Annotated in this window: 39 protein-coding genes, 7 pseudogenes and 1 other annotated feature; of the genes and pseudogenes, 17 read left to right on the forward strand and 29 right to left on the reverse strand. The window is 62.1% G+C overall.

Translation table 11 applies throughout. The features are described from left to right. The 10 genes and pseudogenes from AC0KUR_RS35640 to AC0KUR_RS35685 all read right to left on the reverse strand — a co-directional run. Positions 1 to 182: pseudogene (locus AC0KUR_RS35640) on the reverse strand (fasciclin domain-containing protein); the annotation flags it as partial. A gap of 55 nt (positions 183 to 237) precedes the next feature. Further along, on the reverse strand, positions 238 to 750 hold the full coding sequence (locus tag AC0KUR_RS35645) for a TniQ family protein (protein WP_473377216.1): 513 nt from the start codon (positions 748 to 750) through the stop codon (positions 238 to 240). Next, positions 743 to 1,612 (reverse strand): TniB family NTP-binding protein, encoded by an 870-nt coding sequence (locus tag AC0KUR_RS35650; protein ID WP_473377217.1) that lies wholly within the window; start codon positions 1,610 to 1,612, stop codon positions 743 to 745. Before AC0KUR_RS35650 ends, AC0KUR_RS35645 begins: the two co-directional genes overlap by 8 nt. A gap of 11 nt (positions 1,613 to 1,623) precedes the next feature. Then, the gene (locus AC0KUR_RS35655) at positions 1,624 to 2,529 is read right to left on the reverse strand and encodes a Mu transposase C-terminal domain-containing protein (RefSeq protein WP_373452962.1); all 906 of its coding nucleotides are present in this window, start codon (positions 2,527 to 2,529) and stop codon (positions 1,624 to 1,626) included. Between the two features lie 248 nt (positions 2,530 to 2,777). Continuing rightward, entirely contained in the window at positions 2,778 to 5,759 is a 2,982-nt protein-coding gene (locus tag AC0KUR_RS35660) for a Tn3 family transposase (RefSeq protein ID WP_473377218.1), read from the reverse strand. Further along, positions 5,756 to 7,435: a phage integrase family protein gene (locus AC0KUR_RS35665; protein WP_473377219.1), complete on the reverse strand. Its 1,680-nt coding sequence runs from the start codon at positions 7,433 to 7,435 to the stop codon at positions 5,756 to 5,758. The genes AC0KUR_RS35660 and AC0KUR_RS35665 overlap by 4 nt, the downstream gene beginning before the upstream one ends. 478 nt (positions 7,436 to 7,913) lie before the next feature. After that, the gene (locus AC0KUR_RS35670) at positions 7,914 to 8,696 is read right to left on the reverse strand and encodes a hypothetical protein (protein ID WP_011545438.1); all 783 of its coding nucleotides are present in this window, start codon (positions 8,694 to 8,696) and stop codon (positions 7,914 to 7,916) included. A gap of 185 nt (positions 8,697 to 8,881) precedes the next feature. Then, entirely contained in the window at positions 8,882 to 10,153 is a 1,272-nt protein-coding gene (locus AC0KUR_RS35675; protein WP_011695028.1) for a metal-dependent hydrolase family protein, read from the reverse strand. Positions 10,154 to 10,176: 23 nt separating this feature from the next. Continuing rightward, positions 10,177 to 10,962: an alpha/beta fold hydrolase gene (locus tag AC0KUR_RS35680; RefSeq protein WP_011545440.1), complete on the reverse strand. Its 786-nt coding sequence runs from the start codon at positions 10,960 to 10,962 to the stop codon at positions 10,177 to 10,179. Further along, positions 10,959 to 11,840, reverse strand: coding sequence for a fumarylacetoacetate hydrolase family protein (locus AC0KUR_RS35685; RefSeq protein ID WP_011545441.1), 882 nt, complete (start codon positions 11,838 to 11,840; stop codon positions 10,959 to 10,961). Before AC0KUR_RS35685 ends, AC0KUR_RS35680 begins: the two co-directional genes overlap by 4 nt. A 120-nt stretch (positions 11,841 to 11,960) precedes the next feature. On the opposite strand from AC0KUR_RS35685, the gene AC0KUR_RS35690 reads away from it, so the two are divergent. Continuing rightward, a complete protein-coding gene (locus AC0KUR_RS35690; RefSeq protein WP_011545442.1) occupies positions 11,961 to 12,719 on the forward strand; it encodes a FadR/GntR family transcriptional regulator in 759 nt (252 codons plus the stop codon). A gap of 627 nt (positions 12,720 to 13,346) precedes the next feature. Further along, positions 13,347 to 13,589: pseudogene (locus AC0KUR_RS35695) on the forward strand (IS110 family transposase); the annotation flags it as partial. Between the two features lie 1,189 nt (positions 13,590 to 14,778). Here the strand turns inward: AC0KUR_RS35695 and AC0KUR_RS35700 are convergent. From AC0KUR_RS35700 to AC0KUR_RS35735, 8 genes are all read right to left on the reverse strand, one after another. Beyond that, a complete protein-coding gene (locus AC0KUR_RS35700; RefSeq protein WP_473377220.1) occupies positions 14,779 to 15,747 on the reverse strand; it encodes an ABC transporter permease in 969 nt (322 codons plus the stop codon). Between the two features lie 10 nt (positions 15,748 to 15,757). Continuing rightward, positions 15,758 to 16,675, reverse strand: a complete 918-nt coding sequence (locus AC0KUR_RS35705) for an ABC transporter permease (protein WP_473377221.1) — start codon at positions 16,673 to 16,675, stop codon at positions 15,758 to 15,760. Beyond that, positions 16,672 to 18,240, reverse strand: a complete 1,569-nt coding sequence (locus AC0KUR_RS35710; RefSeq protein ID WP_473377222.1) for a sugar ABC transporter ATP-binding protein — start codon at positions 18,238 to 18,240, stop codon at positions 16,672 to 16,674. The genes AC0KUR_RS35705 and AC0KUR_RS35710 overlap by 4 nt, the downstream gene beginning before the upstream one ends. 8 nt (positions 18,241 to 18,248) lie before the next feature. Further along, the gene (locus AC0KUR_RS35715; protein ID WP_051983598.1) at positions 18,249 to 19,238 is read right to left on the reverse strand and encodes a substrate-binding domain-containing protein; all 990 of its coding nucleotides are present in this window, start codon (positions 19,236 to 19,238) and stop codon (positions 18,249 to 18,251) included. A gap of 95 nt (positions 19,239 to 19,333) precedes the next feature. After that, a complete protein-coding gene (locus AC0KUR_RS35720; protein ID WP_235349218.1) occupies positions 19,334 to 20,398 on the reverse strand; it encodes a porin in 1,065 nt (354 codons plus the stop codon). A gap of 128 nt (positions 20,399 to 20,526) precedes the next feature. Beyond that, the gene (locus AC0KUR_RS35725; RefSeq protein ID WP_473377223.1) at positions 20,527 to 21,393 is read right to left on the reverse strand and encodes an alpha/beta fold hydrolase; all 867 of its coding nucleotides are present in this window, start codon (positions 21,391 to 21,393) and stop codon (positions 20,527 to 20,529) included. Between the two features lie 42 nt (positions 21,394 to 21,435). After that, entirely contained in the window at positions 21,436 to 22,257 is an 822-nt protein-coding gene (locus AC0KUR_RS35730; protein ID WP_473377224.1) for an SDR family oxidoreductase, read from the reverse strand. Beyond that, positions 22,257 to 23,915, reverse strand: a complete 1,659-nt coding sequence (locus AC0KUR_RS35735; RefSeq protein WP_473377234.1) for a long-chain-fatty-acid--CoA ligase — start codon at positions 23,913 to 23,915, stop codon at positions 22,257 to 22,259. Before AC0KUR_RS35735 ends, AC0KUR_RS35730 begins: the two co-directional genes overlap by 1 nt. Positions 23,916 to 24,269: 354 nt before the next feature. Here AC0KUR_RS35735 and AC0KUR_RS35740 point away from each other — a divergent pair, with 354 nt between their 5' ends. The 4 genes and pseudogenes from AC0KUR_RS35740 to AC0KUR_RS35755 form a co-directional block, all read left to right on the forward strand. Then, complete coding sequence (locus tag AC0KUR_RS35740) at positions 24,270 to 24,839, forward strand: TetR/AcrR family transcriptional regulator (protein WP_244111500.1); 570 nt, start codon at positions 24,270 to 24,272, stop codon at positions 24,837 to 24,839. Then, a pseudogene (locus AC0KUR_RS35745) lies at positions 24,835 to 25,589 on the forward strand (IS3 family transposase); the annotation flags it as partial. The gene AC0KUR_RS35740 and the pseudogene AC0KUR_RS35745, both read left to right, overlap by 5 nt. Next, positions 24,939 to 25,055: a sequence feature (AL1L pseudoknot), on the forward strand. Its footprint overlaps the pseudogene before it by 117 nt. A gap of 47 nt (positions 25,590 to 25,636) precedes the next feature. Beyond that, positions 25,637 to 27,007, forward strand: coding sequence for an IS30 family transposase (locus AC0KUR_RS35750; RefSeq protein WP_473377225.1), 1,371 nt, complete (start codon positions 25,637 to 25,639; stop codon positions 27,005 to 27,007). A 33-nt stretch (positions 27,008 to 27,040) separates the two neighbouring features. Continuing rightward, a pseudogene (locus AC0KUR_RS35755) lies at positions 27,041 to 27,346 on the forward strand (integrase core domain-containing protein); the annotation flags it as partial. 31 nt (positions 27,347 to 27,377) lie between these two features. Here the strand turns inward: AC0KUR_RS35755 and AC0KUR_RS35760 are convergent. The 7 genes from AC0KUR_RS35760 to AC0KUR_RS35790 form a co-directional block, all read right to left on the reverse strand. Next, positions 27,378 to 28,358, reverse strand: coding sequence for a VOC family protein (locus tag AC0KUR_RS35760; protein WP_473377226.1), 981 nt, complete (start codon positions 28,356 to 28,358; stop codon positions 27,378 to 27,380). A gap of 62 nt (positions 28,359 to 28,420) precedes the next feature. Further along, positions 28,421 to 29,263: a fumarylacetoacetate hydrolase family protein gene (locus AC0KUR_RS35765; RefSeq protein ID WP_119337082.1), complete on the reverse strand. Its 843-nt coding sequence runs from the start codon at positions 29,261 to 29,263 to the stop codon at positions 28,421 to 28,423. A 43-nt stretch (positions 29,264 to 29,306) separates the two neighbouring features. Next, positions 29,307 to 30,293 carry an alpha/beta hydrolase gene (locus AC0KUR_RS35770; protein ID WP_034178706.1) on the reverse strand — a complete coding sequence of 329 codons (987 nt, stop codon included), beginning with the start codon at positions 30,291 to 30,293 and terminating at the stop codon, positions 29,307 to 29,309. After that, positions 30,290 to 31,627, reverse strand: coding sequence for an amidohydrolase family protein (locus AC0KUR_RS35775; protein WP_124469834.1), 1,338 nt, complete (start codon positions 31,625 to 31,627; stop codon positions 30,290 to 30,292). Before AC0KUR_RS35775 ends, AC0KUR_RS35770 begins: the two co-directional genes overlap by 4 nt. Before the next feature lie 4 nt (positions 31,628 to 31,631). Beyond that, complete coding sequence (locus tag AC0KUR_RS35780) at positions 31,632 to 33,131, reverse strand: FAD-dependent oxidoreductase (RefSeq protein ID WP_124469835.1); 1,500 nt, start codon at positions 33,129 to 33,131, stop codon at positions 31,632 to 31,634. 114 nt (positions 33,132 to 33,245) lie between these two features. Then, entirely contained in the window at positions 33,246 to 34,316 is a 1,071-nt protein-coding gene (locus AC0KUR_RS35785; protein ID WP_240690359.1) for a porin, read from the reverse strand. A 134-nt stretch (positions 34,317 to 34,450) separates the two neighbouring features. Continuing rightward, complete coding sequence (locus AC0KUR_RS35790) at positions 34,451 to 35,797, reverse strand: MFS transporter (RefSeq protein WP_473377227.1); 1,347 nt, start codon at positions 35,795 to 35,797, stop codon at positions 34,451 to 34,453. A 131-nt stretch (positions 35,798 to 35,928) separates the two neighbouring features. On the opposite strand from AC0KUR_RS35790, the gene AC0KUR_RS35795 reads away from it, so the two are divergent. Beyond that, positions 35,929 to 36,906: a LysR family transcriptional regulator gene (locus AC0KUR_RS35795; RefSeq protein ID WP_059620526.1), complete on the forward strand. Its 978-nt coding sequence runs from the start codon at positions 35,929 to 35,931 to the stop codon at positions 36,904 to 36,906. Between the two features lie 302 nt (positions 36,907 to 37,208). On the opposite strand, the gene AC0KUR_RS35800 is transcribed toward AC0KUR_RS35795, so the two are convergent. Continuing rightward, positions 37,209 to 38,132, reverse strand: a complete 924-nt coding sequence (locus AC0KUR_RS35800) for a LysR family transcriptional regulator (protein ID WP_124469836.1) — start codon at positions 38,130 to 38,132, stop codon at positions 37,209 to 37,211. Between the two features lie 261 nt (positions 38,133 to 38,393). Here AC0KUR_RS35800 and AC0KUR_RS35805 point away from each other — a divergent pair, with 261 nt between their 5' ends. The 7 genes from AC0KUR_RS35805 (at position 38,394) to AC0KUR_RS35835 (ending at position 45,572) form a co-directional block, all read left to right on the forward strand. After that, positions 38,394 to 39,176 (forward strand): 5-oxoprolinase subunit PxpA, encoded by a 783-nt coding sequence (locus AC0KUR_RS35805; RefSeq protein ID WP_059700035.1) that lies wholly within the window; start codon positions 38,394 to 38,396, stop codon positions 39,174 to 39,176. Between the two features lie 16 nt (positions 39,177 to 39,192). Further along, positions 39,193 to 39,435: an acetyl-CoA carboxylase gene (locus AC0KUR_RS35810; protein WP_021157410.1), complete on the forward strand. Its 243-nt coding sequence runs from the start codon at positions 39,193 to 39,195 to the stop codon at positions 39,433 to 39,435. A 4-nt stretch (positions 39,436 to 39,439) separates the two neighbouring features. After that, entirely contained in the window at positions 39,440 to 40,903 is a 1,464-nt protein-coding gene (locus tag AC0KUR_RS35815) for an acetyl-CoA carboxylase biotin carboxylase subunit (protein ID WP_473377228.1), read from the forward strand. After that, positions 40,900 to 41,775, forward strand: coding sequence for a 5-oxoprolinase subunit B family protein (locus AC0KUR_RS35820; protein ID WP_473377229.1), 876 nt, complete (start codon positions 40,900 to 40,902; stop codon positions 41,773 to 41,775). The genes AC0KUR_RS35815 and AC0KUR_RS35820 overlap by 4 nt, the downstream gene beginning before the upstream one ends. Next, complete coding sequence (locus AC0KUR_RS35825) at positions 41,765 to 42,760, forward strand: 5-oxoprolinase subunit C family protein (protein WP_473377230.1); 996 nt, start codon at positions 41,765 to 41,767, stop codon at positions 42,758 to 42,760. The genes AC0KUR_RS35820 and AC0KUR_RS35825 overlap by 11 nt, the downstream gene beginning before the upstream one ends. A gap of 220 nt (positions 42,761 to 42,980) precedes the next feature. Continuing rightward, on the forward strand, positions 42,981 to 44,336 hold the full coding sequence (locus tag AC0KUR_RS35830) for a purine-cytosine permease family protein (protein ID WP_473377231.1): 1,356 nt from the start codon (positions 42,981 to 42,983) through the stop codon (positions 44,334 to 44,336). Between the two features lie 57 nt (positions 44,337 to 44,393). Then, positions 44,394 to 45,572 carry a porin gene (locus AC0KUR_RS35835; protein WP_081057112.1) on the forward strand — a complete coding sequence of 393 codons (1,179 nt, stop codon included), beginning with the start codon at positions 44,394 to 44,396 and terminating at the stop codon, positions 45,570 to 45,572. A gap of 216 nt (positions 45,573 to 45,788) precedes the next feature. Here AC0KUR_RS35835 and AC0KUR_RS35840 read toward each other — a convergent pair. Then, positions 45,789 to 46,031: pseudogene (locus AC0KUR_RS35840) on the reverse strand (DUF6429 family protein). A 20-nt stretch (positions 46,032 to 46,051) separates the two neighbouring features. Further along, positions 46,052 to 47,118 (reverse strand): annotated as a pseudogene (locus AC0KUR_RS35845) (IS630 family transposase). Between the two features lie 103 nt (positions 47,119 to 47,221). On the opposite strand from AC0KUR_RS35845, the gene AC0KUR_RS35850 reads away from it, so the two are divergent. The 3 genes and pseudogenes from AC0KUR_RS35850 to AC0KUR_RS35860 all read left to right on the forward strand — a co-directional run bounded on the left by AC0KUR_RS35850 (position 47,222) and on the right by AC0KUR_RS35860 (position 49,698). After that, positions 47,222 to 48,031 carry an IclR family transcriptional regulator gene (locus AC0KUR_RS35850; RefSeq protein WP_059619717.1) on the forward strand — a complete coding sequence of 270 codons (810 nt, stop codon included), beginning with the start codon at positions 47,222 to 47,224 and terminating at the stop codon, positions 48,029 to 48,031. Positions 48,032 to 48,158: 127 nt separating this feature from the next. Then, positions 48,159 to 49,110, forward strand: a pseudogene (locus tag AC0KUR_RS35855) (IS3 family transposase); the annotation flags it as partial. Positions 49,111 to 49,434: 324 nt separating this feature from the next. Next, complete coding sequence (locus AC0KUR_RS35860) at positions 49,435 to 49,698, forward strand: DUF4148 domain-containing protein (protein WP_473377232.1); 264 nt, start codon at positions 49,435 to 49,437, stop codon at positions 49,696 to 49,698. 58 nt (positions 49,699 to 49,756) lie between these two features. Here the strand turns inward: AC0KUR_RS35860 and AC0KUR_RS35865 are convergent. Beyond that, positions 49,757 to 50,212 (reverse strand): response regulator transcription factor (locus AC0KUR_RS35865; RefSeq protein ID WP_473377233.1); only part of this gene is annotated, 456 nt, incomplete at its 5' end.

Genomic DNA, 50,212 nt, shown 5'->3' on the forward strand with positions numbered 1-50,212 from the left:
CCTTCGACCGTCTTCAGCGTTGCCTTGCCGCCGCCTTGCTCGACCGCCCTGGCAAGGTCGAATGCCGTGAGTCGTCCGGATACAACGTGATACGTCAACACCTTGACGAGCACGGCCTTGTTCTCCGGCTTCAATAACGTCTGCACCGTGCCGGCCGGCAACGCGGCGAATGCTGTAGGAGTTCACAATCAATGCTAGCCGTGCCCAAAGGAGTGCTAGCAATGTTCACTAATACTGCTAGCTTAGTGTTTTGCTCAGCCTAAGCGGTGGGCATCGATAACGTGATATCGCCCGCAGCGCGGCGTCGAAATTCGGAGCTCTGGCAAAAATCGATTGCGGAACAGTGTCGAGCAGGCTGTGGTGCACCCGGCAGTAGTCGGCTGACGGATCGAGCCACTCCCTCTTCCACCGTGATGCAGTGACATCGGCGTCGTTCAGAACAAGACATCTGAAGCAATACACCAAGTACTTCTGGTCGAAGACCCACTCATGCGGCGTCTGGATCATGCTCAGAATGCCGTCGTTGAGCCGCGCTACGCGAGATAGACGGCTCAAGGTTGGGGATGGAACTGGGGGAAAGAGGATCCAGCCGGCCTTGGTCAGGCTAGGCATCGCTACGCCGGTGCCCGATTCCCAGATCAAGTCTACGCTCGTCTGATACCGCGCCGCGATTCGACCCAACCAGCTACCAAACGCCTCTTCCAGGAAGGGGCGAGGTGCGATAGGCCACGGCCTGTGGGTGTCAGACATGCGCGCGGGCAACTCGTTCAAGGTGAGCGATATCGATGCACTCGTCATCGTTCCTGATCGCCAACTCTGCTGCTTCGTTGAGGATCGTAGATATGGCGCCAGTCAGCCCTCCGCTTATCTCGAGAACGAGCTGGACAATCTCACGTCGCGACAGATTCGATGGTTTTCGTAGCGGCAAGACTTTCTCGAACGCAGCCATGAGCCTGCGAAGACTTTCACTTTCCCTCCACCTTGGGATCTCGAATGGTCTGTAGCGGCTGATCATCTGTGAATCGGTCTGCAGCCCTAGAACGGCATCGCGCGTACCGACAAGGACCCTGCTAATCTGCAGGTCGTTGGCCAAGTATTTTAGAAGGTTCAAAGAGGCGCGTTGCTCACGGTACGTTCCGGCGAGCAGGTGATGAACCTCGTCTACGATTAGCATCTGCGGCGACATCCGCCGCAAGATGTCGCGCGCAAGCCGCTCGAGTGTGGCAAGCCCCGCGGCGGGATTATGTGGCGCACCGAGCTCAAAGAGCAAGGCGGCGTAAAAGCGGTGCTGATCGGGGGTGGGAGGCATCTGTACGCTCACGACCGGACACCGCTCTACCCCGGTTCTCTCGTCGAACTCACTGGGGTGCGCTCGCCTGAACTTGGCCGTTATCTTGGTTTTCCCGATGTTCGAGTCGCCGTGCAGCAGAAGACACGGCATGCGCTCTCGTCTCGGCGTGTCATAGAGCCGCTGCAGTAGCTGCAAGGCTTCAGTCGCTCGGGGATAGTCGATCCACCGGTCACGTAGCAGACTCTTTATGCGATCCTCTTTTCCGAGTAGGACCTGATCTCTTGCTGCGGGTAGCAGATGCGCGAAATCATCTTGCTTCATGCTGGCCCCCCCTACCACTGTTCAACGTCATACGCGGTAACTGGTGCGTCGTAGTTCACCTGCTCGACCTGCCGCTGTTCAGTGAGTGAAAGATCTTCGATGCTGCTCTTCGGAACCAAACCGCCAGCTTGACGTGCCATGCGGCGCCGCGCTCGAGTAGCCCGCTGGGAAGTGACGACCAGTTGTCGCTGCTGCTCAACAGTCTCGAATATCTCCCTCTCCGATACTGCCCGTTGTCCCCTAGCCCGGATAGCTCGCAAAGCTGCCCGCTGTTCGAATAGCGAGATGGGAGGCCGACGCAAGTCCGCGTATCGCACTTCAACGAAACTGCCTCTGCCAGCGCTTACGAAGATGCGCGAGAGATCTTCTGGGTGATAGCGGATCGTCACGGACCGGCGTGTTTCCCGCCATGCCGCGAACAAGGGATGCCAATAGCGGATCAGGAAGAGCTTGAGGCCGTCCCGTTGAATGGTCCGGGATGCGACTGGCAGGAACCGGATCAGAAACTTCAGTTCGGCATCCGGTTGAGTTGGCAAGCATCGTGAATCCGCTGCTCGCCATGTTTCCTGCCACTTTTGCGCGGGCTGAAGTCCCAACAAACCGCGGTGGGGGCTGCAGTGATAACGCCTGCCGATCTCGACAGCCAGCCACTGCTCGAACTGCTTCAACGTAAGTGAAGCTGTCTTTTCGGCCTGGCGCGCCTTGCGCCCTTTGACTGACGATCCAGTCGAACCAGGGAGGCCACGCACGCGCTCCATCAAGGTCCTGTTCAGCCGCTCGATGTGGCCACCAAAGTGCGGCTTGCCCACCGGTCGGTACATCAGTTCAATGCCGTACTCGCGGCATCCACTGCGAAGGGCACGGCTTTTGAATTCGGCCGCGTTATCAAGATGCAGCGTTCGAGGGATACCGCGCATCGGCCAGTCAGCCTCAACGCCTAGTCTTTCGAGCCACGGCTCTTTCCGCAGAACTACGCGCGAGAGGAGCAAGCTTACCGTCGCAGCCCCCGGCCTCTCCATTGCGACATAAAAGCCAAGCACACATCTCGTAGCAACGTCGAGAGCCACAGACAGCCACGGTCGACCGATAATCTGTCCGTCCAGTTCGCTAACAAGCAGGATGTGAGGGTTGGCCGGGAAAAGCAAATAATCCGCCACATCTCGAATTAAGCTGCTGATTTGAAAGCGAAATCGATGCTCGGATCGAGTGGTGGAACGGGGCGTTGCAGATCCAGCAGATAGTCCCCAAGTCGATTGATATGTTCCCGCCGATACGGTGACAGCACTTTGAGCACCTCGGCGTCGACCGGATGCCCCTTCTGCTGCAGCTCTTTCAGTTTGCGCGACATCCACTGCACGTTGTACAGGATCACCATGTTCGCGACGAGGTGGTTGTACTTGATGACCTTGCGCTGCTCGTGCCGGACGTTTTCCGCGATAATGCCTTCGCCGCCGAACATCAGCCACTGCGCGAAATCGTTGAACTGCTCGCTCTTGTTGGTGGCCGCGTGAATCGTACGACGCAGGTCGGGGTCATTCAGATACTTCAGCAAGAACAGCGTACGGATCACGCGCCCCAGCTCCCGGAACGCGAAATAGAGCTTGTTCTTCGTGCTTTCCGAGCCTAGCCGGCGCAGGATCGTCGACGGCGTCATCTTGCCCGCCTTGATCGACACCGCGACGCGCATCATGTCGGGATAGTGCCGCTCGATCAGATCCCAGTCAATCGCCCGGCGGCACAGGCTGTCGATGTGCGCGTACTTGCGACGCCGGTCGGCCTTGTACAAGACCAGATCCTTGATGTTGCGCATGCGCGGCATCAGGTTGATGCCCGTCACGTAAGACAGGCCGAACACGGGACCGCTCTGCGCCTGCGTATCGCCGTGGATCGTATCCGGCTTGATGTCTGCACCGTTCTGGATCAGGCCGTCGAGGATGTAGACGGCTTCATGAACGCCGCACGGGATGAAGTGGCTGAACAGCGCGATGTACATGTCGGACACGTGGTAGTAGCCGATCCCGCCGTATCCGCCATAACGAACGTGGTATTCGGACAGCAGGTTCTGCTCGTACAGGCTCCACTTGGTGCCGTCCGCCGACGCGCGCTTGCCGCTGCCCCAGTATTTCGGCAACGCGAACTGGTTGTACGCGTTGATCACCTTCACGATCGCCTTGTCGAGCCGCTCCTCGGTGACGTGCTTCAGATTCAGCCAGGCGACCTGCTTGCGGCTGAGTCCCTTCACCGAGCGTGCGGTTTGACTGGGACCGAGGTTGCAGCCGTAGCAGAACAGCGTCGTGATGAAACGCTTGCGCGGATCGTCGACCTTCGCGTCGAACCCGGACAGCGGGCCGAACAGTTTATGCAGGTCGAACCACTGCTCGGTTTCGGTGAGGAGATCCAGGATGCTGACCTGCGGCATCGACGCCGTGATGGCCTGATCGATCAGCGACCGGTTCGGCGGTTCGGGCTCCTTGCCCGGCTTGTGAATGACGAGTTCCTCATTGACGAACTCGATGCTGTCGTTTGCGGGGAAGTTCGCATCGGCCTCGTCGAGCGCCGCGTTCAGCCTGTCTCGCAGATCCTTCGCTACGCTCTTGCCGTCCGCGGGCAAGCCCACGATCTCGCAGTAGCGCGGCAGTTCACGCCGAAATTCCTCGTCGGTGACCTGATGCACCCGATAATCGTCGAAGCGGTCACTGCCCTCCACATAGAGGTCGCCGGAATGGAGTTCCCGCATGATCTGGCTGAAGACACCCAGCTCGAAGAACCGGCGGTGCAGCATCCGGCTGTCCCGTCTGTGCGGGAACACCGCGCGCTCCCACTTCTCCGGCAACCAGTCCAGCGGCAGGTTCGCGAGGTCGTTGTCGGTCAGCAGCAGGTATTCGCGGTGCGCGTTGCGGAAACCTTGCAGCCACGCGAGCGCGACCAGCACCGCGCGGTCCTGCGAGCTCGATTGCAGCGGCAGCACGTCCAGGCACTGGAACAGCAGCGAGCGCTGGGTGCGGTACGGCACGAGCATGAACGGCAGATCGAACTGCCCGGCATAAGCGATGTGCTCGTTGCATTGCGCGAGCGCTTCGGCCGGGTCGCCGAGCGCCTCGCGGATTTTCGGCAACCGGTTGCGCTCCGATACGCCCTCGTCCTGGAGAATCTGCAGGACATCCCGGAACTGCCCGACCAGCCCCTCCAGCACATCGGCGTGTTCAAGCTGGTATTTCTGCAGCCGGACCTTGGCGTAGGACTCGAGCTTGCGCACCACCTTGATGAAGATCTCGGCGACGTCATCGAGCGCCTTCTGCAACTGCGCCTGGATGAACAGCACTGCGAGCGCATGACGCTTCGCGGCCTTGAGCGAACGCAGTTCCGCGACGTCGAGCGCCCGCGCTTCGGTGACCAGTTGGGCCCGCTTGCTGACAGAGACGATCGCGGGCGGCGCCGGCAAGCCTTCCGCCAGTTTCCTGATCCCGTTGATATGTTTGAGGAAGCTGGCGATCGCCCGCGCGGCGGGTCGCTTCGGCTCCTGTTTCAGATCGTCCCAACCAGACTTGCCGGCCTTGACGACGAGCAGCGCCTCGATCCGTTCGATGAGGGTTGCATCGAGTGCGCCGGTGATGGCTTCATAGATCGCCGCGTTCAGATCGTTGCGCGCCTGCGTGGCGATGCGCTGCAGCGTCGCCAGCGGCGGCAGCTCGTACCGGCGGCGGACCAGGTCCTCGATCAGCACATCGATGATGTCGGGCAGTTCGATCTTTGTCCGGGCCTCCGCTGACGCGAGTTCAGTCAGCCACGCCGTCTCACCCGCATCAAACGCTCGGATGTCGAGCCAGACGCGCAGCAGTTTCTGGTGACGGATGCGGCTGCCGGACACGTCGTACCGCGCAATCGTTGCCCGGGACAAGGTGCGGACCCGCATCGCGATCCGGATGTGATCGATAATGACGGACTGCACATCCGCGAGCATTGGAAAGTACCCGAGACGCTGCAGCAACTTCAGTTGCACCATGATCAAGACGGCGGTCGCTTCTTGACGGGATTGCCGGCGTACGAATCGGATTTCCGCGGTGCTCGGCGTGAACGCAGCTTTCAGCTCCGCCGCGCCCGGCTCGGCAGGCAGCACCGGATAGATGGTCTCGTGGACGGTGCTCATGCCGGCGGCCGTCGCGCAAAAATCCGCTCGATCTGCCGGGTCCGCTGGACTTCGTCGTCGTCCAGGTAGATCGAGGTGGTCGTGATTGACGCGTGACGCAGGTTATCGCGCACGGTGGTAAGCGTCGCGCCGTTGGCAAGTGCGTGTGTCGCGTGCGTATGGCGCATCCAGTGCGGGGTCGCGCGCCGCAGCTTGCCGGCGAGCGCCGGGTGGTCCGCCTCGATGGCGTCGGCGGCGGCATGGAAGAACCGGCGCAGCACCTCCCTTAGGCGCGGCGTGGTGATGCCGCCGGGCGCATCGAGATGGCCGAGCAGCGGCGTGTCCGGCTGCCAGCGGGCTGAGGTTACCGGTAGTCCACGCTGAACGAGATATTGGTCCAGCGCGTGCGTTGCCAGCGGCGGCAACACCACCTTGCCGGCCTTCGCGCCCTTGCCGGTGAGATGCAGCCAACGCTCGCCGCGCGCGCCGGTTTCGATGCCGCCGAGCGTGACGCCGACCAGCTCGCTCGCGCGCAGGCCGGTCGCGTAACCAAAGTCGAGCACGAAGCGCAGACGCTGTGCGGCCGGTACCGTCCAGCCGTGCGACCGTTCGAGCCCGTCGGCGATGGTTCGGACCAGTTCCCACTCGCCGGCCGTAAAGGCCCTCGAGATGTCGAGTTCCCCGTTGCGCTGCGCCCCGCGCACCCTGAGACCCGCGAACGAATTCGCCAGTACGTAGCGCTGCTCGATCAGCCAGCGGAACATCGCACTGAGCACCGACAGGGTGTAGGCGATCGAATCCGGCGACAGCGCGCCCGTGAACGGACGCCACTCGGGCGAAGGTCGCGGCCGCGCCGGCGCGACCCAGCGGGCACGCGGCGTTGGATGGCGTAGGAAGGCGCGATAGGCGGTCGCATCCTCGCTCGTGAGTGAGGACAACGCCTTGCCGCGCTCGACGATAGCCCAGAGCATCAGGCGTTCGGCTTCCCGGCGATAGGCGCGTCGTGTTTCAGCAGCTTCGTATCGTTCGAGCCACGCGTTGATCGCCTGATAGTCATTATCGGCCTCGAGCGCGCACATTCGCTTCGGCGCGCGGAAAGTGCCGCGCGACCCATCGACTTCATGAGGTACGTGGATGCGTTCCCACGGCACCACGGGTTCTGGCGTCGCCACCGCGACCAGTGCGCGAGCCCGCTCAGTGAGCGCCGGATGAGCGGCAAAGAAGCCTTCGATCCAGCGCGCGCTTCGTTCACCGAGTCCGGGAATCACAAGCCACCACCGCCGGCGACGGGGAATGCGCACGGTCAGATCGGCCAGCGTCCGGATGCCGTGCCGGTGCAGCACTGCGACAACACGAGGCGACAGCCAGGCATCGACTGGATCGCTCACCTGCGGGTGCGGGACCGGCAGCGACGGCAGTGTGTCCAGCGCCTGGATCGCCGCCTTGCGGTGACGGCTCCGTTCGCCGGCCGCACACAGGAACGGCCGGGCCAAATCGGCGCGATGACGGCTGAGGGCGAAATCGGCGATCTGCCGGCGCATCCGGCCGATCACACCGCGCGCCGACTGACCCCCTCCAAGCGCGTGCGGACAATAACGCTCAATCGCCTCACGCGAGCCAACGCCCGCATACCACGCACGCACTGCGGACAGGGACGCGGCTTCGGGAAACGATGGTGGTGACAGATTATTCGGCATCCAAAAATTATAGGCGGTGGGATGACAACGGCGTGCCGCTCAGGTGTGACGCGTTTTGCGAAATGGCAGTTTCATCTAAAAATGTGACCCTATCGATAATAAAGGTTAGCGATAGCGATACATCTTGATGCTCGTCGGATTTTCAATCTCGCGCGTGCGTCTTGGGGTGCCCTCAGGACCCGGATTTTTTTTCGTACGCCAAGCGTCCAGCGCGGATGTCTCAAATGACTCTGAGTGCCCCGAAGGAGACAATCAATTTGACGACGCTCTAAATACCGTTCCAAAATGCGTAGCCGACATTCGCGCTGGAAATTCAACGCCTCGTCATGGACATGGGGTGGAATGATATTGGATGCCGAGTACGTGTACAGCGTCATTGATAGGGTGGACCAACTGTGAAAGCCAGAATTCGACCCACCTCGGTGGAATAGCGTTGATCACCTCATCGGCCGGCATGTTCGCCGGTCAACTAGTTAAATCAAAGCGTATACTTAAACATTATTTCCGGCATGTACTTGTTGTAGGTCCCACCGCCGACGGGATTGTTGTTGTAATGCATGAACTCGAAGCGAGCACCGAGTTGGTACTGCGGCTTGCCGAAGATCTCCCACAGAAGCTCCGCTCGCTCGAATACCTCGGTCCCGTTATGGTTAGAACCATTGATGAGCGACAGAAGGTTGAAGTGGAATTTCTGACCACCTACTTCGATAGGGTTCGAGAGCAGCACCGATCGCCACAGCCACGTATGCTTATCGAAGTTCGTGTTTCGGTAAAGCATACCTGACTCGAACCATGCGAAACCCGGGACCTTGAAATTGAGCGACAAGCCGTAGTTCTGAGACTCGAAATGGTCCGTATCGGGATAGCTTCCCCGCTCCCATCGGGCGATGAGCGATACGTCGGAAATCGGACCGACGGACAAGTCTTTCCCGAGCGTTTTTCCGAAGCTAAGTCGCGGGTTAAACACCAGAAGGTTCTGGAAGTTCGCGTTACTGAACGGAGCGCCAACGTTGTTGCCATGGTAAAGCTCGGCGTCGAAATAGATATCGCCAAACTGATTGCCGCTGAAGTGTTCAAATTGATACGTCTGCAGGTTCCCGTTGCCTGTTCCATAGCCATAGATAGGATCCGGGCTAGAACGATTCGTGTACAGGAAGTTGAAGTTGTTGACGGCGAAATTCTGGGCCATCGCGGACGTACTGAGGAAGCCAACCAGCATCGTGATGAGCACCCTCATCCATGATCCAAAATTCTTGTCCATATCGTCTCCTTAATTTATTAGTATAACTAATGTATTAAACGCGCCGCGCTGTATCACGTCCCACGGTGAGATCTTTGCCTTACCTACATGCGGGATTCCGCCGCTTGATTAGTCAGCTTCTGAGAACCGTGCGCGAGCACGAGCGTGCCTGACGCGCTCGTGCTGCATCGTGCTTCCAGTCTTGATTACAGTTGCTCGAGCTGATGCTGAAGCCCGGACCCGCCCTTACGAAACTCGCCTGCTTGCAGCACCGCGACGATCTTGGCCGGATCTTGCAGAACCTTCAGATCGTCCAGTGGATTTCCGTCGACGAACACGATGTCGGCCACGTATCCGTCGCGGATTTGCCCGATTTCGGAGTGCATCATGACGTCGCTTCCCAGGCGGGTCGCGGCTAGCAAGGCCTCTTTCGGCGTCATGCCGATGTACTTGACGAAATGTTCGAGGTCGCGGGAGTTGGTGCCATGCGGCATCCACGCGAACCCGTAATCGCCTCCCGGCGCGATGCGAATTCCACGCTTGTGCATTTTGGTGAGCGTCTCGGAAGCTATCTCCAGTTCACGTGCATAGCCCATCTTCGTTGCGATCGCTTCGGTGATACCCCACTGCTCCGCGTGGTAAAGCGTACTTACGAGCCAGCCGATCCCCGGGGCGACGATATGCCTGTCCTTGTTCGCTTCCAGCATGTCCAGGGCTTCCTCGTCCGCGAAGCTTGCGTGAAAGACCAGTTCAAAGCCGTGTCGGACACACTGCTTCACTGACTCGCTCGAACGGGCATGGGCTGCTACACGTTTGCCGGCACGTTTCGCTTCGGCGCTCAACATCGCGATTTCTTCTTCCGAGAACGGCGATGCTTCGGCCGGAATGCCGGCGATATACTCGCCGGAAAGGTTGATTTTCAGGTGATCAACGCCGTACTTCACAAACATGCGAGTCGCGCGGCGGACCTCTTCCGGACCGCTGACAACCTCCCCGAAGTTGAGCTCACGATACGGGAGGTGCGGAAGCGTGTTGTCGCCCAAGCCGCCCAACGTCGTGATTTCCTGACTGCCCGCGAGATAACGCGGGCCGGGAAATTCGCCCGCGTTGATAGCGTTGCGCAACACGACGTCGAGGCGCGGCTTGGCCGCCGCGGCTCCGAGCGCCGACGTAAAGCCCATGTCCAGATAGCGCTTTGCGACCCGTACACACCAGAGAATATGCTCCTCCGGCGGCATGAACTGGATAGCCGCAAGCGTCGGCTGGTCGTTCCACGAGAAGTGGGTGTGTGCTTCCGTCATGCCGGGCATGACGAACTTGCCTCGACCATCGACGATCTGCGCGTCTGCGGGGCGCATGACGTCGCCGCCTTTCGACACAGACTTGATTCGATCATTTTCGATGAGGACTTCGCCTTTATAGGGATCTGCTCCGCTCCCGTCGAAAATGTTGACGTTCGTAAATACGATCTTGCTCATGTCTCCTCCAAAGCCTCAGCGAATTACTTGTCGTTGTCGTAGAACGCCTTGAGTTCGGCGATGCACTCGGCGGGCTTCTCGAACGTGGTCCAATGGCCGCAGCCGCGAAGAACCGTCAACGTACTCCCGTCAATTCGCTCGCTCATATTTTTGACCAGCGCGGGCTGACCAACCGCATCTTCGTCCCCCGTCACGAGCAGCGTCGGGACCGAGATTTGATCAATTGCTGCCTCGCTCGCTTCGGACAGGGCCAAGCAACTTTGTGCATACCCCTCCGGGGACTGACGCATGACGCTTTCGCGAACAAGCGCGACCGTCACCGGCCGCACGGACTTGGTCTCGACGCTGGTAGCGCCTTTGACGATCGCATCCGCGATCTCTTGGAGGCCGGCAATGCCTCGATCGCGGCACAGCGCTGCGCGCGCCCGTATCGCGGGCCGGCCTTGGTCTGGTGGCGCCAGCAACGGCCCAAAGAGCGCGAGGCTGCGGACGAGATGAGGATGTTGGACTGCGAGATGCTGAGCCACGATGGTACCCATCGAGTGTGCAACGATGTGGGCCTGCTCGATACCGAGTTCGCTCAGCACATCGGCCACCCGGGACACGTACAGTTCGATGGACAACGGCTCGTTGGCTAGCGCTGAACGCGCGCTACCGGGCAAGTCGAGTCGGACGACACGCATGCCCCCAAAGGCTTCCAGAACCGGGGTCCAGTTGTTCGAGGAGCCACCGAGTCCGTGGATGCACACGACGGGCTGACCTTCCCCGGTTATCTCGACGGCAATATCTCTGATGAGGGTCGTCGTCATTCGCCCACCTCATTCTCGAGTACACCGACGTTCTGGATCTCGATTCGGATCACATCACCCTTCTGCAGGAATTTGGGTGGATTGAAGCCGATACCGACGCCGGCCGGGGTACCGGTCGCAATCACATCACCCGGCTGAAGTTCGATGCCGGCCGACAGGGTTTCGATCAGCGTCGGGATATCAAAGATCAGCTTGGACGTGTTGGAGTTCTGACGCAATTCGCCGTTCACCCAACACTTGATGTCGATGTTCTGGCCGTTGACTTCGTCCGACGTGATCACGAACGGCCCCATCGGACAGAAGCCGTCGAGCGACTTTCCGAGGAACCACTGGCGGTGAAGCTTCTGAAGATCCCGAGCGGTGAAGTCGTTGATCACGGTGTAGCCGAAGACGTAATTCATTGCGTCCGCCTTCTTGATACCCCGGCCGCCCTTGCCGATCACGACACCCAGCTCGGCCTCGTAGTCGAGCTGAGCGGTCACGCCGACATGTCGTGGGATCTTTGCCGACGGCCCGATCACCGTCGACGCCGGCTTGGTGAAAATGACCGGCGCCTCCGGCGCGTGCTCGCCGTTCTTTGCGCTGCTGTCGAATCCCGAGTTCTGGAACTCGGCCGCATGCTCGTGATAGTTCTTGCCGACACAGAAGATGTTGCGACGCGGCTGATCGATCGGGGCCAAGATGGTGGCCTCCGCGAGCGACAAACCGTTCCCCGTTGGCTTCAGATGCGGTTTGACTTCTTCAAATTGTTGGACCAATTGGACCATATCGCCGTCAAATTGGGGGACCAACGATTGGACCGGCCAGAATCGAGAATGAACGATATCCACAATCGAAATTGTCTTCTTTCCCGCCACATTAAGGTTAGCCAGCTTCATGAGATCACTCCTGTTCGCGAGTCCAATTGGTTGAAAGTGCTCACACTGTAGAACCAAAGTGGACCGAACGCAAGTACGGGTAAACCAAACTCCTGTCCAATTGGTACTACATGAGCTAGAATGGCAACCACGAAATCCCGGAGGAAGGTAATGAGCGAGGTAGAAGCAACCAGCTCTGTACGAGCAGCGGGTGCAAGGGCATTAGCTGCTTACCTGGTCGAGGAGATTGCGACCGGTCGTATGGGCGATGGCATGAAATTGCCCGCAGAGCGGCACCTCAGTGAGCAATTCGGCGCCTCCCGCGGTGCAGTGAGGCGCGTCCTTCAAGATCTAAAGGATCGCGGGCTGATCACTCAGTCCGTGGGTAGCGGAACCTACGTCAAGGCAGGAGCCGCCCTTGCACTTCCAAAATCGGTCCGGACGCAAGCGCAAGCTGATGAACAAGGCGTCTCGGTGCATCAAACCAGCCCAGCTGAACTCATGGAGGCTCGTCTGCTTATCGAGCCCTTGATGCCGAAATTGATCGCGCGGAATGCCACCAGCGCAGACTTTGCGAAGATGGCGGAGTGCATTGAGCGCTCGGAGGCGGCGGAAACGGTCGAAGAGTTCGAACACTGGGACGGCGAACTGCACCGTGCGTTCAGTATTGCGACGCACAACTCATTCTTCATGCAGATTCTTGAGCTGATGAATCGTGTCCGCGAGCAAGGCGAATGGGGGCGGCTCAAGCGCCTCTCGTTGACACCAGGTCGTCGCGAAGAGTATCAGGCTCAGCATCGCGCGATTGTTGAGGCGTTACGAGACCGTGACGCAGAGGCGGCTGCCAAGGTTCTGACAGAACACCTGGGGCAGATCCAGCACAATCTATTTGGCTCATGAAATTGAGCCACATTAATTTCGCTGTCCGGCGGCCGGAGCATTCAGCCCGGACATTTGTTCGCACCTGCCATCGCCGATCGGTAGCTTTGCCACGCGAATAGAAATGATGCCGCACGGTGCTGCCGGATGATGGCGTCCTATGCGCGCTGGCGCAGAAGCCACGAAGTCGGCACTTCGACATAGGTCCGAGCGGCCGCTCGGTATTGGGGCTTGGACATCCGGAATTTTGCCGAACGCTCCTTGGACTGACTGCTTCGTGGCCGATTCTGTTGAAAAACTCGCTTCTCGCCGTGATGGGACCGCTTAGCTAAAAATCGACCGTTCAGATCGACCTATACGCCACTCATGAGCATCGGTTACGGGTAAGAGGACCCCTGAAAACCAGGCGGAGCCCGCGATAGAAGAGTTTTTCAACAGTATCGGCCGGCAAGCGACATCGCTTGGCGTGCGAAAAATCCGAATCTTGAGCACACCCCGTACGGGCGGGGGCGCATTAACCGGCTCGTGGACTATCTGCTGGATCTTCAACGCCCCGGTCCACCGCTCGATCCGACCATCGACTTTTTTTATTTAGATCAGCTGCTTAGATCGAGATGTGGCGGATTTTTTACGAATCCCGGCCAGACCTCATCCATCCGCGGTGAGCATCCGTCCAGACGCGGCAACAAGGTACTCAAGCGCGCCTTGTTCCTATCCGCCTTCGCGGCCTTACGAGACCCAGTCTCACGGGCCTATTAGTCCCGCAAGATCCAGCAAGGCAAGCGCCACAACCAAGCACTCATCGCGCTGGCACGGCGACGCTGCGACGTCCTGTTCCCAATGCTGCGCGACGGAACCATTTACCAACCCAAGTCAGCCTCTAACGCTTGACGAACAACATCGGGGCACCCCCCGCGCCGATCAACCGCCACCTTTCCTTTCCCACGCCCATCGCCTGTACGAGCGACACGATGCCCAGCAGTAACGTCATCGACGTTACCAAGATCGGCACGGATCCCCGCAGCAGCAGCGTCTACCACCGCCCGTCACAGCGACAAGCCGCAACTGTTGCCAGAGGGATCTGGCCTCATTGCTACCGCCTTCCGCTTGCGTCAGGTGTATTCGATAGCAACCCACCTGCGTCAACAAGGCGCGCTACGGCTTTGGCACGCTATATATGTGCCAGCATCGAGGCGCTCCCGGAGCGACAAGCCGCATTTTGGCTCTGCCGATGCGGCTTCAATGAATAAATAAAAACCCAATGCGACCGAAGAAAATCGCCGACGAACCCAAGATTTAAAATGCACCGCATCGAGCTGCCCTCAATCGCACACTCGTACTGTCAATATGTAATGTTTGCCACACCGCCAAGCGCGGCACCGGTGACATTGGCTGCTCCTCCCAGTGCCGCACCAGTTATATTGGCAGCTCCACCGAGCGCCGACCCGACAATGCCTTGGGCTTGAGCAGACGCGCTTGAGTCAGCGCAACGGTCACGACACTCGTGAATACTAGAATCAATGCTTTTTTGCTGATGAACATGTGGCACCTCTTGCCGGATAATTCTTTATACATCTGACAATTAAATCAGGCTAACTAAGTATCTTGGCGGCAATGATCGTCTGCCATACACTATACAGAATGTTCACCAATTGACCGATAAAGATTTTCCTATCAATTGCCTCGAAAAACGTCGTAAATCATAATAAATAAGCGACATTATATTCAACAGGTTTTAAAACGGGCAGCTTTTCCATAACTCCGCAACGCTTGATCGACTATGCTAAGATACCTACCGGCTGGTGTCGGCGCATGACCCTCCGTATGAGGCGATTCATCTCAATCGGTCGCCCGGCTACCGGCATTTCCTTGGCGAGTGCGACTTTCCAAGCGCCGGCGGCGTAGCAATCTAGATTGCCCCAGAACTGCACCCAGCCCCACAGTCACTAGCCAACCGAGTGTCCTCGTCCATTCGCCGTTATCCGCGAGCCCGGCGCAAACGACCGCAGCCATTGTCAATGCGACCGATACCAGCGGCAGTACCTTGTACCCGCTCATTCGCTTTCTCCTGTCGTACGCATCACGCGCCTCCGCCACGTAACGAATACGCGAGCGCCGCGAAGCCGATGATCGCTCCCCGCAGCATCAGGTGTCCTGCTTCGCCGAGCCCGAAGCTCGTCAGAAAATTGAACAGGAAAACGACCATGAACGCAGCGATCGCCGGCCCGGCCATCCCGCCGCGCCCGTCGCCGAAGGTCACGCCACCCAGCACCGCAGCCGCGAGCGAATTGAGCGCAAGGTCCTTGCCGAGCGTCGCACTGCCGACGCCGACGAAGCTCAGCAGCAGCAACGCGCCGCACGCCGACATGACGCCCGACACGACATGCACGATGAAAATCACACGCAGATGCGGCAGCCCCGACAGCTCCGCCGCGCGCGGACTGGAGCCCACCGCATCCACCACCCGCCCGAATACGGACCGCCGCATGAACAGCGCCACCGCAACGAGGATCGCGAGCCACGCCAGCGGCGCGACCGGCACCCCGCCCGGCCGGGCCGCGCCGATCGTGGTCAACAGCTCGGGCGCATCGCCCGATGCACGGAACTGGCTGATCGCGATGACAATGCCCGACAAAATCATCGACACCGACAACGTGACGATGACAGCCGAAGCGCGCCGGTAAGCGATCAACAGGCCGTTGAACGCGCCGACCGCCGCGCCGAACAGCACGCACAGCACACACGCGAGCGGCGTCGGCATCGTCAGTATCCCGCTCGTCAGCAAACACGATACGGCCGCCATCACGCCGCCCACGGACAGATCGAGCGAACCGCAGCGCATCGTCAACGACTGCCCGATCGTGACGATGCCGAGCGGGACGGCCTGCCGCAAGATCAGCAGGAACAGCAGCGGCGAAAGCAGGTTCGGGCGCACGAGATACGCGCATCCGACCAGACACGCGGTGCCGGCATACGCGGGCGGTAATGCCAGGCACCAGCGCACGCTGCGTTGAAACGGCGCCACCACGGGCGAGCGTGCCAAAACCATCGATCTCATGTCATAACCCCACGGTTTTTCTGCGCTGCGCGCCGACTGCCAGCAGCAGGAGCATCCCGACCGCCACGCTGGCCAGGAACGGCGAGATGCCGAACAGATTCAGTCCATTGGTCAGCAAGCCCAGCGTCGCCACGCCCACCAGCACGGCCGCGACTCCGCCTACGCCGCCCGTCAGTTGCACGCCGCCGAGCGCGACCGCCGCCACCGACTCGAGCGCGAACTCCGCGCCGATCGTCGGATCGCCCGCCGACACGCGCGCAGCCAGGTAGATGCCTGCCGCGGCCGCCATCAGCCCGCACAGCACGTGCGCCGCGATCGTCGTCGCCCTGACGCGCACGCCGTTCAAGTGCGCGCTGTGCGCGCCGGCGCCGATCGCATGGAAATGCAGGCCGAGACGGCAGCGCGCGACGACATGCCACGCAAAACCGATCGACACCGCGCACCACGCGAGCGACAGCGGCACGCCGTACAGGTTGCCGGACGCAAGCCAGCCGAGCGCGGGCGCAATCTGCCCGCCCGGAACCGGCAGCACCAGATAGCACACCCCCTGGAGAATCGTGGCCGTGCTGAGCGTCGTCACGAACGGGTGAACGTTGCCGATCGCCACGCCGACCCCGTTGAGCAACCCGACCGACGCACCCGCCAACAGCGCGAGCAGCACGCCCGACGCGGGATCGGGCTGCATCGCGACGATGCAGCTCGCGAGGCTCACGACGGAGCCGACGGACAGGTCGATGCCGCCTGCGAGCGTCACGAACATCTGCCCGAGCGAGACCATCAGCAACGCGGCGATCTGCCCGCTGAAGTTGACGACGTTCTGCATCTGGCGGAAATCCGGCACCGCGACCATCAGCGCGATGCACAGCAATAGCGGCAGGCTTGCCGCGTAACGCGTCACCCCGGTGCGAGTGGCCTTCATGCCTCCTCCCCGTTCACGGATGCGCGACTGCCGCGATCCGGCGCCGGCTCCGTCAACGCGAATGCGAGCAACTGCTCCTCGGTGGCCTCCGCGGCACGCACGTCCGCGACGAACGCGCCGTTGCGCACCACCAGAATGCGGTCGCACATACCGATCAGTTCCGGCAGGTCTCCCGACACGGCGAGCACGGCTCCGCCCTCTTCCGCGAATCGCCGCAGCAACGCGTAGATCTCGGCCTTCGCGCCGACGTCCACGCCGCGCGTCGGCTGCTCGACGAGCAGCACGTTCACGCCAGCCGCGAGCCAGCGCGCAAGCATCACCTTCTGCTGGTTTCCGCCCGACAGCGACTGCACGGCGTCGGCCGGCAGCCCGCGCAGCCGGATCCTGTCGATCCATGCCGCGACGACCGACGGCGCGCAGTGCGCCCGCCGCCAGAGCGGCCGGCCGCGCAGGAAGCCGAGCGCGATGTTGTCGCGTACCGAGAGGCCGAGATACAACCCTTCCGACTTGCGGTCTTCCGGCATCAACGCAATGCCTTGCCGCACCGCCGCCTGCACGCCGCGCGCGGGGTCGTGCCGCGCCATCGCGCCGTGCCGATCCGCGATGCGGATCTCGCTCTTCGCTGGTACGTCGATGCCGGCGAGCGTCCGCAGGATCTCCCGCTGGCCATGCCCTTCGAGCCCCGCGATGCCGACGATTTCGCCGCGGCCGACCCACAACGAAACGTCGGGGCCGCCCGCGCGCACCGACAGCGACGCGACGTCGAGCGCCGGCTCGGCGCAGCTGGCGCGCCGACGCGGCGGAAACAGCGCCGTCAGTTCGCGCCCGACCATGAGCTGAACCAGCCGCCGCTCCGACAGGTCGGCAGCGGCGTGAGTCGCGACGTGGCGGCCGTCCTTCAGCACCGACACGGTGTCGCAGAAGCGAAAGATCTCGTCGAGCCGATGGCTGATGTAGAACACCAGCTTGCCTTCGTGCCTGAGCCGCACGAGCACCGCTTCGAGTGTGTCGATCTCAGCGCGGTTGAGCGGCGCAGTCGGCTCGTCGAAGATGAATACGCCCGCGTCGTCGACGAGCCCCTTCGCGATTTCCAGCATCTGCTGCTCCGCGATCGTCAGATCGCCGCAGAGCCGTTTCGGCTCGAGCGCGACGCCGCCGCGTTCGAGCACCTCGACGGCATTGCGCACGATGGCGCGACGGTCGAGCGCGCCGTACCGCCGCGGCTCGCGCCCCAGGCAAAGATTCTCGGCCACCGTCAGGTTCGGCAGGATCGCCAGCTCCTGAAACACCGTGGATACACCCGCGCGTCTTGCCTGCGCGGGCGTCGCGAGCCTCACGCGCTCGCCGTCGACACGGATCTCGCCCGTGTCGGGCAGGTGGACGCCCGACAGCAGCTTCATCAGCGTCGATTTGCCCGCGCCGTTCTCGCCCGTGATCGCATGAATCGATCCGCGCTCGCCGGCGAGCGTGACGTCCGTCAGCGCATGCGTGCGGCCGAATGCCTTCGACACGCCGGTCAGCGCGACGCGCGCCGGACGCGGCGTCGTTCCCTGTTGAATGGTCATCGCGCGCCTCAACGATGGAACAACTGGGTCAGCCTGGCGTCCGGCAGCGTCGACGGAAACCAGTAGCCGTCGTTCAGGTCCGGACGAAGATAGCGATCGAGCGTCGCGTTCGTGATCGGCGCGGGTGCGGAAAAATACGCGCGGTACAGCGGCTGGCCCTGCAGCAGCGCGACCGCCGCGCGCACGGTGGCCGCCCCGAGCCCCGGCGTAAAGATCGGCGCGACGCTCTTCACGCCGGAGCGCTTCCAGACGCGCAGAAAGCCGTTGTTCGCCTCGCCGGTCATCGGCACCAGCGGCTTGCCGGCTTCCTTGAACACGTCGATGCACGCGCGCGTCATCTCGGCGCCGGAGAACCAGATGCCGTCCACCGGCTGCCCCGACAGCACGAGGTTCTCGCAGAGCTGCTTGCCTTTCACGTAGCTCCAGTCGCCAAATACCTCGTTGGTGATCTTCAGCCCGCACCCATCGACTGTCTTGCGGAATCCGTCGTAGCGAAGCTGCTCCTCGTCGACGCCTGCCACGCCGCGAAACGCCCAGATCCTCCCGTTGCCGTGCAGTTCGTTACAGAGGAATTCCGCGCCCTGGCGGCCGAACACCCGTCCGCCGCCCATGATCTCCACCGTCGACTTCGTGTTGCCGCCGTACGCGCCGAACGTCACGACCGGAATGCCGCGCTGCGCCGCCTCCGCGATCAACGGTGCACCGATCGCTTCGGAAATCGGCCCGATGATCAGCAGGTCGATCTTGCGCGTCAGCAGATCCTCGACGTCCGACACCTGCTTCGCCGCCTTCCAGTCGGCCTCGGTGAAGATGAACTGGCCGATCTCCTTGTGCAGCGCCGCCTCGTCGCGCATTTCCTGGATCATCTGCACGATCCAGCTGTTGCCGACGCCGGCGAACGACACGCCGATGCGCCACGGCGGCGCCTTCTTGAACGCGTCGCGCGGTGTCTGCTGCGTCGACGTCGGGGACAGCAGATCGCCCGGTAGCAATTGCATGTCGGCAGCGTGCGCGCTGAACGCTGCGCACCCGATCAACATGCCACCCAGCGAGAGTGCGAGTTTTCTCATCACGACATTCATGTTCGTCTCCTTCAGAACGCGTGGCGGATGCCGACGACGGCCCCGCTCGTCGAGCCTTCGCTTGCGTAGAGCGCACCGTTCAGGGAAAGCCCCGTATTCATCTTTCCGTGGTTGTTGACGAACGCGAATTGCCCGTACAGCGTCGTGCGCTTGGACAAGAAGTATTCGACGCCGACGCCGGTCAGGATCGAATGGTTGGCCGTGTCGTTGCCGTCGCTCGTGTACCACGCGCCGGCGTCCACGTTCAGCGCCGGCGTGACGGCAAAGCTCAGGCCGCCGCCGTATACGCGGTTGTCGAACGAGCCGGCCAGCTTGTAGTTCACGAACGACGCTTTCGCGGTCAAGCGGCCGTATGTGTAGCCTGCCCCGATCGTGCGTCCCGTGAAAGCGACCGTGGTCGGTACGGGTGTCGACGCCGCCGTGCCGCCCGCGTTGCCGCTGTAGAGCGCCGTATCGACCGTCAATCCGCCGATTTCGTATTTCAGTCGCGCGCTGTATTGCCGCCCCGCCTGGAAATTGCCGGGCTCGCCGCCCAGCGCGAGCATCACGCTGCCTTGCAGGCCGGCGATGACCGGGCTCGTATAGGAAATGGCGTTCGGGTTGAACAACCCCGTATCGAGCACGTTGCCGACGTAGATGACCGCAGCGCTGCCGAAATACGACACGTTGCGCGGGTCGGTGTTGATCAGCGACAGCACGAACGGCGAATACTGCACGCCGGCCTGCACCGTGCCGAGGTCGCTCGTCAGGCCGACCCAGGCCTGGCGGCCAAAGAAATTGCCGTTCGAATTCGCGATGCCGCCGTTCGCCATGCTGATGCCGCTCTCGAGCGCGAAGATCGCCTTCAGGCCACCGCCGAGATCCTCGGTGCCCCGCATGCCGAATCGCGACCCGGCCGTGCCGCCGTCGATCATCGAGAACTGATGCGCGCCGCCGCCCGCGGTGCGGCTCGTATAGAGCAGCCCCGCGTCCAGTATGCCGTACAGCGTGACGGCGCTCTGCGCGTATGCCGATGAAGCCACCATGCCGGATGCCGCGATGGCAAGCGCGATGGTCCGACTGCCATGATTTTTCATAACCTGTCTCCTAACCGATCAATTCGTTTTTATATTTCGCATACCTTATTTATTTTTCGACTTCTTTCCTCCTTCGATGCCGCTTCACGCGGCATCAGATCATTGTCTGCCCCTGAACGAGGCCCGCCCTAGCCCGTCACGCGCGTGACCCACGCGATCAGGTTCGCGATCACCTCGTCGCGGTTCGTTTCGTTCAGCACTTCGTGTCGCGCGCCGCCGTACACGTGCGTGGACAGATCGCGGAAGCCGACCTGGCGCAGCCGCGCCACGAGCGGATCGAACCACGCAAGATAGCCGTTCACCGAATCCTGGTCGCCCGTGAAAAGATAGAGCGGCAACTGCTTCGGTAAGCGCTCGAACTGCGCGGGATCCGACGTGCGCAGCCCGTGATCGAAAATCGAGAACAGCGACGCTTCCGTCAGCGCGAAGCCGCACAGCGGATCAGCGAGGTACGCGGCCGGCACGGCAGGCTCGCGGCTCAGCCAGTCGACCACAGTGTCGGGCGCCGCGATCGCCGCATTCGCGGTTTCCAGCGTCCAGCCGGAACGCCGCGGGTCGAGAAGTTCGAGCGCACTCGTGCCCGACAGGGCGAGCCCGTCGAGCAGTGCGCCGTGATCGAGCAGGTAGATCTGCGCGGCGAACGAACCCATGCTGTGCGCGAGCATCACGAGCGGCACGCCCGGATGACGCTCGCGCAGATGGCGGCTGACGGTCGCCATGTCGTCGACGAGCGCGTTGAATCCGCCCGGGCCGAAATCGCCGAGCGTGCCGTCGTCCAGCGCCGCCTGGCCATGGCCGCGGTGCTCGGTTGCATACACCACGTACCCTTCGTTCACCAGCGCCTGCGCGACGTGCCGATAGCGCCGCGAGTGCTCCGCCATGCCGTGCACGATCTGCACGACGCCGCGCACCGGCAGCGCGCCCTGCCAGCGGAATGCCTCGATGTGATGCCCGCCGGCCGCATCGATCCGGAATGTGGATTCGGTCGTTGTCATTCTGTCTCCTCATGGGTTATCGGTGGTCCGGCGCAGCGCGCGCTACGCGGCCTGCAGCGAATCGACCAGCATGTCGCCGAACGGCAGCGATCCGAGGTTCGACTGCCCGCCGTCGATCGCGATCACCGTGCCGTTGATGTAGCTCGCGGCGCCGCTGCACAGGAACAGCGCCAGATCCGCGATTTCGTCGCGCTCCGCGGCGCGGCGCATCGGGATCCCGTCGAGCAGGCGCGCCCAGCTCGCTTCGCCGTCGGGCGCAAGACGCTTCATGCCTTCGGTATCGGCGACCGGCCCCGGCGCGATCGCATTGCAGCGCACGCCGCGGCCCGCCCATTCGATCGACAGCGTGCGCACCAGCATGTCGATCCCGGCCTTCGCGGCGCATACATGCGCCTGCGCGGCCGTCGGCAAGACCGACTGCACCGCGGAAATGGCCAGCAGGTTCGCGCGCTCGGGGGCCAGGAGTGGCAGCGCCGCGCTAAACGTATTGAACGTGCCGATCAGGTCGATGTCGATCACCGTGCGAAAGCCGTTGCTCGACATCGCCGCAGCCTCGGCGACGAAATTTCCGGCGGCGCCGGCAATGGAGATGTCGATCGGCCCGAACTGCGCATGCGCATCCTGGAACGCGCGGCCGAGTTCGTCCGCATGACGCACGTCGGCGGCGAAACCGGCCGCATCGCCGCCCATCGCACGGATCGCTGCGGCGGCCGCGGCGCATTTCTCCGCGTTGCGGCCGATGATCGAGATGCGCGCGCCCTGCATCGCGAAGCGCTCGGCGATCCGCTTGTTGATGCCGCTGCCGGCACCCGTGATGACGGCATGCTGGCCGCTCAGCAAATTGGCTCTGAATACCGAGCTCATCAATGATTCTCCCTGGAAATCGATACCTGATCGAAACGGATGTGGGCAAACTGCTCGCGTAGGCGCGACTTGAGCAGCTTGCCGGTGGCGCCGTGCGGCAATGCGTCGACGAACTCGATCGCATCGGGCAACCACCACCGCGCGACGCGTTCGCCGAGCCACGCGGACAATTCGGCCGCCGATACCTGTTGGCCGGGCCGCAGCACGCAGACCATCAGCGGGCGCTCGATCCATTTCGGATGCGGCCGTCCGATCACCGCGGCCTCCTGGATCGCGGGGTGCCCCATCGCGGCATTCTCGAGCTCGATCGAGCTGATCCATTCGCCACCCGATTTGATGACGTCCTTGGTCCGGTCAACGATCGCCATGTAGCCTTCTGCGTCGATCGTCGCCACGTCGCCGGTATCGAACCAGCCGTCGGCACGCTCGCCCGGTGATCCGCCCGCATAGGTTCCGACCACCCAGGGCCCTTTCACCAGCAGCCGGCCCGGCGTTGCGCCGTCTCGCGACGCCGCTGCGCCGGACTCTGTCTCGATGCGCATCTCGATACCAAACGGCTCACGTCCCTGTTTCGTCTGCAAGCGGCGCCGCGCATCCGCGTCGAGCGCGTCGTGCACGGGCTTGAACTGGTTGACGGCGCCGATCGGGCTGACCTCCGTCATCCCCCACGCGTGGACGACGCGCACGCGATGCACGTCCTCGAATTCGCGAATCGTCGCGTCGCTCGCAGCCGAGCCGCCGATCACGATCCGCTCTAGCGACGCGAACGAACGGCCGGTGGCGCGCAGGTGATCGATTACGCCGAGCCAGATGGTCGGCACGCCGGCCGCGATCGTCACGCGCTCGGCCTCGCAGAGCGCGTGCAGGCTCTTCGAGTCGAGCGCGGGCCCCGGCAGCACGAGCTTCGCGCCGACCATGGGCGCCGCATACGGCAGCCCCCACGCATTGACGTGAAACATCGGCACGACCGGCATCACGCTGTCTCGTGCCGACAGGCCGAAGGAATCGGGCAGCGCGGCCGCATACGCATGCAACACGGTCGACCGATTCGAATAGCACACGCCTTTCGGGTCACCGGTCGTGCCCGACGTATAGCACTGGCCGCAAATCTGGTCTTCGTCGATGAGCGGCCAGTCGAGTTCATCGGCCAGCTCGCCGGCGATCAGATCTTCGTGGAACAGCAACCCTTCGATCTGCACGGACGCGTCCCGACCCGCATCGCTGTCGCGGCTTCCCATCAGCACCCAATGCCGGACGCCCGGCAATTGCTGGCGCAGCTCGCACACCAGCGGCACGAACGTCGCGTCGAAAAACAGGATCTCGTCCGCCGCGTGACGGGCGATCCAGGCCAACTGCTCGGGAAGCAGGCGCGGGTTCAGCGTATGGCACACCGCACCGAGGCCGGCACACGCGTAGTAAAGCTCCAGATGCCGATAGCCGTTCCACGCGAGCGTTCCGACCCGGGCATCGCTGCCGATGTCCAGCCGGTCCAGCGCGCGCGCAAGCTGGCATACGCGCCGATACGCATCCGCATACGTATAGCGATGAACATCGCCCTCGACGCGACGGCTGACGACTTCCGTGCGCGGATGATTGCGGTTCGCATGCCGCAACAGGTCGATGACCCGCAGCGGCGCTTTCATCATGGTTCCGCTCATGTCCCCTCGTTGATATGGAAATCCCTGCGGAACATCATAATGAGTCGGGCCGCCGCCACGCCATTCGGATTCGCCGGAATCGCCGCGAGCCTTGTCCGGCATGGCTTCCGGCTCGTTTACCGGCGGCGTTTCGGAATTGTTCGGATATCGCGGGATATCGTGCTGCACAATCGTCGCCGACCGGCGGCCGGCGTGATTAAAATCGATGCCCGGGACCGGATGCCGGACGCAGCGCAGACGGCATCGCGGAAAAGTCAGGATTGTTGAAAGGAGCAAGTCGTGTCATTCGGCAAAAACACGCGCATGACTTCACAGATCGCGGTCAGGCGCCGGCCGCGCCAGAGTCGCTCCGTGATGACGGTCGACGCAATCCTCGAAGCGGCGAAGACGCTGTTCGCGCGAGACGGGTTCGAGGCGACCAGCACCACGCGCATAGCCGATGCGGCCGGCGTCAGCGTCGGCTCGCTGTATGAGTATTTCACCAGCAAGGATGCATTGATCGCAAAGCTGATCAAGTGCCATTGCGAACACCTGATGAATCTGTACGGCAAGGCATTCCAGGCAGTCGAGGGCCAAGGCATCGACGCCGTCGTTGACACATGGGTCGACACGACGGCCGATGCGTATGCAGAGAACATCGCGCTGCAACGCGTGTTACTTGAACACATGGGACGGGTCAGCCGGTTGCATCACATGAAGCGCGTGTCCCTTGCATTCGCGGATCTGCTCGAGCAGGCACTGAACGTTTGCGGTGAGCCCGTCGCGCGCCCCAACATCCATTTGGCCGCGTTCGTGCTTGAATCGACCGGCGAGGCGCTGATCCACCGGTCTATTACCTACACGGAAGATCTGTTCGGATACGAACTGCGGCGCGAACTGAAGATCATGCTCTCGCGGTACTTGCGCGCGCCCCTTCCACGGTGAGCGCGATGGCGTGACCACAGACGAGCGCGAGCGCCTCAAGGCCTTGGAGCGCGAAGTCAAGGAGTTGCGTCGTGCCAACGAGATTCTCAAGGTCGCGAGCGCGTTTTTCGCCCAGGCGGAGCTCGACCGCCGTTTCAAGTCCTGAAGGCCTTCATCGATCAGCATCGCGACACCTTCGGGGTCGAGCCGATCTGCAAGGTCTTGCGGATTGCCCCGTCGGGTTACCGACGCCATGCCGCGCAGCTTCGTGATCCATCGCGGCGCTCTGTTCGCGCAATCCGCGATGAACGTCTGCGGCCGGAAATCAGGCGTGTGTGGCAGGCCAACATGCAGGTCTACGGCGCGGATAAAGTCTGGAAGCAGATGAACCGGGAGCGTATCGCGGTGGCGCGCTGCACGGTCGAACGTTTGATGAAGCAACTGGGTTTGCGCGGCGTGATGCAAGGCAAGCGTGTTCGCACGACTGTTCCTGATGCCATAGCCCCGCGCCCGCTGGATCGGGTCAATCGCCAGTTCAAGGCGGCACGGCCGAACCAGCTCTGGGTATCTGATTTCACCTACGTTTCGACGTGGCAGGGCTGGCTGTATGTGGCTTTCGTGATCGATGTGTTTGCTCGCCGTATCGTGGGCTGGCGAGTCAGCAGTTCGATGACCACGGACTTTGTTCTGGATGCCCTTGAACAGGCGCTTTACGCGCGGCGCCCGGGCGACGGCGGAACCTTGATACACCATTCCGACAGAGGGTCCCAAGGCGGATTCAACTGGTCGTCGCAACATCTCCAGATTGAAGGTGTTGAATGGGACGACCACTGGGATGGGGCTCGGAACAAACGGGAAGGCCCGTCATGCGATCACCTGGCAGACCGAGTGTCAATCAACTCGATTCGAAGCGAGCATTCTGGAAGTGCATCGCACAAGGTATGGAGACCGAGGCCGCAGCGCTGGCGTGTAACGTATCGCAACCGTTGGGGCCGCGATGGTTTCGTGAAGCGGGCGGCATGGCACCGATCGACCTGGCGCCACACTCTGGGCGTTACCTGTCATTTTCGGAGCGCGAGGAGATCGCGCTGCTGTGGGCGCAAGATTGCAGTGTTCGCGAGATCTCGCGAAGGCTGCAACGGTCACCGTCAACGATTTCACGCGAGCTACGTCGTAACGCAGCGACCCGCGGTGGTACTCTGGTGTATCGGGCAACGGTTGCCCAATGGAAAGCTGAACGCGCGGCCGAGCGTCCGAGGGCTTCGAAACTGGCCGAGAACGACCAGTTGAGGACATATGTGCAGGATCGCCTGGCTGGAACGGTCACTGACTTTCGGGGCAAGCCAATTCCCGGACCTAACGTTCCGTGGAAAGGACGAAGACAAGGACGTCGTGCGGACCGCCGCTGGGGCACCTGCTGGAGTCCGGAGCAAATCAGTCGGCGAATTCAGATTGACTATCCCGATGATCAATCTATGCGGATCTCCCACGAAGCCATCTATCAGGCACTCTACATTCAAGGCCGGGGCGCTTTGCGACGAGAGCTTACTGCTTGCCTGCGTTCGGGCCGCGCACTTCGCGTGCCGCGGGCCAGGACGCAACAGCGCGGAAAGCACTTCGTCACTCCGGAGGTTATGATCAGTGAACGCCCTGCAGAAATCGCTGATCGTGCTGTTCCAGGGCATTGGGAAGGCGACCTGATCATTGGCCTTAACCGCTCGGCGATTGGCACTCTGGTTGAGCGCACCACCCGGTTCACGATGCTGCTGCATCTTCCTCCAATGGAGGGCCATGGAGTCGGGGTGCGCGCCAAGAACGGGCCAGCGCTGGCAGGTCACGGGGCAGAGGCTGTTCGCAACGCTATCGCGACAAAGATCGCGCTACTACCCGAGCATTTGCGCCGATCACTGACATGGGATCAAGGCGCAGAGATGGCCCAGCACGTACAGCTACGAATCGACACGGCTCTTGAAATCTACTTCTGTGATCCCCAGAGTCCATGGCAACGCGGGACGAATGAAAACACGAACGGCCTACTGCGACAGTACTTTCCGAAAGGCACAGACATGAGTCGATATACCGAGCGTGAACTCGACGCGGTCGCGAACACACTGAACTGTCGACCACGTAAAACGCTCGGATGGAAGACGCCAGCGGAAGCATTCCACGAACTGTTATCCGCAACATAACGATGAGTGTTGCGACGACTCCTTGAACCTAAGCAATACGTCAGCATTCGCTACAGCGAACGGCTGGCCGAAGCGGGCATCGAACCGTCTGTCGGCAGCCGGGGAGACAGCTATGACAACGCCCTGGCTGGAACGATCAACGGCTTGTACAAGGCTGAACTGATTCATCGCCGCACTTGGAAAACGCGCGAATCCGTTGAACTGGCAACGCTGCAGTGGGTGGCCTGGTTCAATCATCATCGGTTGATGGAACTCCTCGCCTATATCCCGCCCGCCGAAGCTGAGGCAAACTACTACCGGCAGCTTGAAACAGCTGCCGCTGAACTCGCATCAACTTAGACCAACCAGCCTCTACGATTCCCGGGGCGGTTCAGTTGTGCGGCGGCGGATACTCTCCGCAGTACGCCTCCGGTAAAACCTCCGTGTTGCGAACGAAGTTCTCCGGAACCGCCGGTCCCCACAAGTAGAGCGATTCTTCCGGGGGAAAATCACCCGCAAGCCATGGGTGACCCGCCGAAACGAAATCGATGTCGGCTGAGTACTCACAGAATGAGCCCCAGGGGTCTTCGACATAGTGGAAATAGTTCGAACCCAGCACATGCCGGCCCGTACCCCAGCCTTTCGTGTAGCCCGCAGCCGCCATCTGCGACGCGCCTTCGCCCACCAGGTTGATGTTGTCCACGTCCCATGCCGAGTGGTGCCAACCTCTTGCGCTGCTTTTCGCGAACGCGACCAGATGGTGATCGCTACCGTGCGGGGCATGGGTAAACGCAATGATGTCGAGCGAGCGGTCGGAAAGTCGCAAGCCCAACGTCTTGCCGTAGAACTCAACTATACGCGGCACATCAGGAGAAAAGAGCAGTACGTGTGACAAACGACGTGGCCGCACGGTCTTTGACTCCGAGCGGGTATGCGAACCGCGCTCGTCCGCCGCGCTGCTGCTTAATACGCACTGAATCTTGGACGATGGACTGGTTTTGGGGCCCGATTTGACCTGGATGAGATTGCCATCAAGATCGCGAAACCAGAAGCCGACCGAGTCGGGTGCAAGGTCCGTTTCGATCGCGACACCGGCTGCCTGCACCTGCGCACGCAGCGTGTCGAGATCCGTCTCGAAGCAGTTGAAACTCAGCCACGCAAGGCGCTTGGTCAATGCCGGCAGGATGCGCGCCCAGCGGTGGCCATCCGCCGCCCGGAGCTCCAGTTCCTGTCCTTGCACACCCGCCGTTGCAACGTCGAGCCCGAAGGCGTGAAAGAAACGAGCAGCGTCGCCGATTGAAGGAACATTAAGCGCGAAGTGATCAATCGAATGCACACTCACACCGGAAGCAGTAAATACCGGGTTAGACATGACCGTCTCCATCCGTGGGTTGACGCGCCGGCTCTGAGGACGGCTCACGCGGGTCGTGCTGCTCAGTTGGCGGCTTCGTCAGCGACGACGTTCCTGAGTGTGCCGATCTTCTCGACCGTCACCTCGCACACGTCACCCGCCTTCATCAGCAGTCTCGGCGCGCGCGCCCAACCGATGCCCGATGGTGTACCCGTCACGATCACGTCTCCCGCCTCGAGTGTTATAGCCTCGCTCAGGATTCTGATGAGACTGGCGACATCGAACACCATGTCGTCGGTGCTGGCCGACTGGACGACTTCGCCGTTCAGACGCGTCTCGAGCCGCAGCCCCTTGGCGCCGGCAGGCAGTTCGTCCGCCGTCACCAGATCCGGACCAAAGGCGCCTGTTCCGTCAAAGTTCTTGCCTACCGTCCATTGGGGAGACTTGAACTGGTACTCGCGCACCGAGCCGTCGTTAAAGAGCGCGTAGCCCGCCACGCAGGACAATGCGTCTTCCCTGCTGATATACCGGCCACCCTTGCCGAGCACCGCAGCGATCTCGCCCTCGAAATCGAGTGAATCGGATGCGTTCGGCCGGATCATCGGCTGCCGATGGGCGATCAGACTCGTATGGACGCGAAAGAAGATTGTCGGGTAGTCAGGCTGCTCGTATTTGCTTTCCCTGGTGTGGTCAGCGTAGTTCAGGCCGATGCAGATGATCTTGGGTGGACGGGTAAGCGGCGGCAGAAAAGTCACGTCGTCTGCGCTCACGACTTCCGCACTCATCCGGTCGCGCCCATAAGTGGCGAGGTCGACACCGCGTGCAAGCAGAGACTCGAGTGAATCGTCTCCGATCACGCGAATGTCATTGCCCTCGCGCACGCCGAGCCACGATTTCCCATCCTTAACAAAGGACACATACCGCATAACGATCTCCAGTACATTGAAATGAAAAGGTGTGTGCCTGTCACTAAGCGACAGGCAACGCGTATTGCTCAAGCCACGCTGCAAAGGCGTGGCAAATTTCATCACTCGCGCGGCGCGCCGCCGCCGAAGCGTCGAAGAATGCGAAGAATGGATGGAACATGTCGTCGAATCGATGCACCTGTACCGGAACGCCCGCAGCACAAAGTCGTTCTGCGTAGACGAGACCTTCTTCAAGAAGCGGGTCCTGTCCGGCAACGGCGATCAGCGCGGGCGGCAAGCCCGTGAAATCCGCGGCGTGCAGGGGTGATGGCGGAAACGTTGCGGCCTGCGCCAAGTTGGCCCCCATATAAAGCCGCGAAATGTCGCGCAAGTCCGACGGCGACAGCATCGGGAAGTCGCTCCGCTTCGCCTCGATCAGGGAGATGTCGCGGGACAGATCGACACCCGGCACCACGAGCAGTTGTGCCGCGAGGCGGACTCCCCGGTCACGCAGCGTCAGCGCGGACGAAGCCGCGAGGTTGCCCCCTGCGCTTTCCCCCGCTACCGCAATACGCGACGCATCGCCCCCCAGAGCCGCGACGTTGCGGATAGCCCATAGCGTGGCCGTCAACGCGTCGTCGTGCGCGGCAGGAAACGGGTGCTCCGGCGCCAGCCGGTACTCGACCGACACGACCACGACGCTCATGTCACGGCATAGCTTGCGTGCGATGTCGTCCATCAGTTCGACGCTGCCGAGCGCGAATCCGCCACCGTGGAAAAACACCACCGTCGCCAAATCCGGTCGAGCATCCTGGGGGCGATAAACGCGCACCGGCACACGAGCACCGTCGAATTCGGCGAGCGCATCCTCAACCGCGCCGACGACGGGCAATGGAAAACGTTCGCGCGCCGCCATGATCGCGCGCCGCATCCGCTCGCGGGCCTGCTCCGGTGTGCCGGAGAACGGTGGCGGTGCGCTGGCGGCACGCGCTGCCGACACAATGGCCGCCAGTTCAGGATCGAGCGACGCGGGCATGATGGTATTTCTCATTGCAATCCGAGAATGTAGTGCTGGGAGGCAAACGCGCGTTGCCGCAGCGCGTCGAGGTCGATATCCAGCATGTGGCCATGCCGCTTCACGGGCCGCCCCGAGACAAAGACGGTATCGACGTTGCCCGGATGGGCAGCCAGCACCACAGCGCCTACCGCATCGGAAACCGGCGTGAGATTGAGGTCATCGCCTCGGATCATGATGATGTCGGCCTGTTTGCCAGGCGTGAGCGAACCGACTTTGTGATCGAGACCATTCGCGCGCGCGCCCGCGACCGTGGCGAATTCGAGCACGTCACGCATCGACAGCGTGGCCGGCGCATTCGCCACACTCGAATGATTGCCGCCCATCCACGAACGGTAGTAGGCGAACGCATGCCGCATCTGCGTGAACATGTCGCCGGAGCATTTCGTTTCGGTGTCGCCGCTCAGACTGGGCCGGATGCCAACTGCCAGCAGGCGATCGAGCGGAATGTCGCCTATGCCTTGCGCGTTCAGTTCGCAATGCACGCCGAGCGAGGCGCTGACGCCCGCATCGGCCATCATTGCAATTTCATCCTCGCCGCAGAAGCAGCAATGCACGAACGTCAGGTCGTCGCTCAGTACGCCGGCGTCGTGCATCTGTGCAATGGCCCTCACGGATGCATTGCGTGCATAGGCGCCCATATGGATGGTCGAGCGAATATCGAGTTCGCGGGCGAGTTGCAGATCGGCGAGCCAGACGTCGCGCTGCGCCATCTCCGGGCCGCGCGCCGCCATCGCCAGCGTGAGCAGTTGATCGTCGGACGAGAAGAACCGTTCGCGCAGGCGACGAATGTCGTCCAGGTGGCCACGCTGACTGTCGAACATCCACGAAGCACCATCCACCAGCGGCCAGCCGTGAGCAAACACGCCGCGGATGTTTGCATCGCGCAAGCCCAGAATAGCAGCGTCGGAGTGGTCCGGCGTGTTCTGCACATGCGACCAGTCGAGCATCGTGGTGATCCCGCCGTCCAGCGCGGAAACTGCGCCGAGCAGGGTACCGATGTAGACATCCTCCGGCCGGAACGCGGCGCCTTTGGCACCCAGCATCTCGGCGAAGTAAATCTGCGGATTGATATCCGCATAGCGATGGCGCACACAGGTCTGCCACGTATGACGATGCGTATCGATGAACCCGGGCAGCACGATCATGCCGCACGCGTCGACGTGCTCGGCGTCGGGGGCGTCGATTTGGGGCTCGACGGCAACGATGTTTGCCCCCTCGACGAGGATGTCACCGTGGCGCAGGTCGCCGATTGCGGGGTCCATGCTCAGGATCCAGCCACCCGTCAGCAGAATTCGTTGCTCGTTCATGATGTCACCGCTTCAGCCATTTGCCGATTTGCGCTTCGGCTTCGCCGGCGCGCCCCACCTCCGTGCTGGCCCACGCCACGTAGCCGTCCGGGCGCACCAGCAAAGCCCTCACGCCGTCCATCGACGCGGGGAGACGCGCGGCGCGCGCCTGCAACACGGTGACCGGCAACCCGGAAACATCGAGCGTCTCGAACTGACGGCTAAACCCCTCCAGATCGAGCAACACAAAGTGCCGGCTGCGCAGGGTTTCCGTCACCGCGACGGAACGTCCATCCAGCAACACGAGATCGAAGTCGGGACAACGCAACCCCGTTAGCGGATGGCTATCCGCATCGCGCGGATAAGGCGATTCCAGACCGCATAGTTCCAGCACCAGTTTGCGTTGCACGTCAGGCAGCGGAACGATGTGCGCCTGCATGCGACGCTTGAGGGCCACCGCCTCCGGTTCGAAATTGAACTGCAGCGCGCACTGCGCTTTCACGCTGTCGAGCAGCGCATGCATGACGGGAAGACGTTCCGTGTCGTAAGTGTCGAGCGTGGCAACATCCGCCACGCCGTTGATCACGTTCGCGAGCTTCCAACCGAGATTCAACGCGTCCTGCAGACAGAAATTCATGCCCACGCCGCTGGCCGGGTAATGAATGCGCGCGGATTCGCCGACAAGGAACGTACGTCCTTCGCGCAACCTCGGCACCGCACGCATCTGGTCGTCGAACCGCGACGCCCAGCGATAGTTCTCGATGCCGTAATCGGTTCCATGAACATCACGGATGCACCGCAATGCTTCTTCGAGCGTAACGGGCTCGTCTTTCGGCGCGTGACGGCGGTCACGGTGCACGATATTGAAACGGGTAATTCCTTCGCCGAACGTATAGCCACGCACCCAGCCCATTTCGTTGTCGACATTGATCCGCCCGCCAGGCCACGGCGCCTTCAACTCTGCATCGAGCACGATGCCGCGGAACGTACCGGCGCGGCCCTCGAACGGCAGACCGATTTTCGAGCGGACGGTACTGCGGCCACCGTCGGCGCCGATCAGGTACTGCGCACGCAGCGTCGAGTTGGCACCGGAGGCGTCGGCCACGTCGACCTCGACACCATCATCCTGCTGGCGGACGTCCCGTACTTCAGAGCCACGCTGCACATGCACACCGCTTTCCACGGCCCAGTCCCACAACACCTCTTCGGTCAGGTTCTGCGGCAATCCCAACGTGAAACCAAAGCGGGTTTCCAGATACTTCCAGTCGATCGGATGGAAGCCTGCCCAGATGTGGGACGCTCGGAACGGGTAGTCGGCGATCTTGCGAGTTTTCTCGATGAACCTGTTCGCGATGCCTCGCGCGTCGAACAACTCCAGCACGCGTGGCAGGATCGTGCCGGCGCGCGACTGGACACCTTCGGTGCGGCGCTCCAGCACCAGCGTCTTAACGCCCGCTCCCGCCAATTCCGCCGCGACAGTAAGGCCCGACGGACCGCCGCCGACCACTATGACATCCCACTGCATCGTATTTCTCCGTCTACTTGGTGGATTCGGATCCCGCACCGCGATCCTGTAACGCCGGGCTCGACCGAGCCGCCCAGGCGAATGCGCGAGGCGTGCCCATCAGCCGTCCTCTACTTAAAAAAGATGCGTCATCCCAACTTCCATCTCCAGTTGTCTGGACGTTGTTGCCGGTGCCTGATTCCTAAGGACTGCCAGTTGGCCAGTACCGGCTATTTGCAGCACGCTCAGCAGATAAAGACTCGTGCGCTTCGACAGCGCGTAGTCGAGGTGGGCGTGAAGCTGGTTCCATTTGTAGGTATCGAGCTTCGTGTACGAATAGCCACCGCCGATTCGCATTTGCGTCGTGATGTACTTGTAGGCACCCACGTCGATGGTCTGCGCCGTTTCCGACTGGCCGGCGGCCGTCAGGCGCGTATAGCTGTAGTTGCCCATGACGCGCACGTTGTCACCTGCGTAGGCCACGCCGAGTGTCGTCGTATTCTGGTTTTGGCTAACGGTCCGCGAAGGATTGGCAGCGAAATTGATGCGATACAACTCACTCACACCCAGCCGGGTGTAGGGCGCATACGGGACACCGTCTACCGATTCCCACACCAGCAGCGACTGGAACGGCCCACTTGTGAAACTGGCTTCAGCGCCGACCGTGCGACCCGTATTGGTGGTCGAACTCTGCTGTCCAAATCCATATTGGGTGCCAAACTGAAGGACGCCGCCGAAGACAGGCGATTTGTACTTGATCAGATTGTTAAGCGAGTTGCCGACGGTCCGATCCAGATTGCCAGGATGGGTCGCCAGAAAGGACGTGAAGCGTTCAGATGTGAACGGAACAAGATCGGAAAGCAGGTCATACATGGAGCCGAGCGTGATCGTCCCCATCTTGTTGGATCTCAGACCAAGGTAGCTTTCGAAAGGCGAGCTTGTGCCGTTGTTGAGAAAAACATACTGACTAAACCGGAAGAACGCGGATGCATCCGTATCCAGTTCTTCCCTGCCAGATAATGCCCAGAACGGCACCGCATGGGTTCCGGTCATCTGATACAGACTACGGCCCTTGCCCGCATTGTTGCTGTATGCAATGCCGGTTCCGAGCAACCCCGATAGGGTCACGCTCGATTTGGCATAAGCACTGCCTGAAATAGCCATATATATCGTTATACTAATTAATAATTTTGTTTTCATTTCCATGTCTCCTGACCTCCTCCACAAACCCTGTTCAGGTACGACCGCTATAACTGCGATTCGCAGCACGAACAGGGATCACACTTATCGCTTTATCCGGCCGAGATCGTCTACAGGACTTTCTGTCTATGGTTCGATCTTCATCGCGCGTCACCAATGTGAACGCCTAAGGCGACGGGGCCAAGTACGCCGTCCCGTCTCAGGAACGTGCGGTAAAGTGCGATTGCGGCCCAAAGCGCGACGGCTCCCGCCACGGCGAATACCGAAGCCATCGCGCGCGGCAATGCATCGGGGCCGCCTCCAAAGCCACGCTCGCTGACCAGTGCGATCAACGTGGGAGAGCCGCCTTGTCCAATCAGCCCATCGAGAACGAGAACAATCGCCATGACGGCGCCTACGATGGATGCAGGCGCGGCTTTCGCAACGACAGTCGATGTGACCGCCATGAATGTCCACGAGAACAGCACCACCATGGCATCGACGACCCAGAATGCGCTCACCGATCCGATCAGACACATCGTGACTGTCAGCGCCGTCACGGCAATCGTCACGAGCACGCCGACAAGCGCAACACCCGACAGGCTCCTGCCCCCTTTCCGATCCATCGCCATGCCGGCGAGCCACAGACCAAGCGGACCCATCGTCAATAGCAGGCCACCCTGCATCAGGCCGATTTCCCGCAGACCGAGATGAAAGCGGCGCGCGGTCATGGTCGGCATCCAGCTCCCAAGACCGAAGGTAATCATCGCGTGGGAGACGGCGAACAAGGTCAGTGGCAAGAATATCGCCCGATTAGCGACAAGATAGCGGCCGACGCCGGACAGACACCGGCTCGCATCCGCCGATGCCTCTTCTTGCCGCCCTGGCTCCTTCGCCAGAAAAATGAGCAGGCTCATGGGCAGCCCGACGACTCCGATCAGAAACAACGTGACCTGCCACGGCGAGACCGTGCCGATGAAGGGGATCGAGCGGATACCGGCGGACTGGATGGCACCAAGCAACGGGCCGCCGAGTACGAGTGACAGCCCGGTTCCGAGCATCAGCGACATCGTGTACACGGACAATGCGCGCGCTCGACGTTGTTCGTCGACCCCGTCACGAATCAACGAGTATGACGAAGGTGGAATCAACGCTTCCGCGCCACCCACGATGATGCGCGCCGCCAGGAGCGCCACGAACGCCGACGCGACTGCGTTGGACGTCACGGCGAGCGACCAGACCGCCACGCCCAAGGCAATCACGACGCGTCGGTTGACCCGGTCCGCCAACCAGCCGGCGGGCAGTCCAACCACAATGTTGGCAATGGCAAACGCCGCGCCGATCAGAAGGCTGATCTGGACGTCGCTCGCGCCGAAGTCCCGTTGAATCGGCCCTACCATCAGCACAAGAATGTTCTTGTCGACCTGAGCCAGCATGCTCACCACGGTCAGGCAGGCAACCAAGCCCCACTGCCGCAGGATTGACTGGCCGTTACGGCGGTCCTCCATAGTCTCTGTCTCCAAAGGTTTTTGTGCGCGCCACAAAGTGTCGCTATGTGCAGCAAGTATAGATTTCGCAAGACATTTACAAAATTTATTGTTTAAATGTCGAGCATCTATCTCGTAAATGTCACGCGGAAATGCGCTTCAACAAACTGGACCTCAATCAGCTGGTCGTGCTCGATGCGATCCTCTCCACCCGCAGCGTGGGCCGCGCGGCCGAACGGCTGTTTCTCAGCCAACCGGCAACAAGCTGCTCCCTCGCCCGCCTACGCGAATACTTCGAAGACGAGCTTCTGGTGCCCGTCGGGAAGACACAGGTTCTGACACCGCTAGCCACGGAGCTTGTCAAACCTGTCAGAGACGTTCTGCTGCAAATCCAGACCATCACGCGCGCCAGACCGACGTTCGATCCCGCGACCTCGACGCGACGCTTCACGATTGAGTCGTCCGATTACGTGATCAGTGTGTTTCTTTCTGAAGTGGTGAGAAAAGCGGCCACGCTTGCGCCATTGATGCAGTTCGACCTGAGAGCGCTCAGCCCGCAGTCGCCGGAGCATCTGGAAGGCGGCGAGGTGGAGCTGCTGATCGCCCCCGAGTCCAACACGGTTGCGGGGCACCCGGCCGAGAAACTGTTTGAAGACACGTTTTCGTGTCTGGTGTGCTCGGACCACCCGGCCAAAGGCAGTACGATCACCGCCGATCAATATTTCGAGCTGGCGCATATCGGTGTCGAATGGGGAGGCGGCAGGCGCGTGACGCTGGACGCGCGGACGGTCTCCACCGGCAAACAGGTTCGCCGCCAGGATGTCATTTCGCCGACTTTCACCCTGGTTCCGGAACTGCTCCTCGGTACGTCGAAAATCGCGACGCTGCCCACGCGGCTGGCCCTTCAGATGGCACAGCGGTTTCCATTACGGATTCTGCAATGCCCGATCAAAATCCCCAAGTTCGTGGAGAAGGTGCAGTGGCACAAATATCAGGAGCGCGACCCGGCCATCTCCTGGTTGCGCGCGCTATTGCGGGAGACGGCACTTGGCCTGCCGGTTGCTGAGCAGGCCGAGAGCGATGGGACGAATTCCGGCAAACAATCTCGACGGCAGAAGATGGCGCAGTAGGCGGAATACGGCGCACCGCACACGCGTGCGATCCTGTCGGTTTGACTGCATTTGATAGCAGTCGGCTTGATCTGGGGCTGGCTTATGCCGGCAGCAATCGCGACGGCGTGCAGTTACCCACATGGAGGTAGTCGTACTTTTTGCGCAAATTCTTGCGGTTTGGTCTTAAAGATCTCTATGGATTAGGAAGTTGCGATAGTGCCGGTCGCGCCATAAAAGGGGAGGCGCGGAACCATGCTGCAGGCGGCTATCCGGGTGGCCACCGCCATTTTCGGCACAAAAGGTACGACTATCCTATTTAGCTACGTTCGTTCGCCGATGGTGACAGCCCTTGGCTCCATGAACGTGTGCCGGAAATAGTCACGCACCGCGTGCATCGCGGGGCTCAGCTCGATGTTCTTGCGCCACGCGAGGCCGACACTCATCGGCGGTACCGGGTCGCGCAGCACGATCGTCTCGATGCGCCGCCCTTCGAGCGACCACGGGCGATACACCATGTCCGACAGGATCGCGACGCTGCTGCCGTTCGCGACCATGCTGCGCACGGCCTCGACCGACGACGTGCGCAGGATCACGTTCGGCCGGTACGGCGTCTCGTTCCAGTAGCGCAGCGCCGTCTGCCCGGCCTCGTCGACCGTCAGCATCACGAACGGCTCGTGCGCGACCTCCGCGAACGTGACGCTTTCGCGCCTGAGCAGCGGATGATGCGCGCCGACCCACAACCGGCGCACCGAATGGATCACCGGCTCCAGCACGAGCTCGGGATTCGACACGTTCGACGTCAGCAGCACGGCCATGTCGTAGCGGCCCGCGATCAGCCCTTCCTCGATCAACTCTCGGTTCAGTTCATGCAGGTGGATCGTCAGGCGCGGATAGAGCGTATTCAGCCGCAGCACGTGATGCGGCAGGAAGTAGCCGAGCACCGTGTAGCTCGCGGCGATCGCGAGCGTGCCGGTCAGCGTGCTTTCGAGGTTCGGGATCCGCATCGCCTCGTCGACCGACGACAGGATCGTGTACGCGTGATTGAGAAAGCGCCGCCCGGTGTCGGTGAGCGTCACGCCCGCCGACGTGCGCAGGAACAGCTGCGTGCCGAGGCTGTCCTCCAGCTCCTTAATCGCGCTCGTCACGGCCGACTGCGAGATCGTGAGCTGGATCGCGGCCTGCGAGATCTGTCCGAGCTCGGCGGTCGCGACGAAGTACTTGAGCTGTCTGAGGGTCAGGGCCATGCCCGGTGGAAAACTGATAGGCGCATGGCAAACATCATATCAACCGCCCCGCCCGGCGGCAATCCGTGACTGCCGGCCCTCCACACACCCGCCTGCGGCGGCGCTGCATGGCCGATTCGCGCGATATCTGAAAAATCGATACGGTCGCATCCAAAAATAGAACTATTTTGACGCACCCCGCACGGCTAACCTGCCTTCAACACGGTTTCGGCCCGCGCCCCCGGCGCAAACGACACCGGAGAACCTGGAGGAACGATCCGTATGAGGAAGCACAGTGTCGACCTGAATTCCGACATGGGCGAAGGTTTCGGCCCGTGGACGATCGGCGACGGCGTCGACGAGCAGATCATGCCGCTCATCAGCTCGGCGAACATCGCGACCGGTTTTCATGCCGGCGATCCGAACATCATGGCGCGCACGGTGCAGTTTGCGCGCGACGCCGGCGTCGGGATCGGCGCGCATCCCGGCTTTCGCGATCTGGTCGGCTTCGGCCGCCGCACGATCACCGAAACGCCGCAGGCGCTCGTCCACGACGTCCTGTACCAGCTCGGCGCGCTGCGCGAGTTCGCGCGCCTGAACGGCGTGAGCCTGCAGCACATCAAGCCGCACGGTGCGCTCTACATGCACGCGGCCACCAACGAAGCGTTCTCGCGGCTGCTGATCGAGACGCTGCAGCGCGTCGACCCTGGCCTGTGGCTGTACTGCATGGAAGCATCGGTCACCTATCGCGTTGCGATGGAGTACGAACAGCCGGTGATCCGCGAGTTCTACGCCGACCGCGACTACGACCGCAGCGGCTCGATCGTGTTCACGCGCCGCGTGGGCCGCCTCGACCCGCAGCAGGTCGCCGACAAGGTGCTGCGCGCGTGCATCGACGGCAAGGTGCGCACGATCGACGGCGACGACATCGACATCGATTTCGATTCGGTCTGCATCCACAGCGACACACCCGGCGCGCTCGACCTCGTGCGCAACACGCGCCACGCGCTGATCCGCGAAGGCATCCGGACCGCCGGGCCGCAACCGCTCGCCGCCCATCACTGATTCAAGGAGACACACGATGGCATTGCACGATATCGTCAGCCCGCTGCCGGGCACCTTCTACCGGCGCCCGTCGCCCGATGCGGACTACTACGTCGCGGTCGACGCGACGGTCGCCGCCGGCGCGGTGGTCGGCCTCGTCGAGGTGATGAAGCAGTTCACCGAGATCGAAACCGATGCGGCAGGGCGCGTGGTCGAGCTGCTCGTCGAGGACGGCGAGCCGGTCGACGCGGGCCAGGTGCTGATGCGGATCGAGGGGTGACGCGATGAAACCGGTAACGTCCCCCGACACCTTCTACCGCCCGTCGCGGATCCAGACCGTACTGGTCGCGAACCGCGGCGAGATCGCGGTGCGCGTGATCCGCGCCGCGCGCGAGCTCGGCATGCGCGCGGTCGCCGTGGTCAGCGACGCGGACCGCGACAGTCTCGCCGCGCGCATGGCCGATGAAGCCATCCACATCGGCTCGTCGCACGCGGCGAAAAGCTACCTGAATCCCGCCGCCATCCTCGACGCCGCGCGACATTGCGACGCGGACGCGATCCATCCCGGCTACGGCTTCCTGTCCGAGAACGTGGCCTTCGCCGCGCAGGTCGAGGCGGCCGGCCTGATCTTCGTCGGCCCGGACTCGCACGTAATCGCCACGATGGGCGACAAGGCCCGCGCACGCGAAACCGCGCGGCGCGCCGATGTGCCGACCGTGCCCGGCAGCGACGGTGTCGTGCAATCGCTCGACGAGGCGCGGGACGTCGCCGCGCACATCGGCTATCCGATCATGATCAAGGCGGCCGCCGGCGGCGGCGGGCGCGGCATCCGCGTCGCGCACGACGCCGTGCAGCTCGACACCGAGCTGCCGCTCGCGCAGCGCGAGGCGCAGGCGGCCTTCGGCGACGGCGGCGTGTACCTCGAACGCTTCATCGCTCGGGCGCGCCACATCGAGGTGCAGGTGCTCGGCGACGGCCACAACGTCGTCCACCTGTTCGAGCGCGAATGCTCGCTGCAGCGGCGGCGCCAGAAAATCCTCGAGGAAGCGCCTTCACCTTCGCTCACGCCCGCGCAGCGCGACGCGCTGTGCGCGTCGGCCACGCGCCTCGCGCAAGAGGTCGGCTATCGCAGCGCGGGCACGCTCGAATACCTGTTCGACGACGCGCGCGGCGAGTTCTACTTCATCGAGATGAACACGCGCATCCAGGTCGAGCATCCGGTGACCGAGGCAATCACCGGCATCGATCTCGTGCGCGAGACACTGCGTATCGCCGACGGCGAGCCGCTGCGCTTCGCGCAGCACGACATCGCGATGCGCGGCGCGGCACTCGAATGCCGGATCAACGCGGAAGATCCGTTGCAGGATTTCCGCCCGAACCCCGGCCGGATCGACGAGCTCGTGTGGCCCACCGGCCCCGGCGTGCGCGTCGACTCGCTGCTCTATCCGGGCTACGTCGTGCCGCCGTTCTACGATTCGCTGCTCGCGAAGCTGATCGTGCACGACGAGAGCCGCGCGGCGGCGCTGCGGCGCCTGGCCCGCGCGTTGGGCGAGCTGCACGTCGGCGGCCTGAAGACGACCGCGCCGCTGCACGTCGCGCTGCTCGCGGACGACGACGTGCGCGCCGGACGCTATCACACGAATTTCCTCGAGGCGTGGATGCCGCGATGGCGCGAAACCGCCACCGCCGCCGCGCAGCAACACGCAGCCGAAAACGCAGACGCCGTGCGCGTCGGGGAGGCGATGTGACGACCCGTTATACCTTCGGCGGCGACGAATTCGTGTTCGTCGAAATCAGCGAATCGATGTCGCTCGACGCATTCTTCAAAGGCACGGCGATCACGCGCGAACTGCAGCGCCGCGCGGTGCCGGGCGTCACCGAGATCTGTCCGGCGAATGCGTCCTACCAGGTACGCTACGACCCGGACGTGATCGAGCCCGATGCGCTCGCCGCGCTGTTGAAGACGATCGAGGCCGAAGTCGGCGACGCGCCACTCGAACTCGATACGCGCATCGTCGAGGTGCCGGTGCTGTACAACGATCCATGGACGCACGAGACGCTGATGCGGTTTCGCGAACGCCACCAGGACCCGTCGTCGACCGATCTCGAATACGCGGCGCGCATCAACGGCAAGCGCGACGTCGATGCCTTCATCGCCGCGCACTCGGGGTCGCCGTGGTTCGTGTCGATGGTCGGCTTCGTCGCGGGCCTGCCGTTCATGTACCAGATGGTCGAGCGCGAACGCCAGCTCGAAGTGCCGAAATACCTGCGGCCACGCACCGACACGCCGAAGCTCACCGTGGGCCACGGCGGCTGTTTCGGCTGCATCTACTCGGTGCGCGGCGCGGGCGGCTACCAGATGTTCGGCGTGACGCCGGCGCCGATCTTCGACCCCGCGCAGCGGCTCGACTACCTGCGCGAGTTCATGGTGTTCTTCCGGCCCGGCGACATCGTGAAATTCCAGCCGATCGATCGCGATGCGTACGACGCGGCAGTGGCGGCCGTCGAAGCCGGCACCTTCTCGCTGCGCGTGCGCCCCGTGCAATTCTCGCTCGACGCGTTCCGGCGCGATCCCGATGCGGTCAACCGCTCTCTCGTCGAGGTGCTGAATGCAAACTGACGCGCACAACCTGATCGAGGTCGTGAAACCCGGCCTCGCGACGTCGGTCCAGGACATGGGCCGGCAAGGCTACTACCACGTCGGCATTCCGCCGTCGGGCTCGCTCGACCAGTACTCATCGCGTGCGGCGAACCTGCTGGTCGGCAATCCCGAGGAAGCGGCCGTGCTCGAATTCACGCTGCTCGGCCCCGAGCTGCTGTTCCATACGGATGCGCTGGTCGCGGTCACCGGCGCCGAAATGGCGCCGAAGATCGACGGCATCGGCCAGCGCTGCAACGTCGCGCTGCGGATCCGCGCGGGCAGCGTGCTGTCGTTCAATTACGTGAAAGCCGGCGCGCGCGCGTATCTCGCCGTCGCGGGCGGGATCGACGTGCCGGTCGTGCTCGGCAGCCGCTCGACCTACACGCTCGGCGCGATCGGCGGCCACGCGGGCCGGCGCCTGCAGAAAGGCGACCGGCTACCGATCGGCGCGCCCATCGGCAAGCGCCGCGAAGGGCGCGAGCTGCCGGCGGCCGTGAGCCGGCCGCTGGAAAACCAGGTCGAGTTGCGCGTATTGACGGGCCTGTACCACTACCGGCTCACCGACGATTCGGCGCGCACCTTCTTCGACGACGAATGGACGGTCGCGCCCGAAGCCGACCGCATCGGCTACCGGTACAAGAACGGCCGCGCGCTGCAGTTCCGCCCGCGCGAACAACCGTTCGGCGCGGGCGCCGATCCGTCGAACATCGTCGACGCGTGCTATCCGATCGGCTCGATCCAGGTGCCGGCCGGGCTCGAGCCGATCATCCTGCATCGCGACGCGGTGTCGGGCGGCGGCTACGCGACGATCGGCACGGTCATCAGCGCCGACCTGGACCTGATCGGCCAGATGCAGCCGAACCATCGCGCGCGCTTCGTGCGCGTGACGATGGCCGATGCGCTCGCGGCACGCCGCGAGTACCAGCGGCGCCTCGCGCTGCTGCGCGCCGTGCTGCAGGACTGAGCGCCGGACACCCGGCCAGCGTGCCGGGCGCCGTTCGCCGCCCGCCGTTTTCATCCTTCGCTTTCGTTTCCCGTCCGTGCGGCCCCGCGCGGCGCGGCGGGGCCGCTTGCGCGCCGTTTCTGCCGGACCGGTTGCCCGCCCGACGTCGGGGCAACCCTGCGGATCGCCTGACCCGCGGCCCAGACGTCGTCCGCTGTTTTGCTCATCGAGGAGCACACTCATGGCCAACCTGACTCAGGCCCGCACCGACGAGGATCTCGACCTGTCGACGCTCGCCATTCCCGATCACGCGCGCATGCCGCCCTTTTCGCTGACGATGGCGTGGTGGGCCGTCTGCAGCGCGGTATTCTACATCGTCGTCGGCGCGACGCTCGCACTGACCTACGGCGCACGCAACGCGCTGATCGGCATGGCGCTGTCGGTGGTCTCATACGGCGTCGTCAATTCGATCATCAGCCGCTATGCGATTCGCACCGGCCTGTCGGTCGCGCTGTTCTCGCGCGTGCTGTTCGGCAGCGCGGGCGCGGCGCTCGCCACGCTGATCTTCTTCGCGACGGCGATCTACTACGCGGTGTTCGAGGGCTCGGTGATCGCAGTCGCCGCGCATCACCAATTTCCGGCGCTCGACTACAAATGGGCCGCGCTGATCGTCGTCTGCTACAGCGTGCCGCTCGTGTTCGGCAGCGTGCAGCACTGGCTCGACAAGTTCAACGGCGTGCTGCTGCCGTTCTATCTGCTCGGGCTGCTCGCGGCGGTCGGGCTCGCGACGACCGAGTACGGCTATCACGCCGCGTGGCTCGATTTCGGGCCAACGGGCGGCGCACCGGCCGGCGGCTGGTGGCAGTGCTTCGTCTACTACATGGGCGTGTGGGTGCTGATGATGTTCACGTTCGACTACGCGCGCTTCGGCCGTAAGGAGGACGCCCGCTATCACGGCCGCTTCAACTTCGGGATGCCGTTCTATCTCGTCACGTTCCTCGTCAACGGCGCGGCCGGCATCTATCTCGTCAGCACGATTCCGGGACTCGGTACGCTATCCGAAGTATCGGTGGTGCTCGCGCTGCTGAAGCTGATGGGCGTATGGGGATTGCTGTTCGTGTGGGTCACGCAATCGCGGATCAACACTGCGAACTACTACCTCGCGACCGTCAACATGCAGGCGTTCTTCCAGAAGGTTGCCGGGCTGCGCGCGCCGAAGTTCGTCTGGGCGCTCGTGGTCGGCGCGGTCGTCTACGCGCTGATGATGGCCGATATCTTCTCGCGGATCCTGCAGGCGCTCGCGTACCAGGGCATCTTCGTCGTCGCGTGGGTCGGCGTCGCGCTCGCGCACATCCTGTCGGCACGCTACGGTCAGCTTGTAGGCGACGATGTCGAGTGCCGCGACGCCCATGTACCGGTGTTCAATCCGGGCGGACTGACTGCATGGTTCGCGGGCGCATTCACGGGGCTCGCGGTGAACCAGGCGACCGGGTTCACCGCGTCGCTCTCGGCGCCGGCGACCTTCGTCGTATCGTGGGTCGTCTATCGCGCGCTGCTCCGCACCGCGAAGCGGACCTGGTTCGTGCGGGACATGTAAGCGAATCAGTCATTCGGCAGATATTCATAAAAAAGCAACGATTCGAAAGGTGAAGAGATGTTTAACGAACAACGAAACCAGAATGGAATCGAGACGACATCGATTCGCATTTTCGCGATACTAACGTCGTCGATAATTTTCAGCGTCGCCCACGCAGAGTCCAATGTGACGCTCTACGGCGTGATTGATACTGGAATCGATTATGCAAACAGCGAAGTCAAGGCCAGCAACGGCCAAATTGTCCCCAACAGTGGCGGACATGTCTTCCAGATGTCGAGTGGTGTGCCGTGGGGAAGCCGGTGGGGTATAGTCGGCAAGGAAGATCTGGGGGGCGGCCTGAAGGCGATCTTTCGGCTCGAGAGCGGATTCAATTCCGTCAATGGCAGCCTCGGAGGAAACAATCAGCTCTTCTCTCGAAACGCTTACGTTGGCCTGCAAAGCGACAGCGTTGGAACGCTGACGTTCGGTAAGCAATGGGACACGATCGTCGACATGCTCGAACCGTTCTCGCTCAACGGAAATTACGGCGGCTGGTATTTCGCCCATCCGAACGACATGGACAACATGGATAACGGATTCTCCGTGAACAACGCGGTCAAGTACGTCAGCCCGTCGTTCGGTGGCTTGCAATTCGAAGGACACTACTCGCTCGGCGGTCAAGCAGGCCAGTTTTCCAATCAGGCAAGCTATAGTGCGGGCGCGACCTACCGTTTCCAGGGGCTGGCTGCTGGCGTCGCGTACTTGCGCGTGAACAATCCTGGCGTTGCGATCGCCAGTTATCAGAGTGGCGGAGGCTTCGTCAACACCGTGTACGGAAGTGCACTGGAACAGGCACACAGCCAATCCGTGTTGGCAACAGGTCTGTCGTACCAGTTCGACAAGGTGAAGCTGCTAGGCAACTTCACCTATACGACATTCCAGCACGGCGACGCAGGGCAAAACGTTACGTTCCAGAATTACGAGCTCGCGGCGATCTACTCGTTGAGAGAAAACCTGGCGTTAGCTAGCGGTTATACATACACAGCGGGACGCGACTACGCGACTGACAGCACACCAAAATATCAGCAGATCAACTTGATTGTTCAATATTCGCTTTCGAAACGGACGGACATATACGCCATGGCTGCCTTGCAACGTGCGTCAGGCGATGCTCAGTTCGCTCAGATCGCGGGCTTAAATCCTTCAAGTACCAAAAAGCAGGCCGTCGCTCGTCTCGGCATGACGCATCACTTCTAATTCCGGGAAGTCTTGCAATCGCTGGCAAATGCCGACAGCGTTTGCCGGTATCCCTATTGGCGTCGTGCCATGATGGAGGGGAAATGGTAGTCTGATTGAACGTTGACCCATCAGTGAACGTCAACCGACGAACGGTCGATTTGCTTTCATCAGAAACATCGATTGACCACCGATCTATGAACACGAGCTAGCGTCGTGAGTTGCAAATTCGTTTCATTAATCGGTTTTGCTGCCTGCGGTGACGAAGTGCTGCTTGAAGAGACGTGCGGATTCGCGCAAACCGTCGTCGGTGAGGAGCACGGATTTCGCCTTGTTGACCGGATCGCCGAAGAGGCCGCGCTCATAGAGTCGGTTAAGCGCATCCCAATCGAAGCTCTCCCAGGCGCGGTTGTGGTCATGCTAGGTCAAATAGAAGAGCGCGAGGACGGCGTCGTCAATCGCAGCGGTGTCGATGTTCATGGCGTCCATCCTAATATCGTTCAGACCCGTGCGCAGAATCGTTCGAGGCTCGCTAGAGTTTCATCGGCCGACTTGCTCCAGGCGAACGGCCGAGGATTCGCGTTATAGGCGTCGAGGTAATGCCGGATTGCCTCTTCAAGTTGCCGTGTCGAACGATGCGTGCCACGTCGAATGTACTTTTCCGTCAGCGTGGCAAACCAACGTTCCACCTGATTGAGCCACGATGCAAACGTCGGCGTGAAGTGAACCTGGAAACGCGGATGTCGAGCGAACCAGTTTTTGATCGAAGGCGTCTTATGCATACCGTAGTTATCCATCACCAGATGCACCTCCAGATCAGCGGGCACGTTGGCATCGATCGTACGCAGGAACTGCAAGGATTCACTACTGCGATGGCGACGATGCAATTCACCGATGACTTCACCGGTGGCAATGTCCAGAGCGGCAAACAAGGTCGTGGTGCCGTGGCGCATGTAGTCGTGAGTACGACGCTCGGAGATACCAGGCACGAGCGGCAGTATGGGCTGCGCACGGTCCAACGCCTGGATCTGGCTCTTCTCGTCGACACACAGCACCATCGCCTTGAGTGGCGGATCGAGGTACAGGCCGACGATGTCGCGAACCTTGTCGACGAACAGTGGATCGCTCGAGAGTTTGAAGGTTTCCTGCCGATGCGGCTGCAGGCCGAAGGCTCGCCAGATTCGCGAAACCGCAGTCTGCGAAAGACTCATCTCCCGTGCCATCGTGCGCGTACTCCAGTGGGTCGCTCCTTTGGGTATGGACTCCAACTTCTTCGCGATAACGGCATCGACCCGTGCGTCATCGATCGGGGTGCACCAGGACGCGGCGCGTCGAGCAGACCGTCCAGCCGATGCATCACGTAGCGCCCACGCCACGTCGACACAGTTTGCTGGGTGACCCGCAGTTTCGCCGCGACCGTCTTGTTGTCGATGCCCTCAGCGCAGGTCAGCACGATCCGCGCGCGCAACGCTAACGCTTGGCCCGTCTTGCGGCGCATCGTCAGAGCCGTGAGCTGCTCGCGTTCCGTTTCGCTCAACACGAGGTCCGCCTTGGGTCTTCCGCTCATTGCCGCCTCTTCGTGTCCGTGGCATTTACTACACGGTACTAAAGGCAGCAACTTGTTCAACGAATTTCTAACTCCCGTCACTAGCTCCAGGACATCACTCACCATGCTACAAACACCTGACAGCATGCTACCCGACTGCGACCCACTGGAATTGAACGAGACAATCGATCGCTATCGCGCGCCGGCGCTCGACAAGGGTCTCGACATTCTCGAACTCTTGGCCGGACAGAAAGAAGGACTCACCCGTACCGAAATCGCGAAGGAGCTCGGCCGCAGCTCGGGAGAACTCTTCCGCATGCTCGAGCGCCTCGTCGCGCGCCGCTACGTGATGCGTTTGACCGGGGGGGATCGCTATTCGCTCAGCCTCAAGCTGTTCGCACTTGCGCACCAGCATCCGCCGACGAACCGGCTTATTACCTATGCGATGCCACAGATGCAGCGTTTCGTCGATGCGGTTGAACAATCGTGCCACTTGTCCGTCTACGATCGCGGCAACCTGCTCGTGATCGCTCAAGTCGACGGGCCCGGAACTTGGGGAATATCGGTCAGGCTTGGCTCGCGTATATCGCTCGCCAACACTACGTCAGGGCGCGTGATGCTGTCGTTCCAGGATCCCGATCGGCGCGCACAAATGCTGGCCGACTATCGTAAGATCAAGGATAAAGCGCCGCTGAACGAGCAGGAACTCGCGTATGCATGCCAGTCCATTCGACAGGCCGGCTACCTCCGCCAAGACAGCCGCGAGGCATACGGAATAACCGATCTGAGCGTGCCGATCCTAGGTGCGGACGGCCATGCGATCGCGGTGCTGACCTGTCCGTACATGCGCTGGATCGACGCGCACATCGCGCCGACGCTCTACGCAGCGCTCGAGCGGCTTCGCAATACTGGCCAACTTCTTTCGACAATATGAGCTCGGGAATACTGACCGATGCATATCGACCGGAGAAAATAGAGGTGGCCTCGCAAAATCGGACAGCCAGATAAGCGGATCGGCCGACGCCTGAGCCAGCGATAATTCTGGCAAACGAACCGAGGAAATGACGAAGAGAACCCGACGCACGCACTCAGGGGCGTTCAAAGCGAAGGTGGCGCTGGCCGCGCTCAAGGGCGAGCGCACGCTGGCCGAGCTGGCGCAGCAGTTCGATGTGCCCCCGAACCAGATTACCGAATGGAAGCGGCAATTGCAGGAGCGTGCGGCGGACGTGTTTGGCGCGGCAGGCATGCCGTCGAGCGAGCCGCCGGTGGACCTGAAGGTGTTGCACGCCAAGATCGGCCAGCTGACACAGGAGAATGACTTTTTAGAAGGTGCGCTTACCAAGGCGGGATTGCTGAGCGCAAAACGATGATCGATCGTAGGCATGCGCTGCCGGTTTCGCATCAGACGCGGCTGGTTGGCATCGCGAGATCGAGCGCATATTACCGACCGCAGCCGGTCAGTGAGGCCGATCTGTTGCTGATGCGACGAATCGACGAACTGCATATGGATTTCCATTTGCCGGGGCACGGTTACTGGCGCGCCTGTTGCGCCGGGAGGGCCATGAAGTTGGTCGCCGTCGCGTGCGCACACTGATGAAGCAAATGGGCGTGGAGGTGCTGTACTGCAAGCCGAACACAAGCCGCCGCAACGCGCAGCACAAGATCTGGCCGTACTTGCCGCGTGGCATGAAGATCGCACGGGCCAACCAAGTGTTCGCCCTCGACACGACCTACATTCCGATGGCGCGAGGTTTCGTGTACCTGACGGCGGTGGTGGACTGGGCGAGCCGCAAGATTCTCGCGCACCGGATTGCCATCATGCTGGAAGCCACGCATGCCGCCGAGGCACTGTAAGAATCGTTCGCCCGCTACGGGCTTCCCGACATCGTGAACACCGATCAAGGCAGCCAGTTCACTCCGGGCGCGTTCACCGAGGCCGTACTGGGGCGAGGCGTGCGGCTGCCGATGGACGGCAAAGGGGCTTGGCGTGACAACGTGTTCGTCGAGCGCTTAGAGCCTATCCGAATGTTTGTGTGTGGGGCATAAACTGATGGCCAAGGAGAATGAAATGAACGCGTCCCACCCCGTGGTCTCGACGTGGTCACGGCGCAGACCACCGAACTCGATACGCAGATCGCGTCGCATCGACGCCGATGCGCGACGCCTGAAGGCCTCCGCCGGACTCGTGCGCGCACTCGGCGGCGGCTGGCACGACGCGCGTTCATGAACGTTTCTTCATCGGCGCGCCCGGTGCCTGCACTGGCGCGCCCGATAACGTGGTTCCTGCCGGCATCGCCCTCGCGGCACCGGCCATTGACACTTGAAAAGGACCACGCCATGAAGACCCTGATGTTCGCCACCCTTCTCTCTGCCCTCTGCGTCGCGCTGCCCGGCCGGGCCAGAGCGATGCCACCAGCTGCGGCGGCAGCCTCGCAGACGCTCGCATCTGCCGCGCCCGTACCGCTGCCGTCTCAACTGGCATGGAACTGGAATGCTCCGCAAACCGCGCCGCTGACGCGTGCGGAGGTTTATCGCGAACTCGTCCACGCAGAACGCGACGGCCAGCTCGCGCAACTCAATCGCGAACTCCATTCGCACTGACTGTGCGCCAGCAAGCGTGCCGTGCGACACGCGGCACGTTCGGCGCAATATCGTGGCGTCACCCGCCCGCGTCGAACCGGAACCCGAATCGCGGGACCGTTTCGATCCGCGCGGAGAACGCATGTGCGGCCAGCTTGCGCCGCAACCGAACGACCAGCGCATTGACCGTTTCGGGTTCGATGTCGGCATCGCCCCACGCGTAACGCAGCACGGCATCGCGCCCGACCGGCCGCCCCGCTTCACGCAGCAGGCATTCGACGAGACGGAATTCCCGTGCGCTGAGCGCCAGCCGCCTGCCATGCTCCTCGAGTGCACGCGTCGCCGTGTCGAGCCGGACCGATTCACGCATCTCGATGACACTCGTACGGCGCCACAGCGCGCGCAGCCGCTCGTGCAGCTCCACGAACGAACACGGATGGGCAAGACACACGTCGCACCCGGCCTGCAGCATCCGCGCGCGCTGCACGGGCGTGGCGCCGGTGACGATCGCGGCGATCGTCGCGCCGCCGGCCGA

This window comes from Burkholderia sp. YHN3-13 (assembly GCF_055810675.1).

Bases quoted from the DNA above. Each gene is read 5' to 3' on its own strand.
- AC0KUR_RS35645 (WP_473377216.1), bottom strand. From the start codon at position 750: ATGTCTGACACCCACAGGCCGTGGCCTATCGCACCTCGCCCCTTCCTG.
- AC0KUR_RS35650 (WP_473377217.1), bottom strand. From the start codon at position 1,612: ATGAAGCAAGATGATTTCGCGCATCTGCTACCCGCAGCAAGAGATCAG.
- AC0KUR_RS35655 (WP_373452962.1), bottom strand. From the start codon at position 2,529: ATGCGCGGTATCCCTCGAACGCTGCATCTTGATAACGCGGCCGAATTC.
- AC0KUR_RS35660 (WP_473377218.1), bottom strand. From the start codon at position 5,759: ATGAGCACCGTCCACGAGACCATCTATCCGGTGCTGCCTGCCGAGCCG.
- AC0KUR_RS35665 (WP_473377219.1), bottom strand. From the start codon at position 7,435: ATGCCGAATAATCTGTCACCACCATCGTTTCCCGAAGCCGCGTCCCTG.
- AC0KUR_RS35670 (WP_011545438.1), bottom strand. From the start codon at position 8,696: ATGGACAAGAATTTTGGATCATGGATGAGGGTGCTCATCACGATGCTG.
- AC0KUR_RS35675 (WP_011695028.1), bottom strand. From the start codon at position 10,153: ATGAGCAAGATCGTATTTACGAACGTCAACATTTTCGACGGGAGCGGA.
- AC0KUR_RS35680 (WP_011545440.1), bottom strand. From the start codon at position 10,962: ATGACGACGACCCTCATCAGAGATATTGCCGTCGAGATAACCGGGGAA.
- AC0KUR_RS35685 (WP_011545441.1), bottom strand. From the start codon at position 11,840: ATGAAGCTGGCTAACCTTAATGTGGCGGGAAAGAAGACAATTTCGATT.
- AC0KUR_RS35690 (WP_011545442.1), top strand. From the start codon at position 11,961: ATGGCAACCACGAAATCCCGGAGGAAGGTAATGAGCGAGGTAGAAGCA.
- AC0KUR_RS35700 (WP_473377220.1), bottom strand. From the start codon at position 15,747: ATGGTTTTGGCACGCTCGCCCGTGGTGGCGCCGTTTCAACGCAGCGTG.
- AC0KUR_RS35705 (WP_473377221.1), bottom strand. From the start codon at position 16,675: ATGAAGGCCACTCGCACCGGGGTGACGCGTTACGCGGCAAGCCTGCCG.
- AC0KUR_RS35710 (WP_473377222.1), bottom strand. From the start codon at position 18,240: ATGACCATTCAACAGGGAACGACGCCGCGTCCGGCGCGCGTCGCGCTG.
- AC0KUR_RS35715 (WP_051983598.1), bottom strand. From the start codon at position 19,238: ATGCAATTGCTACCGGGCGATCTGCTGTCCCCGACGTCGACGCAGCAG.
- AC0KUR_RS35720 (WP_235349218.1), bottom strand. From the start codon at position 20,398: ATGAAAAATCATGGCAGTCGGACCATCGCGCTTGCCATCGCGGCATCC.
- AC0KUR_RS35725 (WP_473377223.1), bottom strand. From the start codon at position 21,393: ATGACAACGACCGAATCCACATTCCGGATCGATGCGGCCGGCGGGCAT.
- AC0KUR_RS35730 (WP_473377224.1), bottom strand. From the start codon at position 22,257: ATGAGCTCGGTATTCAGAGCCAATTTGCTGAGCGGCCAGCATGCCGTC.
- AC0KUR_RS35735 (WP_473377234.1), bottom strand. From the start codon at position 23,915: ATGAGCGGAACCATGATGAAAGCGCCGCTGCGGGTCATCGACCTGTTG.
- AC0KUR_RS35740 (WP_244111500.1), top strand. From the start codon at position 24,270: ATGACGGTCGACGCAATCCTCGAAGCGGCGAAGACGCTGTTCGCGCGA.
- AC0KUR_RS35750 (WP_473377225.1), top strand. From the start codon at position 25,637: ATGGGACGACCACTGGGATGGGGCTCGGAACAAACGGGAAGGCCCGTC.
- AC0KUR_RS35760 (WP_473377226.1), bottom strand. From the start codon at position 28,358: ATGTCTAACCCGGTATTTACTGCTTCCGGTGTGAGTGTGCATTCGATT.
- AC0KUR_RS35765 (WP_119337082.1), bottom strand. From the start codon at position 29,263: ATGCGGTATGTGTCCTTTGTTAAGGATGGGAAATCGTGGCTCGGCGTG.
- AC0KUR_RS35770 (WP_034178706.1), bottom strand. From the start codon at position 30,293: ATGAGAAATACCATCATGCCCGCGTCGCTCGATCCTGAACTGGCGGCC.
- AC0KUR_RS35775 (WP_124469834.1), bottom strand. From the start codon at position 31,627: ATGAACGAGCAACGAATTCTGCTGACGGGTGGCTGGATCCTGAGCATG.
- AC0KUR_RS35780 (WP_124469835.1), bottom strand. From the start codon at position 33,131: ATGCAGTGGGATGTCATAGTGGTCGGCGGCGGTCCGTCGGGCCTTACT.
- AC0KUR_RS35785 (WP_240690359.1), bottom strand. From the start codon at position 34,316: ATGGAAATGAAAACAAAATTATTAATTAGTATAACGATATATATGGCT.
- AC0KUR_RS35790 (WP_473377227.1), bottom strand. From the start codon at position 35,797: ATGGAGGACCGCCGTAACGGCCAGTCAATCCTGCGGCAGTGGGGCTTG.
- AC0KUR_RS35795 (WP_059620526.1), top strand. From the start codon at position 35,929: ATGCGCTTCAACAAACTGGACCTCAATCAGCTGGTCGTGCTCGATGCG.
- AC0KUR_RS35800 (WP_124469836.1), bottom strand. From the start codon at position 38,132: ATGGCCCTGACCCTCAGACAGCTCAAGTACTTCGTCGCGACCGCCGAG.
- AC0KUR_RS35805 (WP_059700035.1), top strand. From the start codon at position 38,394: ATGAGGAAGCACAGTGTCGACCTGAATTCCGACATGGGCGAAGGTTTC.
- AC0KUR_RS35810 (WP_021157410.1), top strand. From the start codon at position 39,193: ATGGCATTGCACGATATCGTCAGCCCGCTGCCGGGCACCTTCTACCGG.
- AC0KUR_RS35815 (WP_473377228.1), top strand. From the start codon at position 39,440: ATGAAACCGGTAACGTCCCCCGACACCTTCTACCGCCCGTCGCGGATC.
- AC0KUR_RS35825 (WP_473377230.1), top strand. From the start codon at position 41,765: ATGCAAACTGACGCGCACAACCTGATCGAGGTCGTGAAACCCGGCCTC.
- AC0KUR_RS35830 (WP_473377231.1), top strand. From the start codon at position 42,981: ATGGCCAACCTGACTCAGGCCCGCACCGACGAGGATCTCGACCTGTCG.
- AC0KUR_RS35835 (WP_081057112.1), top strand. From the start codon at position 44,394: ATGTTTAACGAACAACGAAACCAGAATGGAATCGAGACGACATCGATT.
- AC0KUR_RS35850 (WP_059619717.1), top strand. From the start codon at position 47,222: ATGCTACAAACACCTGACAGCATGCTACCCGACTGCGACCCACTGGAA.
- AC0KUR_RS35860 (WP_473377232.1), top strand. From the start codon at position 49,435: ATGAAGACCCTGATGTTCGCCACCCTTCTCTCTGCCCTCTGCGTCGCG.